The organism is Planctomycetota bacterium, from assembly GCA_038746835.1.
Taxonomy (GTDB): domain Bacteria; phylum Planctomycetota; class Phycisphaerae; order Tepidisphaerales; family Tepidisphaeraceae; genus JBCDKH01.
This window is the reverse complement of sequence record JBCDKH010000002.1, coordinates 1-57671: the sequence shown is the minus strand read 5'-3', so window position 1 is coordinate 57671 and position 57671 is coordinate 1. Positions and strand designations below refer to the sequence as shown.

50 protein-coding genes, 2 tRNA genes and 1 pseudogene (1 of these 53 running past the window's edge) are annotated in these 57671 nt (G+C 65.8%); 26 read left to right on the top strand and 27 right to left on the bottom strand.

Translation table 11 applies throughout. The features are described from left to right. A protein-coding gene (hisF, locus tag AAGI46_00665) for an imidazole glycerol phosphate synthase subunit HisF (protein ID MEM1010710.1) crosses the window boundary here: on the bottom strand, nt 1-40 show its 5' portion. Its footprint begins 728 nt before the window's first position; the window shows 40 of its 768 coding nt (coding positions 1-40); the start codon lies at nt 38-40; the stop codon falls past the left edge of the window. A gap of 97 nt (nt 41-137) precedes the next feature. Continuing rightward, nucleotides 138-211 (bottom strand) — tRNA-His (locus AAGI46_00660). A gap of 311 nt (nt 212-522) precedes the next feature. Between AAGI46_00660 and AAGI46_00655 the strand changes: the two genes are divergently transcribed. The 3 genes from AAGI46_00655 (at nt 523) to AAGI46_00645 (ending at nt 3327) form a co-directional block, all read left to right on the top strand. Next, nucleotides 523-1926: a serine/threonine-protein kinase gene (locus AAGI46_00655; GenBank protein ID MEM1010709.1), complete on the top strand. Its 1404-nt coding sequence runs from the start codon at nt 523-525 to the stop codon at nt 1924-1926. Between the two features lie 329 nt (nt 1927-2255). Beyond that, a complete protein-coding gene (locus AAGI46_00650) occupies nt 2256-2957 on the top strand; it encodes a ParA family protein (protein ID MEM1010708.1) in 702 nt (233 codons plus the stop codon). After that, nucleotides 2926-3327: a hypothetical protein gene (locus AAGI46_00645; protein MEM1010707.1), complete on the top strand. Its 402-nt coding sequence runs from the start codon at nt 2926-2928 to the stop codon at nt 3325-3327. The genes AAGI46_00650 and AAGI46_00645 overlap by 32 nt, the downstream gene beginning before the upstream one ends. A gap of 103 nt (nt 3328-3430) precedes the next feature. Here the strand turns inward: AAGI46_00645 and AAGI46_00640 are convergent, their stop codons facing one another. After that, nucleotides 3431-3778 (bottom strand): hypothetical protein, encoded by a 348-nt coding sequence (locus AAGI46_00640; protein ID MEM1010706.1) that lies wholly within the window; start codon nt 3776-3778, stop codon nt 3431-3433. A gap of 136 nt (nt 3779-3914) precedes the next feature. Between AAGI46_00640 and AAGI46_00635 the strand changes: the two genes are divergently transcribed. Continuing rightward, nucleotides 3915-5240 carry a 3-deoxy-D-manno-octulosonic acid transferase gene (locus AAGI46_00635; protein ID MEM1010705.1) on the top strand — a complete coding sequence of 442 codons (1326 nt, stop codon included), beginning with the start codon at nt 3915-3917 and terminating at the stop codon, nt 5238-5240. Here AAGI46_00635 and AAGI46_00630 read toward each other — a convergent pair. Together AAGI46_00630 and AAGI46_00625 are read right to left on the bottom strand one after the other, a co-directional pair. After that, nucleotides 5215-5287 (bottom strand) — tRNA-Lys (locus tag AAGI46_00630). The genes AAGI46_00635 and AAGI46_00630 overlap by 26 nt on opposite strands. A gap of 37 nt (nt 5288-5324) precedes the next feature. Then, nucleotides 5325-7337: a hypothetical protein gene (locus AAGI46_00625; GenBank protein ID MEM1010704.1), complete on the bottom strand. Its 2013-nt coding sequence runs from the start codon at nt 7335-7337 to the stop codon at nt 5325-5327. A 73-nt stretch (nt 7338-7410) separates the two neighbouring features. Here AAGI46_00625 and AAGI46_00620 point away from each other — a divergent pair, with 73 nt between their 5' ends. Together AAGI46_00620 and AAGI46_00615 are read left to right on the top strand one after the other, a co-directional pair. Further along, nucleotides 7411-7761 (top strand): histidine triad nucleotide-binding protein, encoded by a 351-nt coding sequence (locus AAGI46_00620; GenBank protein MEM1010703.1) that lies wholly within the window; start codon nt 7411-7413, stop codon nt 7759-7761. Nucleotides 7762-7957: 196 nt separating this feature from the next. Continuing rightward, nucleotides 7958-8437: a hypothetical protein gene (locus AAGI46_00615; GenBank protein MEM1010702.1), complete on the top strand. Its 480-nt coding sequence runs from the start codon at nt 7958-7960 to the stop codon at nt 8435-8437. Here AAGI46_00615 and AAGI46_00610 read toward each other — a convergent pair. After that, a complete protein-coding gene (locus tag AAGI46_00610) occupies nt 8391-9740 on the bottom strand; it encodes an extracellular solute-binding protein (protein ID MEM1010701.1) in 1350 nt (449 codons plus the stop codon). The two genes, AAGI46_00615 and AAGI46_00610, sit on opposite strands and share 47 nt — an antisense overlap. Before the next feature lie 151 nt (nt 9741-9891). Here AAGI46_00610 and AAGI46_00605 point away from each other — a divergent pair, with 151 nt between their 5' ends. Then, nucleotides 9892-10410, top strand: coding sequence for a transcriptional repressor (locus tag AAGI46_00605; GenBank protein MEM1010700.1), 519 nt, complete (start codon nt 9892-9894; stop codon nt 10408-10410). Between the two features lie 2 nt (nt 10411-10412). Here the strand turns inward: AAGI46_00605 and AAGI46_00600 are convergent, their stop codons facing one another. Next, on the bottom strand, nt 10413-10577 hold the full coding sequence (locus AAGI46_00600; protein ID MEM1010699.1) for a hypothetical protein: 165 nt from the start codon (nt 10575-10577) through the stop codon (nt 10413-10415). Nucleotides 10578-10851: 274 nt separating this feature from the next. Here AAGI46_00600 and AAGI46_00595 point away from each other — a divergent pair, with 274 nt between their 5' ends. Both AAGI46_00595 and AAGI46_00590 read left to right on the top strand, forming a co-directional pair. Next, nucleotides 10852-12183, top strand: a complete 1332-nt coding sequence (locus tag AAGI46_00595; protein MEM1010698.1) for an AraC family transcriptional regulator — start codon at nt 10852-10854, stop codon at nt 12181-12183. A 41-nt stretch (nt 12184-12224) separates the two neighbouring features. After that, complete coding sequence (locus AAGI46_00590) at nt 12225-13040, top strand: menaquinone biosynthesis protein (protein MEM1010697.1); 816 nt, start codon at nt 12225-12227, stop codon at nt 13038-13040. A gap of 106 nt (nt 13041-13146) precedes the next feature. Here AAGI46_00590 and AAGI46_00585 read toward each other — a convergent pair whose 3' ends face one another. Continuing rightward, complete coding sequence (locus AAGI46_00585; protein MEM1010696.1) at nt 13147-13599, bottom strand: GatB/YqeY domain-containing protein; 453 nt, start codon at nt 13597-13599, stop codon at nt 13147-13149. Between the two features lie 369 nt (nt 13600-13968). Here AAGI46_00585 and rho point away from each other — a divergent pair, with 369 nt between their 5' ends. The 3 genes and pseudogenes from rho (at nt 13969) to AAGI46_00570 (ending at nt 19699) form a co-directional block, all read left to right on the top strand. Continuing rightward, on the top strand, nt 13969-15129 hold the full coding sequence (rho, locus tag AAGI46_00580) for a transcription termination factor Rho (protein ID MEM1010695.1): 1161 nt from the start codon (nt 13969-13971) through the stop codon (nt 15127-15129). Nucleotides 15130-15286: 157 nt separating this feature from the next. Continuing rightward, nucleotides 15287-16696: pseudogene (locus AAGI46_00575) on the top strand (DUF2254 domain-containing protein). A gap of 45 nt (nt 16697-16741) precedes the next feature. Next, nucleotides 16742-19699 carry a calcium-binding protein gene (locus AAGI46_00570; protein MEM1010694.1) on the top strand — a complete coding sequence of 986 codons (2958 nt, stop codon included), beginning with the start codon at nt 16742-16744 and terminating at the stop codon, nt 19697-19699. A gap of 12 nt (nt 19700-19711) precedes the next feature. On the opposite strand, the gene mutS is transcribed toward AAGI46_00570, so the two are convergent. After that, a complete protein-coding gene (gene mutS, locus AAGI46_00565; GenBank protein ID MEM1010693.1) occupies nt 19712-22309 on the bottom strand; it encodes a DNA mismatch repair protein MutS in 2598 nt (865 codons plus the stop codon). A gap of 50 nt (nt 22310-22359) precedes the next feature. Between mutS and AAGI46_00560 the strand changes: the two genes are divergently transcribed. From AAGI46_00560 to AAGI46_00550, 3 genes are read left to right on the top strand one after another with little or no spacing between them, the layout of a single operon-like run. Beyond that, entirely contained in the window at nt 22360-22614 is a 255-nt protein-coding gene (locus AAGI46_00560) for a hypothetical protein (GenBank protein MEM1010692.1), read from the top strand. A 2-nt stretch (nt 22615-22616) separates the two neighbouring features. Then, complete coding sequence (locus AAGI46_00555; protein MEM1010691.1) at nt 22617-23033, top strand: type II toxin-antitoxin system VapC family toxin; 417 nt, start codon at nt 22617-22619, stop codon at nt 23031-23033. 11 nt (nt 23034-23044) lie between these two features. Continuing rightward, entirely contained in the window at nt 23045-24526 is a 1482-nt protein-coding gene (locus tag AAGI46_00550; GenBank protein MEM1010690.1) for a potassium/proton antiporter, read from the top strand. 30 nt (nt 24527-24556) lie between these two features. Here AAGI46_00550 and AAGI46_00545 read toward each other — a convergent pair whose 3' ends face one another. Beyond that, the gene (locus tag AAGI46_00545) at nt 24557-25606 is read right to left on the bottom strand and encodes a C39 family peptidase (protein ID MEM1010689.1); all 1050 of its coding nucleotides are present in this window, start codon (nt 25604-25606) and stop codon (nt 24557-24559) included. Between the two features lie 46 nt (nt 25607-25652). On the opposite strand from AAGI46_00545, the gene AAGI46_00540 reads away from it, so the two are divergent. The 5 genes from AAGI46_00540 to AAGI46_00520 are packed head-to-tail and all read left to right on the top strand — an operon-like array spanning nt 25653 to nt 28850. Continuing rightward, a complete protein-coding gene (locus AAGI46_00540) occupies nt 25653-26645 on the top strand; it encodes an endonuclease/exonuclease/phosphatase family protein (GenBank protein ID MEM1010688.1) in 993 nt (330 codons plus the stop codon). Nucleotides 26646-26674: 29 nt separating this feature from the next. Then, nucleotides 26675-27523 (top strand): ABC transporter permease, encoded by an 849-nt coding sequence (locus AAGI46_00535; GenBank protein MEM1010687.1) that lies wholly within the window; start codon nt 26675-26677, stop codon nt 27521-27523. Then, nucleotides 27524-28153, top strand: coding sequence for an SCO family protein (locus AAGI46_00530; protein ID MEM1010686.1), 630 nt, complete (start codon nt 27524-27526; stop codon nt 28151-28153). Nucleotides 28154-28155: 2 nt separating this feature from the next. Then, nucleotides 28156-28623 (top strand): DUF420 domain-containing protein, encoded by a 468-nt coding sequence (locus tag AAGI46_00525; protein MEM1010685.1) that lies wholly within the window; start codon nt 28156-28158, stop codon nt 28621-28623. 14 nt (nt 28624-28637) lie between these two features. After that, nucleotides 28638-28850, top strand: coding sequence for a hypothetical protein (locus tag AAGI46_00520; protein ID MEM1010684.1), 213 nt, complete (start codon nt 28638-28640; stop codon nt 28848-28850). A gap of 70 nt (nt 28851-28920) precedes the next feature. On the opposite strand, the gene AAGI46_00515 is transcribed toward AAGI46_00520, so the two are convergent. Further along, complete coding sequence (locus AAGI46_00515; protein ID MEM1010683.1) at nt 28921-30285, bottom strand: HRDC domain-containing protein; 1365 nt, start codon at nt 30283-30285, stop codon at nt 28921-28923. 218 nt (nt 30286-30503) lie between these two features. Further along, nucleotides 30504-31631 (bottom strand): deoxyhypusine synthase, encoded by a 1128-nt coding sequence (locus AAGI46_00510; protein MEM1010682.1) that lies wholly within the window; start codon nt 31629-31631, stop codon nt 30504-30506. 163 nt (nt 31632-31794) lie between these two features. Here AAGI46_00510 and AAGI46_00505 point away from each other — a divergent pair, with 163 nt between their 5' ends. Then, nucleotides 31795-32664: a uracil-DNA glycosylase gene (locus AAGI46_00505; protein MEM1010681.1), complete on the top strand. Its 870-nt coding sequence runs from the start codon at nt 31795-31797 to the stop codon at nt 32662-32664. Between the two features lie 434 nt (nt 32665-33098). Then, the gene (gene dnaA, locus AAGI46_00500) at nt 33099-34538 is read left to right on the top strand and encodes a chromosomal replication initiator protein DnaA (GenBank protein MEM1010680.1); all 1440 of its coding nucleotides are present in this window, start codon (nt 33099-33101) and stop codon (nt 34536-34538) included. 7 nt (nt 34539-34545) lie between these two features. Here dnaA and AAGI46_00495 read toward each other — a convergent pair whose 3' ends face one another. The 14 genes from AAGI46_00495 to AAGI46_00430 all read right to left on the bottom strand — a co-directional run bounded on the left by AAGI46_00495 (nt 34546) and on the right by AAGI46_00430 (nt 50567). Beyond that, on the bottom strand, nt 34546-35607 hold the full coding sequence (locus tag AAGI46_00495; GenBank protein MEM1010679.1) for a hypothetical protein: 1062 nt from the start codon (nt 35605-35607) through the stop codon (nt 34546-34548). Continuing rightward, entirely contained in the window at nt 35597-36589 is a 993-nt protein-coding gene (locus AAGI46_00490) for a glycosyltransferase family 8 protein (protein ID MEM1010678.1), read from the bottom strand. The genes AAGI46_00495 and AAGI46_00490 overlap by 11 nt, the downstream gene beginning before the upstream one ends. Then, complete coding sequence (locus tag AAGI46_00485; protein ID MEM1010677.1) at nt 36586-37539, bottom strand: glycosyltransferase family 8 protein; 954 nt, start codon at nt 37537-37539, stop codon at nt 36586-36588. Before AAGI46_00485 ends, AAGI46_00490 begins: the two co-directional genes overlap by 4 nt. Continuing rightward, entirely contained in the window at nt 37536-38903 is a 1368-nt protein-coding gene (locus AAGI46_00480) for a hypothetical protein (protein ID MEM1010676.1), read from the bottom strand. The genes AAGI46_00485 and AAGI46_00480 overlap by 4 nt, the downstream gene beginning before the upstream one ends. A 26-nt stretch (nt 38904-38929) precedes the next feature. After that, nucleotides 38930-39892 (bottom strand): glycosyltransferase family A protein, encoded by a 963-nt coding sequence (locus AAGI46_00475; GenBank protein ID MEM1010675.1) that lies wholly within the window; start codon nt 39890-39892, stop codon nt 38930-38932. After that, nucleotides 39889-41574: a sugar transferase gene (locus tag AAGI46_00470; protein MEM1010674.1), complete on the bottom strand. Its 1686-nt coding sequence runs from the start codon at nt 41572-41574 to the stop codon at nt 39889-39891. Before AAGI46_00470 ends, AAGI46_00475 begins: the two co-directional genes overlap by 4 nt. Before the next feature lie 23 nt (nt 41575-41597). Further along, nucleotides 41598-43694: an AAA family ATPase gene (locus tag AAGI46_00465; protein ID MEM1010673.1), complete on the bottom strand. Its 2097-nt coding sequence runs from the start codon at nt 43692-43694 to the stop codon at nt 41598-41600. A 253-nt stretch (nt 43695-43947) separates the two neighbouring features. Next, a complete protein-coding gene (locus AAGI46_00460) occupies nt 43948-44907 on the bottom strand; it encodes a hypothetical protein (protein ID MEM1010672.1) in 960 nt (319 codons plus the stop codon). 63 nt (nt 44908-44970) lie between these two features. Continuing rightward, nucleotides 44971-45642: a glycosyltransferase gene (locus AAGI46_00455; protein ID MEM1010671.1), complete on the bottom strand. Its 672-nt coding sequence runs from the start codon at nt 45640-45642 to the stop codon at nt 44971-44973. Further along, a complete protein-coding gene (locus tag AAGI46_00450) occupies nt 45639-46139 on the bottom strand; it encodes a UDP-N-acetylglucosamine--LPS N-acetylglucosamine transferase (GenBank protein MEM1010670.1) in 501 nt (166 codons plus the stop codon). The genes AAGI46_00455 and AAGI46_00450 overlap by 4 nt, the downstream gene beginning before the upstream one ends. A 170-nt stretch (nt 46140-46309) precedes the next feature. Further along, a complete protein-coding gene (locus AAGI46_00445) occupies nt 46310-47290 on the bottom strand; it encodes a glycosyltransferase family 2 protein (GenBank protein ID MEM1010669.1) in 981 nt (326 codons plus the stop codon). Between the two features lie 4 nt (nt 47291-47294). Then, nucleotides 47295-48182: a glycosyltransferase family 2 protein gene (locus tag AAGI46_00440; protein ID MEM1010668.1), complete on the bottom strand. Its 888-nt coding sequence runs from the start codon at nt 48180-48182 to the stop codon at nt 47295-47297. An 8-nt stretch (nt 48183-48190) separates the two neighbouring features. Continuing rightward, complete coding sequence (locus AAGI46_00435; protein MEM1010667.1) at nt 48191-49426, bottom strand: glycosyltransferase family 4 protein; 1236 nt, start codon at nt 49424-49426, stop codon at nt 48191-48193. Nucleotides 49427-49490: 64 nt separating this feature from the next. Further along, complete coding sequence (locus tag AAGI46_00430; protein ID MEM1010666.1) at nt 49491-50567, bottom strand: SGNH/GDSL hydrolase family protein; 1077 nt, start codon at nt 50565-50567, stop codon at nt 49491-49493. A gap of 254 nt (nt 50568-50821) precedes the next feature. Here AAGI46_00430 and AAGI46_00425 point away from each other — a divergent pair, with 254 nt between their 5' ends. The 4 genes from AAGI46_00425 (at nt 50822) to AAGI46_00410 (ending at nt 56888) form a co-directional block, all read left to right on the top strand. Next, complete coding sequence (locus AAGI46_00425) at nt 50822-52417, top strand: lipopolysaccharide biosynthesis protein (protein MEM1010665.1); 1596 nt, start codon at nt 50822-50824, stop codon at nt 52415-52417. 160 nt (nt 52418-52577) lie between these two features. After that, complete coding sequence (locus tag AAGI46_00420; protein MEM1010664.1) at nt 52578-53102, top strand: CatB-related O-acetyltransferase; 525 nt, start codon at nt 52578-52580, stop codon at nt 53100-53102. Then, a complete protein-coding gene (locus AAGI46_00415; GenBank protein ID MEM1010663.1) occupies nt 53099-54016 on the top strand; it encodes a phosphoribosyltransferase in 918 nt (305 codons plus the stop codon). The genes AAGI46_00420 and AAGI46_00415 overlap by 4 nt, the downstream gene beginning before the upstream one ends. A 496-nt stretch (nt 54017-54512) precedes the next feature. Then, nucleotides 54513-56888, top strand: a complete 2376-nt coding sequence (locus AAGI46_00410; protein ID MEM1010662.1) for a hypothetical protein — start codon at nt 54513-54515, stop codon at nt 56886-56888. A 48-nt stretch (nt 56889-56936) separates the two neighbouring features. Here the strand turns inward: AAGI46_00410 and AAGI46_00405 are convergent. Next, a partial coding sequence (locus AAGI46_00405) for an ATP-binding cassette domain-containing protein (GenBank protein ID MEM1010661.1) occupies nt 56937-57671 on the bottom strand: 735 nt, incomplete at its 5' end.

Here is a 57671-nt window from a genome sequence, read left to right as displayed (position 1 = left end):
CATCACAGTCGAGGCAAGGGATGATGCGTTTGAGCAGCACGACCAGAAAGCTTAAAGGAGGAAGCTTGAAGCCTGAAGGTTGGACTCGACGCCCCCTTCAAGCTTCAAGCTTCCCCCTTCAAGCTTTCCGTCTCAGGGGTGGATGACGGGACTCGAACCCGCGACCTCCGCGACCACAACGCGGCGCTCTAACCAACTGAGCTACAACCACCGTCGTTTGCGGCGGCCCGGTTGGCTCGCCGCCGGCGTGAGTGTTGATAGCCCGACCGTGCGAATCAAGTCGTCCGATGCGGCCGTTTGCTCGCTACGACCGTCGCAACTTGAACGAATTGACATTCTCGGACGTTACCTTTCGATTCCCGACCCACGCCGCTTTGCGAAATCACCCGGAAATCGTTTACTTTCGTGCGACAGTAACGCAGGTCTGCCGTCGGCCGGGCGCGACGAGTGTTGACATCGCCCGCACGTCCTGATTACACCGCACGCCGCTGTCGCTCTTCGTTTGGTTGAACCCGTCGCTCCATGTCCGCAGAGCCGAATGACACGGAGACTCCAGAGCCTGCCGCGGCATCGGCAGCACCTGCTCCTCCAGGAGCCGCCCCACCGCCGTCCAACGGCACCAACGGCGGCCGGTCGACGCCCGGGAGCGACACCGCCTCACTGCGCTCTTCCGAGACCTTCGGCGTCCACAAGACCGACTCCGAAATCGGCAAGGCCGTCGTCGAGCTGGGCCTGATCACGCCCGACGAGCTGGAAGAAGCCCGGACGGAGCTGAAAAACGCCAACGCCGAGAGCGACCCGAGCCAGCGATCTCTGACGGACATTCTCGTCGCCCGGCAACTCCTGACCCAGGGCCAGGCGCAGCGGATTCGCAAGCGGGCGGACCAGCGACGCGCCGGCCAGGTGCCTGGCTACCAGCTCATGGGCCAGCTCGGCAAAGGGGCCATGGCGACGGTTTATCGGGCCCGACAGTTGTCGCTCGACCGCATCGTCGCCCTGAAGGTGTTGCCGGAGCGGTCGAGTCGCGATCCGGACTTCGTCGACCGCTTCTACAAGGAAGGCCAAGCCGCCGCCCGGCTGTCGCACAACAACATCGTCCAGGCGATCGACGTCGGCGAGACGCCCGACGGCCGGCACTATTTCGTGATGGAGTACCTCGAGGGCAAGACCCTCTACGACATCATGCAGCCGCCACCCGTGGGCGAAGGTCGCAATTTCAGCGAGAACGAGGCCCTGGACATCGGCATCCAGATGGCCGACGCGCTCGCCCACGCCCACAAACGCGGGCTCATCCATCGCGACGTCAAGCCCAAGAACATCATCCTCACGCCCGACGGCAAGGCAAAGCTGACCGACCTGGGTCTGGCGCGTGACGTCAGCGACAAAGCCGCCGCCGAGGGCGAAGCCGGCAAGGCCTTCGGGACGCCCTACTACATCTCGCCCGAGCAGATCCGTGGCGAGGTCGACGTCGACCACCGGGCCGACCTCTACGGGCTGGGCGCGACGCTCTACCACCTGCTCGTCGGCCGGCCTCCGTACGAGGGCGATTCGCCCACGGCCGTAATGCACAAGCACTTGCGCGACGAGCTCGTCCCGCCGGACCATCTCAACGTCGCCTTGGGTGCCGGCATCAGCGAGGTAATCGAGTACTCGATGGCCAAGCGCCGCGAGGAGCGGTATCAGAATGCGGACCAGATGGTCGAAGACCTGCGTCTGGTCGCCGGCGGCGAACCGCCCCGCTACGCCCGCCAGGCCGTCGATTTCGGGAGTCTGGCGGACATGGAGCAGTCGGCTAGGCAGAGCACGATCGACGTCGTCCCCCCGTCCGGCGGCCTCTGGGACCGCCCCGAATTCATCGTCGCCGTCGCCGTCGGCTCAGCCAGCGTCCTGGTCAACATCATTCTGCTGCTGTTCGTGATCGGGTGAGAGAGCGGAGGCTGCTGGCTGAACCGCGAAGGGGCGAAGAAGCGAAGGGCCGCGAAGCAGACTGCAGAGTAAGTAGAGGAGATCTTCAACACGCGAGCTCTCCAATGTCGAACCGCACGTTCTCGATGGCGTTCGTGAATCTTCGCGGCTCTTCGCTTCTTCGCCCCTTCGCGGTTTAGCCAATCGCCTTCATCGCCTACAGCAATCGAGCCACACCGCTATCGCGATAGCTATCTCGCGATCGGCATAGCCCGCAAGCGCGATATCGCGCTAGCACGGCCGACGAAGTCGACTGATGCGTCGGCGGCCGGTGTGCCGATGCAAGGGGCATGATCCACGCCGTCGTCAATCAGAAGGGCGGGGCCGGCAAGACGACGCTGGCCGTGCACCTGGCCGTGCACCTCGTCGATCAAGGCCGACGCGTCGGCTTCATCGACAACGACCCGCAGCAATCCGCTGCCCGCTGGCTCAAGCGGGCCGAACCGTCGATCGACTGCCGCAGCGTGCTCGACGCACGCGGGCTCGTCACCACGCTCGAAGAACTCGCCGACGAGTACGACGACGTCGTGTGCGACGCGGCCCCTCGGCTCAACGAGCAGACGCACGTCCTGATGTATTTCGCCGACAAGATCCTGATTCCCACGCGTCCGACGACGCTCGACCTTCAGGCGACCATCGAGACGAAGCAGTCGATCGACAAAGTCGCCCAGGCCCGCGAGGCCGACGGCCGCGGGCCGATCGACGTCCACCTCGTGCTGAACTTCGTGCGGACGGTGGGCAACCTGCACAAGACCGTCCGCGAGGCACTGCGGGCGATGGACTACCCCTTGGCCAGGACGGCCTTGGGCATGCGAGACGCGGTCGCCAAGGCGGTGACGCTCTCGACGACGACGCAGCGGCTGGCCGAGGACGCCCCGACGGATCGGGGCGCCGGCGCCGCAGCGGCCGACTTCGACAAGCTTTTCCAAGAACTCTTCGACCATGAACCCGACTACGCCCATGCCGACCGACACCTCCTCGCCGCGGCCTGAATCCGCGCCACGCAAGCGGGGCGGCGTCGATGCCGACGCACTGCTCCGCTCGCTCGCCCCCGTCGTCGCCAAGCCCGAAGCCCCGGCCGACAGCGAGCACCAGCCGGCCAAGCCGACCAAGCGGAAGGCCAAGCCCGCCGCGACGGACTCCGACGACCGCCGCCGAGCCAAGCTCGACGTCGCCATCAATCCCGGCGAGGGCACCACCGCCATCTACGTCCGCGTCCCCCGCACGACGCACGTCGCCCTCAAGCTTCTCGCCCTGCAAAACCAGGCCGCGATGGAGGGTCCGACCGAACTCGCCAGCATCGTCCGCGAAGCCGTCGACGACTACCTGCAGAAGCAGCGTCAACTCAAAGCCGCAGCGTGAGCGCGTGCGTCATCGGCTCGGAACCACTCCGAGTTCGGACGAAGCCGTGCTCAGAGCGCAGCGTCGAGCCGGGTCTGAGCCGTCGGACTCCGTCCCGACCACCTCACCCGTCGCGCTCGGAAGCCTCCGCGCCCGACACCCCCGCGCGCGAGCGCCACCGCTCCACGGAATCCTCGCGCACCCGCTCGTCCTCCCAGTACCGATACCCCGCGTCGTCCTCAAACCCCCGCGCCCGCAGCTTGCTAGCAGCAACCCCCCGGACGGCCGCGTCCGGGTGGGACAGCAAATCGAACAGTGCCCGGTTCGACTCCCCGTCGCGCCCGTCATCCGACAGATCCGCAACAGCCGGAATCACGAAGATCGGGTCGCTGTCCGTCAACGGCTCCGATGACGCACCGGGACGACACCCCGTGGCGACCAGCAGCAAGACGACAGACATGGCGAAACGCACGTCGAAAGTCTAACGAGTGTCCTAGCCGCGGCTCTACGAGCCGCAGGTCGAGGCGCTGGAATGTTCGTTCGCGACATTGGACCAGTAGCTCGACGAGCCGCGGTTATCCGAATCACTGCGGTAGTGTGAGCAACTTGTGCCTTCGTTCTACGACGTCCTCTACGCGACCGGGCTCGTTGTCGCGTCGCCGGTGCTGCTGGCGAAGTCGAAGCTGCGGAACAAGGTGCGCCACGCCTTCGCCCATCGCGACGGCCGCGTCGCCCCTCGTCAGGGCGATCGGCCTTGCGTGCTCATCCACGGCGTCAGCGTCGGCGAGGTCAACGCCGCGCGTCCTCTGGTCGAACGGCTTACACCACACGCCCAGGTCGCCGTCGCGTCGACGACCGAGACCGGCTATGAGAGGGCGACGTCGCTCTTCGGCACCGACACAGCCGCCGGCGTCTTCGCGACGCGGTTTCCGATCGACACGTCGAGAGCGGTAGGGCGGTTCCTCGACGCGATTCGGCCGAACGTGCTGGCGTCGATGGAGCTGGAACTCTGGCCGAACCTCGTCCGCGTTTGCCGAAAACGCGGCGTGCCGGTCATCGTCGTCAACGGCCGGATCACGACCAGCAGCTTTCGGCAGTATCGACGGTTTGGGCCGCTGGTCAGGCCGATGTTCCGCGGGGCGACGGGCGTCCTGGCCCAGGACGAGACCTACGCCGACCGCTTCCGCCAGCTCGGCATGCCGGTGGAAAAGGTCCGAGTTGCCGGTTCGCTCAAGTTCGACGCCGCACCGACTAAGACCGACGTCGACGGCGCCAACACCTTCGCGCAAGAGCTCGGCCTCAACCCGAGACGCCTCGGCGGCACGGAACCGACCCTCGTCGCCGGCAGCACCGGGCCGGCCGAGGAGGCCATCATCCTCGACGCCTTCGATCGACTCCGCCAGGACGTGCCCGGCCTCCGTCTCGTGATCGTCCCTCGTCACCCGCCGCGGTTCGACGAGGTGGCCGATCTGATCCGACGACGTCATCCGCTGACGCGTCGCACGCGCGAGACCGTCGAGGGCGGCGTCGTGCTGGTCGACACGATGGGCGAACTCCGCAAGGCCTGGCGACTCGCCGACGTCGCCGTCATCGGCCGCACGCTCGTCGACCTCGGCCCACGTCAGCACGGCAGCGACCTCCTCGAACCCGCCGCCCTGGGCTCGCCTGTCGTCACCGGCCCGTTTTTCGCCAACTTCGACGCCCCGACCCGGGCCCTCCTCAACGCCGGCGGGGCAGTCCTCGCGGCTGAGGCAGACCAACTCGTCGAACACGCCCGTCACCTGCTGAGCGACCCCGACGCAGCCGCCACACAATCACAAGCCGCCCGCCACACCATCGACACCCACCGCGGCGTCGCCGACGGGACGGTGCGTTACCTGCTCAACTGCCTGCCTGACGCGACGGAGATGCCCCGACAAGGACTCGAACCTTGAACCCGCTGATTAAGAGTCAGCTGCTCTGCCAATTGAGCTATCGGGGCGTCGCGGGGACAGGGTAGACCGGTCTGCGTCCGCTGGCTACCGCCGGGGTTCGAAGCCGGTGCGGGCGGCGACGCTTTCGGGGTCGAAGTAGTCCTCGATCAACGCCGCGTTCCGGGCGGCGGCGTTTGCGGCGCGGTCGCGGGCGTTGGCGACCAGGCCCGACTGTTGGGCCGAATCCGTGTAGAGCGGCGAGACCGCGTCGAGCTCGGCCGCGACGGCCACGCCGATCGTCGGCAGGGCGATGGTGCCGCGTTGCTCCTCCTGGCTCATCAGGCGGACCAGTCCGACGGCCAGATCGCGCCTCGCCGCGGCGTCCAGCTCCGGAAGGCCAAGAGAGTCGGCGAGGTCCTCGTTCAAACCCTGGTTGAGCGTGAGCGGGCCGACGACGACGGCATCGCCGAGACCGGCGGCCAGCACCTCGGCCGCCTGCGATTCGGCCTGTTCCATCGCCGACATCCGCTTCAGGTCGGCAATCACCTCGTCCGCCACGTCGTTGACGTTCTCAGCCGGCGCGGCACGTTCGGCGGCGGTGAGTCGGAAGACGAACCGATCGCCGTTGCGGTTGGCGATGATCGGGGCCGGACGATTGACGTCGATCGCCTGATTCGACGACGCGGCCTCTTCCTGTCGGGCACCTTCGAGCAACGGCAGCGTGAAGGCGGCAACGTACTGGGCGAAGATCGCGTTGCCGATGCCGGCCTCGGCGATTGGTCCGACGAGGCCGGGCTGGGCGAGATCGCTGATGGCCAGCAGATCGTCGCTCAGGTCGAGGACCGTCGACGCCACGCCGACCTCGCGCTCGACTTGGTCGGCGACGTTCTGCAGATCCGGCTCCGGGCCGGCCGAAACCAGCCGCGACCGCACTTTGGCGGCGGCGTTTTCCAACAAGCTCCGCGTTCGCTCGGCGACGAGCTGTTCCACCACGTCGTCATGGACAGCCACAAAGTCGTTCCACTCGTCGGCGTCTTCGCTGCGACCGGCCTCGACGTAACCGGCGGCCTGCTTGTCGAGGAACTCCGCCACGCCGGGCGATTCCTCCTTCAACAGCGGCGACATCGCATCTGTCGGCCGGGTCGTCGGACGCGTGCTCGGCTGCGTCGTCGGCGGCGGGAAGAAGGCTCGGTTTTCCTTGAAGTAGCGGAAGAACTCCAACTCGCGTGCCGCGATCGTCTGGGCCGACAGCTCGCCGAGCACCTTCTGTCGGGCGTTGACGCGTGGCACCATGATGTAGGTCAGGGCGACGCGATCGGGCTGGCGATAGCCGAAGCCGAACGGGTTGTTAGCGCTGACCAGGCCGGGGACCTCGTCGCGGAAGGTCGCAAAGTGCGCCTCGATCGCCTCGGCCGACGGGTCGGGCTGTGTCGCGACGAACTCGTCGTAGGCGACGGGCGTGGCGCGGAACGTGACTTCCTGCTGCTCAGCGGCGACGTTGCGCTCGGCGAAAGGCCTGCTGAGCTTGACCACGTCCCCGTGCCGGCGGCTGGCGAGAGCGATGTCGTACGCCGCCTTGGCCGCTCTGAGGTAGGTCAGCCGCAGGTCGGCCCCGGCGATTCGGGAAAACTGGACCTGCTGCGGCGTGCCGGTGCCGTCCTGGCTGGCCATCGTCACGACGCCGTTTTCGCGGATGGCCTCTTCGACGTCGGCCAACGGCACGCCGCCGAGCTCGTGGGCTTCCTGGAGGAGCAGGAAGAGCGTGACTGGATCTTCGACGAGGCGATCGACCCGCCTGGCCGCCTGCTGGACGGTGGCCGCCTGGAGCTGCTGGACTTGCAGTGGGTCCATGAACGGGGCCATCTGGTTGATCCGCTGCAGGTCGGGCGAGGCGAAGGCGGCGACAGGCAACGGCACGCCGTCGAAGCGGATGTTGCTCGCGGCTTCCATCAGTCCGACGGACTGCCGGAGGTGGCCTTGTTCGACCTTCTTGCCGTCGAGCGAGCCGACGTCGCCGACCTGGCCGGCGAACTGCTGCATGCCGGCGGGCAGGAGGAAGGTGATCATGAGCACGACGCCGATGACCACGAGAACGATCTTGCCGAACTTGCTCTCCATGAGGACGGGAAGGGTAGGAGGCAGACGAGTACCGAGTACCGAGTACCGATTGGTGGTGCGGTAGGATGTATCGATGGCAGACGACGCACCGTCGATTTTCACGCGGATCATCCGCCGCGAGATTCCCGCCTCGATAAGGCATGAGGACGACGTCTGCATCGCGTTCGACGACGTCGACCCGAAGGCCCCGCTGCACGTGCTGGTCGTGCCGAAGGAGCCGTTCGCGTCCCTTCGAGACATGGCGGCCGACGGCAAGGCGGCGTCGCTGGGGCACCTGATGGTCGTCGCCGATCGTGTGGCCAAGGAGGCGGGCTACGACGACTACCGCACCGTCATCAACACCGGTGCTGGGGCGGGGCAGACGGTCTTTCACCTGCACGTCCACGTGCTGGCAGGTCGGGATTTGGGGTGGCCTCCGGGGTGAGTTGCCAAGTCGCGACGCTCGTTCACTCCGTCATCCCGAGTGAAGCCGAGGGACCTCGCTTGGGTCTGCGACGCGTATCAAACGAGGTCCTTCGACTCGCTGCGCTCGCTCAGGATGACGGATCTCAGGTTTCGAGTTCAACATCACACGCATCGGTCTGGCTGCGTCTGCGACATGCCGATAGAGTCGCTCGACCATGACGACGACCGCCGAGAGTGAAGCCGCCCAGCAGCCGCGTGAGACCGTTGCCGTCGTCGAAGGCTTCGAGCCGGACTTGGGGCGACTGCTGTCGAACAAGGGCGGCGTGGTCGTCTTTCAACCACGCGGCTCGACGTACGAGCTCCAGCTTCGCGAGCCGGACGGCGGATTGACGGCGACCGTTGGCAAGCCGCTCAAGGGATACGTGCTGGTGAAAGCGCGAAAGGTGTACACCGTGCCGACGGGCGGGGCGTTCATTCAGCCGATCATGGGCGAACCGCGGATCGTGCAGGGCCGGGTGACCAAGGTCGTCGAGACGGGCGTGGGCCGGCGTGTGACGGTGCGGGCCGGTGCGAACGTCATCGTCGACTTGCCAGCGGACGATCACGCGATTGACCTGAACGACGGCATCATCGAGGAAGGGCAGATGATCAACGTCGTCTGTGCCCCCGGCGCGGCGTTCGTCGCCGCCGGTTGACGTCGGCCTGGGCGGCGGCGAGACGGTTCTGCAGTCGCTCGAAAACCTCGGCCTCGGGCAGTTCAGCCCGCAGATCGGCCGTCGTGCTGGAGAGGATCACGCCCACGTGTCCCGCGGCCGCGAGGTAGTCGGCAGTGGGTCGCGGCATTTCGACGTGTGCAGCAAGCTCGGCGTACAAGCTTCGCGGCGGACCTGACGCGAAGTAATCGTCGGCCTCAACGTCGAGCGTGTCGTCGCCGATCGCGGGCACGATGTCCGTCCCCGCCAGACGTGCCTCCACGACGGGTTCGCCCGCCGCAAGGAACGCCAGCAATTCGACCGCGGCGTCGGGGTCCGGCGTGTTCGCGGGAATCGCCAGCATCGTCCCACCCCAACCGGCGGTCCTCGGGCCGGCGTCGGACCACCGCGGCAGCGGCATCAGGCCGACATTCCCGGCGAGTTCGGGGGCGGCGGCGCGGAGGTAGGCGACGCGCCAGTCGGGCATCCAGAGGATGCCGAGGTCGCCCGCGGCGAAGTCGCGGGCCCAGCGGGCGTGGCCGCGGGTCGCGGGGGCGGCGACGTCGGTCGCGAGGAGGTTGGCGAGGAACAGGAGGACGTCGTCGAGGGCGTCGTGTTCGAGCATCGGACCCGAAGCTGCCGCTTCGGCGTCGGGGCGCGCTTGCTGGAGCAGCAGGGTCGCGTGCTCGCTGGACGTCGGGTTCAACTCGAGGGCGGGACGATCGTGGAACGCGGTGTAGCGCTGGCACAGCTCTGCCAGCTCAGGCCACGTCGCCGCCTGCGTCGGGTCGAGGCCAGCCTCGGCCCAGAGGTCGATGCGGTAGGCGAGGGCAACCGGGTGGACGTCGACCGACAGGCCATACAGCCGGCCGCCGCGACGCCAGAGGTCCAGGCGGTTCGGTACGGTGGCCGCGATGATTTCCGCCAGCTCCGGTCGATCGTCCAGCGGCAGGAACGGCACACCGCCGTCGCGATCGAGCAACCTCGTCGCCGCGGCCGCATCGAGCTGCAGCACGTCGGGAAGGGCGGTCGAGTCGGAGTCGAGCGACGTCGTCAGCCGAAGGTCCATCGCCTGCCTTGGCAGGACGGTGACGTCGTACGACCGGCCCGTCTCGGTCAGAAACGCACCGCTGGCCGTCTCCGCGGCCTCGGCGTGCGTCGCGGCGAACGTCCAAAACCGCTGATCGGCAGCGTCACGCGTCGGCATCACCACCAACGCCACCGCCGCCACGAGCGTCGTTCCCGCCACCACCAACATTGCCGGGCCGAGCGTTTCGTGGAGATGAGCGAGCGCGCGACGAAACACGCCGTGAGGCTACGGACATCACGCGTCATCCCGAGAGAAGCCGAGGGACCTCGCGGTGATTCAGCGACGATGGTCAGACGAGGTCCTTCGACTCGCTTCGCTCGCTCAGGATGACGGAGTGGTCGAACTTCTGCGCGGATACGCTTGTGTCATGGCGGATCAGACGAAGACGGTGCTGAAGCTCGACCCGCTGCCGCGGTTGCCGGACAAGCAGGGGCCGGATCGATCAGTCGCGCCGGCGTGTGCGACGTTCCGCTCGTTCCTACGCCGTCGCGGGCTCAAGTTCACACGCGAGCGGGCGGCGATCCTCGACACCGTGCTGCGACGCGAGACGCTCTTCCACGCTGACGGCGTCGCGGAAGATCTGCGCCAGGCCGGGCTTTCCGGCAGTCGGGCAACGGTCTACCGCACGCTGGGCCACCTTCAGGAAGCCGGGCTGATTCGCCAGATCACCTTCGATGGCGGTCGACACGGCTTCTTCGAGCGCGTGGCCGATCCGTCGGGTCCGCGTGAGCCGGGCGATTATCTGATCGATGCCGAGTCGGGCGACGTGGTTCGCGTCGATGCGCCCGAGCTTCGAGAGGCCCGCGACGCGCTGTGCCGCCGACTCGGGTTCGAGCCGATTCGCCACCAGTTCCACGTCTTTGCCCGGCGTCGCGAAGACGCCTGACCTCAGCAGAGCGCCGCGAACGCACCGACCGCGAGCAGGGCGACGCGGAGCTTCGTCGTGCCCATCAGTTGCTCCAGCCGAGCCAGCACCGGCGTCCGGAAATGGCCGAGTCTTGCGGCCCGGCCGAAGAGGGCGGAGTTGGTCCACAGCGGCCGCACCCCGGCCATCTAGCGAACGCCGGGCCGTCGCGTCGAACGGCTCTGTGGCTGAGCCAGCGACGTTCAACAGGGCAGACCACGCCGGATGTTGCCCGGCGGCAGCGCGTCACGCTGCGGTTGGACGACGCTCTACTTGCAGAATCTTGACTTTCCAGTTTTGCATGACCTTGTCGCCCGTTTTGGAACCTCCTCACATCCAAGGACGTCTACTTTTTGAGGACCCACGCGAAGGAGCTTGGGCGGGTGGAGATGCCGGATCGGGTGGTGCGGACAGGAGGTTTTGATGGTTCCCAACAGTGACAGTCTGGTCGACGCAAGCCACGCAGGCACGATCGTCTACAACGTCACCTTCGAGCGCATCTCGAACGTCGTCCGATTCAGCGACGCCACACTCTCGACCACGCTGCCTCGCGGCGGACTGCAAATCACGCAGCCCCGGCAGACCGACCTCCAACGCATGCGGGCTTACAGCCGGCAAGAGCACGGCCGCGATCCGGTCGCGTGGCAGGCGCTCACGCTCGGCGTGCCGGTGCGGCTCAGCGACGTCCGCGGAACCGCAGAGCCCGGCGACGTCCATCGCGGCAACGACCTCGCGACCTCGGCGACAGGCCAACCGCTCGGACCGGTCGCCGACGCGTTTGCCGAGTCGTTCCTGAAGCCCAACGGCCTGGCGCACTACGCGGCCATTCCGCTCGACGGGCCGATTCTCGCAGGATATCGCGGGCTGTTGCACCTCTACCGCACCCGGGAGATCGGCGAATTCTCCATCGACGAGCTGCTTCAACTGCTGAAAGTCGCTGCCGACTTCGACGAGGCGCACGCACGTCAGCAGGAGATCGATCGGTTCAAGCACGACAATCATCCGCTGGCCCATCACCTCGTCCACCGGCAGTTCGCGATCGTCCGCGGCCGGCGCATCGTCTCGCCGCGGGACAAGGACGACGTGCTCGACGACGTGCTCCGGCACAATCTGCTCGACATCGTCGACGATCGACTGAACGTGTTCGAGACCGAAGCACCGCCACCTTCCGACGAGCCCGCCGACCCGCGTCTGAAGCCCAAGGCCGCCGGGAGCAACGCGGATCGCCTGCTCGTGCCCGATCGCCTGGGCGATTGCTGGGTGTTTCGACTGACGATGTTCCCCCGCTATCCCGCGATCACCGGCGTGCTCGATCGCGACGAGCCGGTGGCGTTTGCGAGCCATCAGCCCGACTGCGAGGCCTGGAGCAGCCTTCGGCCAAGCGACTTCGCCGCCGATGACGAGATCGGCCGGCTGATCCCGGCGATGCAGTTCATGCAGGAGAACTACGCCGGCGACGCGAGCCTGCAGCGGATCGCCAAGACGGTCCACCTCTCGCCGTTCCACTTCCATCGGCGGTTCACGGACCTTCTGGGCATCACGCCCAAGCACTATCTGTTCGACTGCCAGATCGCCGAGTCCAAGCGGCAACTCGCCGCCCGGACGAAGGACCTCAAGCAGATCGCGGCCGACTGCGGGTTTGCCCACCAGTCGCACTTCACCAGCCGCTTCAAGCAGGCGACAGGACTCACGCCCACGCAGTGGCGACGCCTCGCGACCGAGCCCGACATCGACAACGACGCCAAGAGCCACTGACGTCGCGGCAATTGAAAGGCAGCCGGCTCGTAGACTTCGCCGTGCACCGCGTTGCCAGCGTCGCCTACGTCAACGCCAAGCCGCTCATCCACGGATTGGCGGATGACGGGAGCGTGCAGCTGGATCTCGCGGTGCCAAGCCGGCTGCTTTCGAAGATGAAGCTCGGCGGCTTCGACGTCGCGTTGCTGCCGACGATTGACCTGCAGCGATGGCACAACTTTGCGATTCTGCCCGTCGGCGGGATCGGCTGCGACGGCGAGACGCTCACCGTCCGCCTCTTCTCACGCAGGCCGCTGGAGCAGATTCGACATCTGGCCGTCGACGGCGACTCGCACACGAGCGTGGCGTTGTCGCGGATCGTCCTCGAAAAGTTGTTCGGCATCGTGCCCGAACGCCGCAAGCTCGCCGAGGCGACGGGCGAGGACGACGAGGCCTTGCTGCTCATCGGCGACAAGGTCGTCTGCGAAGAGCCGGCGGGGTACGACCACCAGCTCGACCTCGGGCTGGCGTGGAAGCGGCTGACGGGACTGCCGTTCGTGTTCGCGGTGTGGACGCAGTTCGAGCACGTGGATCTGGGCGACCTGCCGAGTCGGCTTGTGACGTGTCGCGAGGAAGGACTGCAGCCCGCGGTGCTCGACGCGATCGTCCGAGATCATGCTGTCCCGCGTGGCTGGCCCGCGGGACTCGCGATGCGGTACTTCACCGAGTTCCTGCGCTACGAGATCGGACCTCGTCAGCTTGAAGCGATCCGGCTCTTTCACGCCCTCGCACACGAAGTCGGCGCGCTCTCCGAACCCCCACGCGACGTCCTCGTCGCACCCACCACGACGACCCAAACCCCCGAAGCCGTGGGGTGAGCGGAGCGATCCCCCGGAACGATGGCGCGACCGATCCTCGCTCCGGGGGATCGCTTCGCTCAGCCCACGGCTTCACTGGAAATCACGCATTTTCCAAAACAATCCGTTACTTCTGTGACAAGACCTCACGAATCCGTCCGTTGGCAGCTTTCGCATCGACCGCGCCGCCCGACGACTTCATGAACATGCCCGTCGCACGCCCGATGTCACTCGGACCGAATTCCGGGTGCTCGGCAAGAAACGCGTTGACCAACGCGACCGTCTCGCCAGAGTCCGCCTGCTTGGGCAGATAGGTGCCGACGATCTCAAGCTCCGCGTCGAGCTGCTGCACCTGGGCGTCGTCGCCGAGCTTCTGGTACTCGTCGCGGCTCTTGGACAGCCGCTTGCCGTAGGCGGCGACGAGCTTCTCGGGCGTCGAGGGCGGGTTCTGCAGGTCGGCCGTCCGGGCTTCGGAGAGGAGCATGCGGATCACCGCCAGCTTCTCCTTCTCCCCGGCCTTCATCGCAGCCTTCATGTCGGTCTGGAGGCGTGTCAGCAAGTCGTCGGCAGATTCACTCATGGTGCGTCAGTTGGGACCAGCCACACTACGAAGACCACCCACGCCGCGGCGCCAGCCGCGGATTCGGGGAGACGGAGCTGATGATCGCGCAGAATCCGCGGCTAGCGCCACGGCGTGACGGACACCCAATTCCGGTCCCCGACCCCGCTTCAGCTTGACGCAAACCCCGCTCAGACGGGCATCTGCCCGCTCGGGAGCCTAAAGTCGCGGCAGACGCCGGGGCCTCCTTGGGGAAAGTGGCTGGACCTGGCTCCCCGCCAATGCGACTTTGCACGGCAGCACAACGGGTGCTTCAACGGCGAAGTGCATGACTGAGCCCGCACGACGCGCCGATCCCGGTGCCGCGGGCCGTCCTACGACGACATTCTGATGAGCGATTCGGGTTCTTCGACCCTCCAGGGCGTCCTGCACGTCCCCAACGACCGCGCCGATGGTTCGCTACGCGAGCCCGACGCACTGCTGCGCACCCTTCGACTGCCCGGCACCGGCAAGTCGCCCGTCGTCCCCCGGCGGCTCATCGATGAGCATCGCCTCCGTCCCGGTAATCTGCTGACACTCTCGCTGCGGCAGAACGGCAAGGTCAAAGACGTCGAACTCGTCGAGGACATGAAGCCCGATCTGTGGCAGCAGATCACGCCCATCTACGAAACCGTCGCCCTCGACCCCGGCCCGCAGATCAGGCTCGAGCACGACCCCAAGGAAGTCACCAGCCGAATCATCGACCTCATCGCCCCCATCGGCTTGGGGCAACGCGGGCTCATCGTCGCGCCGCCACGCACCGGCAAGACGGTGCTCATGCAGAACCTGGCCAAGGGCATCCACGCCAACAACCCCCAGGCCGACCTCTACCTCCTCCTCGTCGACGAGCGGCCCGAGGAAGTGACCGATATGCGGCGCAACGTTCCCGGCACGGTCATCGCCTCCTCCAACGACAACGACACCCGACAGCACATCGACCTCTGCAGCCTCGCCTCCGATCGCTTCAAGCGGCTGGCGGAGACGGGGCGCGACGTCATCGTCCTTATGGACTCGCTGACGCGGCTCGGCAGGGCGTTCAACCGCGGCACCAACAGCGGCAAGCTCATGTCCGGCGGCATCGATGCACGGGCACTCGAAATCCCGAAGAAGATCTTCGGTGCCGCCCGCAAGATCGAAGGCGGCGGCAGCCTCACCATCATCGCCACGGCCCTCGTCCAGACCAACAGCCGGATGGATGACGTGATCTTCGAGGAGTTCAAGGGGACGGGCAACATGGAGATCACCCTCGACCGAAAGGCCGCCAACGACCGGGTCTTCCCGGCGATCTGGCTGGCCAACAGTGCGACGCGGAAGGAAGAGAACCTGATCGCACCGCACCACATGCCCGCGATCATCAACATCCGCAAACACCTCGCCGCCATGCCGCCGATCCCGGCGCTCAAGACGCTCATCCAGGCCGTCGGGCAGCACCCGACCAACGAGAGCTTCCTGAAAGCGATGACACCCGCCGCTGCACAGGAACGTGTCAAACGCCGCGCAGTGGGCAGGTAACACCCTCACCGCAACCTCCGTCATCCTGAGCGAGCGCAGCGAGTCGAAGGACCTCGCCTGACCATCGTCGCAGAATCACCGCGAGGTCCCTCGGCTGCGCTCGGGATGACGGAGGGTGGGGTTGCGAGACTGCCTCGACCGTGTACAAGTGAGGGCGATGCCGTTGTTCCGCAGGGTCTTGCCGTCGCTGCTGGCGGATCATCTGCCCGGCACCGACGGCGGGCGTGGCCCGATCCGGCTGTGGCTCGATCGCCTCCGGGACAGCTTCTGGTTCGTCCCGACCATCATGGCCGTCGTGGCGGGTCTGGCGGGCATCCTCGTGCCATACCTCGACCAGTGGCTGGCATCGCGGGACGCGTTGATTCTGTCGCTGACCGTGTCCGCTGGGCCATCCGGGGCTCGCGGCATCCTTCAGTCGATCGCCGGCAGCAGCATCACCGTCACGGCCACGGTCTTCAGCATCACCGTCGCCACGCTCGCCCTCACCAGCGGACAGTTCGGCCCACGCTTGCTGCGGACGTTCGTCAGCGATCGCGGCATCCAGGTCTCGATGGGCTCGTTCCTGGCGAGCTTCATCTTTCCGCTGCTGCTCTTGCGGTCGATTCGATCAGCTGGCGAAGAGAGCGGGGCGGACTTCGTGCCGCAGGTCGGCGTGACACTCTCAATCGGTCTGGCCGTGGTGGCGGTGGGCGTGCTGATCTACTTCGTCCACCACCTGAGCCTGATGATCCGGGCGCCGTACGTCATCGAGACGGTCGGGGCCGAACTCGACGGCACGATCGACGAGATGCTCCCGCCCAAACGCGGCGATGCGCGAAACGACAAGCTCGAGCCGTACCTGCCCGCACCGGAAAGGGCCGACCGCGTCGTCGTCGCCCGATCCGAGTCAGCCGGCTACATCGCGTACATCGAGACCGACAGCCTCCTCAAGCTCGCCAAGAAGTACGACGTCGTGCTCTGGACGCTCGTCGGTGCCGGCCACTACGTCTAGGAGAAGGTCCCGCTCGTCGTCGCGCAGTCGGCCGACCAGGAAAAGCTCGATGACTTGCTCCGCGAACGCGTCACCGAAGCCATCCACGTGAACAAGCGGCGGACGGTCCGCGGCGACGTCTTCTTCTGCATCGATCAGCTCACCGAAGTCGCCCAACGCGCGATGAGCCCGGGCATCAACGACCCCTTCACCGCCTGCCACTGCGCCGATCGCCTGACGGCCGCGCTCTATCGCGCGTGCGACCGCGCGATGCCCGTCGATCGCCTGGCCGACGAAAACGGCAAGCTCCGTGTCATGCTGCAGAAGTACGGCTGGCCAGAGCTGGTCGAGAGTGCCTACGCCCCGATCCGTCGCTACGGCTTCAAGGACGCACGCCTGGTCGCCAACGTCCTTCGCGGCCTGACGCAGCTCAAACGCAAGGCCCCGCCCGATCGCCACGACCCACTCACCGCCCAGGCCGATGCCATCCGCGACGCCGCGCTCGCCGCCGATCTCCACGGCCCGGACTTAGAGCAAGTCGAAGAAAACCACGCCGCCTTCATCGAAGGCCACGTCCTCCGCGACTGGCCGGCGTGACAAGCAGAACGCGTCAGCAATCCGGCGCGTCGACGTAAGGCGGACATGGCCAGTCGATCACAACCGGACAACGCGTTCGCCACAGCCTTTCCCAAAGCCCTGGTCGAGCGACTGGAGACGCGACGCCTGCTCGCAGTCGCCGTCGACGCCGGCGTGGCGACGATCACCGGCGGCGACACCGCCGACACCGTCGCTATCGCCCGTGACGGCACGACCCTCGTCTTCGAGGTCGACGGCAACTTCACCCGCGTCGACGCAGACGGCGTGACGTCCATCAACATTCGCACCGGCGACGGCGACGACACCGTCAACGTCGAATCCAGCATCGACCTGCCGATCGACGCACGCCTCGGCAGCGGTGACGACGTCTACCGCGGCGGATCGGGACCGGACATCGTCTTCGCCGGCGACGGCAACGACACGATTTTCGGATCAGCAGGCGACGACCAGCTTCGCGGCGAAGCAGGCGACGACGCGCTCGACGGCGGCTGGGGCCGGGATTCGCTCTGGGGTCACGACGGCGACGACGCCCTTGACGGCGGCCATAACGATGACCGACTGTTCGGCGGCGACGGACCCGACATCGTCCGCGGCGGCGAAGGCACCGACAACCTCCTCGGCGTCGGCGGACACGACACGCTCATCGGCGGCACCGGCGACGCCTATGCCGAGGGCAACGACGGCGATGACCTGATCCGAGGCGACGACGAGGGCGGCCTGTCGTCCGGCCGACTCGTCGCAATGGGCGGTGACGGCAACGACACGCTTCGTGGAGGCGAACGCGACGACGACCTGCACGGCGGTCCCGGCGACGACGAACTCGTCGGAGGCCCGGGCGACGACCGCCTCGACGGCAGCGAAGGCAACGACGACCTTCGAGGTGAGACCGGCTCCGACACGTTCGTCCGCTCGACAAGCTCCGGAGGCCGACAGGATGCGTCGGGAGGCGATCGCCTCCTCACAGTCGAGAACCCGACCGATGTGTTCCGACTGGGCGTCGAGACCTCCGGCCGACCCGGCGCGCAGGCCGTCATTCGCGGCGGCTTCCTCCGGTCGCTCGGAACGACACTCGCAGACGCAGTTGACGCGGCACAGTCCCGCTTCTCGAGCGAATCGACGGCACGCGTCGTCGTGACCTTCGTCATCGACGACTGGCCGACCGAGACCGAAGTCGCATTTCGCCAGACCGATGGCGGCGACCTCGTGACAGTCGTGCCTGCGATCGCCCGGCTGCGGCCCGAGGTCATCGGCCGCGATGCTCACTATCGCATCGAAGTGCGAGCGAAAGGCAACGGCACCATCGCCTCACAGACGTGGGTGTACGAAACCCTTCGGTTTGAACTCGCACCACCGCAGCCGGTCAGCCTACCAGCAGGTTCCGTGTCGCGGCCGTTCTTCGAGTACGTGATCGAACGGGCAGACGAGACGATCGATCGGCTTGAGAACGCCGGCGCTCCGTCGGAGGTGATCGAACCGGTTCGCGATGCCAGAGAGTCGGTCGAAGAGACGGTCCAGATCATCGACGACGCCGTGGTGCGCGGCGAGCCCACGCCGGCCCTTCGCCCGGTGTCTTCGTCCGACGCGCCGCCACGCGATCCGATCGACATCGAGCTGGAGCTGTTGGAGCAGATGGACGCGTACCTCGTCGACTTGCTGACAAGCATCGCCGACGACGAGACGACGCTGCCGGACGATGCCGAGCAAGGCCTGGCCAACCGCGTCCGCGAGGGCATTCGCGACATCCTTCAGAGCCTGCCGAGCGGTCCGACGGTTTTCGAACAAATTGACGGCTTCAACGACATGGCCACCTTCGTCGGCTATGGCACGGCATTGGGTCAGCTCCTCGTGCCGGGCGTGGGTGCTCCGGCTGCGGGTGTGACGGTTGCTGTCACCGAAGTGGTGACCACGGTAACGAGCGCGACGGGTTTTGTGCTGATCACGGCCGCCGAGGCGGTGGACCGCGCGCTTGGCTTGGACAGCTACGACGCGACGGGTGGGGCATCGCTTGCGATCGACCTTGCCATCGCCGGGGTGTTCAAGGCAGGCGAAAAGGTGTGGGGCCTCTGGCCCGACGAGCCGGCGTCGGTCGCCGACGAGTGGTTCGACGCGCTCGCCGGCTTCGTCGGCCTGACCGACGCCGACCTCGACGTCAACGGCAAGCCGCAGGCGAAGTGGTTCGACGATCTCAGTCGATGGGAAAGCAGCGTTGGCGGTGGTTTCGAGGGTCCGTTCCCACCGATTCCGGGTCCACGCCCGACGCCAACGCCGACACCGACGCCCGGACCCGGACCGCAGCGGCCGACGAGTCCCACGCCGCAAACTCCGCTACCCGAGCCGCCACCGACGCCGACACCCACACCGCCAACACCGGAGCCAGGGCCCGTGCCACCAACGGGACCGGATGGCAGTTTATTCCCGCCATTCTTCCCAACGCCCCAGCCGCCCATCGATGTCGAAGACGTGATCGCGACACCAGACGACGCGCTCGCCGTCGGCGGCCTCTGGGCTGGCAGCTACGACCTCGAGTACGACACCGTCATCGATCTCTCAGTGTACTCCGGCCCACAGAAGCTCATCGCTTTGTCGGGGAGCGGAACGATCGCCTTCAACCTTGATGACGCTTCCAGAAACGCCCAGGGTTTCACGACGGTTCCCGTATCGATGACCGGTCTGTCGGGGCACGACACTGGCTTCTTCAACTTGAGCGTGAATGGACAGGTAGCGTCCGACCGGTTCCGCTTGGAAACGAGCGTTCTGACGTCATCTGGTATGACCGCTGTTCTACAGGCTGTCTCAGAAGACGGCATGCAGGGCGCGATTCTCGTACCGGTTCGGATTCAGTCCACCGTCATCGACGAGGACGGAGTAATCACTGGAGAGTCGAACACGATCGAACTGCCGGTCCGCTTCTCCGGCACGATCAACAACGGCACGGCCAACCTCTTCTTCTCTGGACTCGGCGATCTCAATGCCACAGGCGACGTGACACTGACGCGGCAGTAACGACCTCGCCCGTCAACTCACGAGCTGGTCGCGTAGACGCGTGACCAGCTCGTGTGCCTCACGCGGCGAGATGCCGTCGAGGTCGACGGAGCGCAACTGTTCGACAACCGCTTCGGCTTCCGGCGGAACCCCGCCGAAGAGGAACATTTGGCCGACGTCGACGCCGTTGGCCGGGACGCTTCGTGGCTCGGGGTCGTCGCCGTGGCTGACCTTGAGGCGTTGGAGCAATTCGCCCGCGCGTTCGGTGACGGGGCGAGGCACGCCGGCGAGTTTGGCGACCTGGATGCCGTAGCTCTGGCTGGCTGGGCCGTCGACGATGCGGTGGGTGAAGACGATGCTGCCGTCCCACTCGCGGACGCTTGCCGAGAGATTCCCGGTGCCGGGAAGCTCGTCGGCCAAGCGCACCAGTTCGTGATAGTGCGTCGCGAACAGCGCCCGGCTGCCGACGACCTTCGCCAGGTGCTCGGCGATCGCCCACGCCAGGCTCAGGCCGTCGAGCGTGCTCGTTCCCCGGCCGACCTCGTCCAGGACGACCAGGCTCCGATCCGTTGCGTTGTTGAGCAGATTGGCCGACTCGATCATCTCGACCATGAACGTGCTTCGGCCGGCGTGTAGTTCATCGCTGGCACCGACGCGGACGAACAGCCGATCGCACACGCCGATCCGCGCCGACTTGGCCGGCACGTCGCTGCCGACCTGGGCCAGCAACACGATCAGCGCGACTTGCCGGATGAACGTGCTCTTGCCGGCCATGTTCGGCCCGGTGATCAGCCGCAGCGTGTCGGCCTCGGCAAGGCGAATCGGGTTAGCGACGAACTCGCTGCCGAGCGACTGCTCCAGCACCGGATGCCGGGCGTCGTCGAGCTCCAGCACGCGCGAGTCGTCCACCGTCGGCCGGGCGTAGTGCCGCTCCAACGACAGCTGCGCAAACCCCGCCAGCACATCGGTCCGGGCCATCGAGGCGGCGAGCGACTGGAACATGCCGACGTGCGGCAAGAGGTCGTTGCGGACGCGCTCGAACAGCGCCTGCTCCAGCTCCGCCGCCTCGCCTTCGGCCCCGACGGCTTTGGTCTCAAACTCCTTGAGCTTTTCGGTCACGAACCGCTCGGCGTTCTTGGTGCTCTGTCGACGCGCCCACGCGTCGGGGGCCTTGTCCTTGTGGGCGTTGGTGACTTCGACGTAGTAGCCGAAGACGCGGTTGTAGCCGATCTTGAGACTCGGGATGCCGGTCTGTTCGCACAGCTCGGCCTGGTACTCCGCCAGCCACTGCCGACCATCGCGGCCGACGGTGCGGAGCTCGTCGAGCTGCTTGTCGAACCCCTTGGCGATGACGTTGCCGTCCCGCAGGTTTGCCGGCGGTTCGGGCGCGATCGCTTTGGTTAAGAAAGCCGATTGCTCCTTCGCAAAGTCAGCGAACGATGGCAGCTCACCCGCAGCGGCCGGGACGGTCGACAGCGACTCCAGGAGCGCTGGCACGCCAGACAAGCAGTCCCGCAACGCCGCCAGATCCCGCGGCCCGGCCCGGCTCACGGCCAGCCTGCCGACGATCCGCTCGATGTCGCACACGCTCGACAGTCGCTCGCGCAGCACCGTCAGCTTCGACGTCTTGGCACGAAGCTCGGCTACGGCATCTTGACGCGATTCGATCTGTCCGACATCTGTCAGTGGTGACCGCAGCCACTCCCGCAACAGCCGACCGCCCATGGGCGTCTGCGTCCGATCGACCGCCGCCAGCAGCGAGCCCTCGGTCGATCCGCCGCGCAGCGTCCGGTCGACCTCCAGGTTGCGCCAGCTCGACGGATCGATCCGCAAGTACTGCGACGCCTCGTGCGGCACCGGCGGACGGACGTGCTCGGCCCGGCCACGCTGCGTCTCTTCGAGGTACGTCAGCACCGCACCCGTCGCCGCGACGGCCGGATCGTCGTCGGCAAAGCCGTATCCGACAGCCGTCGAAACGCCCCAGTACCGGCGAAACTCGTCGAGTCCGTGCTTCTCGGAAAACTGCCAGCCCGGCCGATCGACCACGCCCGTGACGCCTCGGCCACGAAGCTCTCGGGCGGCGGGATGTTCGTCGCCGTTGGACGACTCGGGCACGAGCATTTCCGCCGGGGCGAGCCGGCCTGCTTCGTCGAACATCTCGCGTTCGCTGCCGCTGGCGGCAAGGAGACGTCCGGTCGACAGATCGACCCAGGCGATCCCGCACGACTTCCTGCCAAACGCCACCGCCGCCAGGTACGACGCGGCCTTGCTGTCGAGCATCGGTTCGTCGGTCAGCGTCCCCGGCGTCACCAGCCGCGTGACGTCGCGCTTGACGAGGCCCTTGGCTTGCTTGGCATCTTCGACCTGCTCACAAATCGCCACGCGGTGCCCGGCGACGATCATCCGCTTGAGGTAGTTGTCGAGCTGGTGATATGGCACGCCCGCCATCGGCACCTTGTCCTGCCGGGCGGTGAGCGTGATGCCGAGCGTCCGGCTGCAGAGCTTGGCGTCGTCGTGGAAGACCTCATAGAAGTCGCCCATTCGGAAGAAGAGCACGTAGCCAGGATGCTTGTCTTTAAAGTCCTGATACTGCCGCATGGCAGGGCTGAGCTTCTTCTCCTTCACGGCCACGACGCAGCGTAGCGGCGACGGTTGGCGGCGGGATCGGTTATGATGCAGGCATGTCGACGGTTGCCGAAATCGAGGAGGCCATCCACGCGCTGCCGCGGGACGAGCAGCGGGGACTTCTCAATCGCCTGGACGAGCGACTGAGGCATCCCCGCCACGGCACCGCCGAGGAGTTCGCGGACTGGTTGATGTCGAAGTCACCCGATGATCCGGAGCTGACACCGGCCGAGCGGCTCGTCCGGCAAATGGCAGGACAAGGCAACTTCAAGGGCAGTTGGGAAGAGATCTCGGAAATGACGAGAAGCTGACCATGTCGGAAGTTCGCACACTCCTCGACACCAACATCCTGATCGCTCTGCAGCATCGGGACTCTCCCTGGTTCGACACGACGTTGGAGGCGGTCGTTAGGGCACGAGAGGACGGAGCAGTCGCCATTAACGCAATCGTTTTCGGTGAGTTCGCGTACGGATTCGATGACCGCCGGAGTCTCGAGCAGGCACTGCCAGAGGGCCTGCTCATGCTACCGATACCTCCCGAGTCAGGCTGGTTCGCCGGACAGGCCTTCGCACAGCACCGCGCAAGTGGCGGCACACGCACCTCCCCCGTCGCCGACTTCTACATTGGCGGCCATGCTCAGGCCGATGGGTTGCGACTGCTGACGCGCGACGTCGCACGCTTCAGCACATACTTCCCCGACGTCGAGCTCGTCGTGCCTGACGATCGCTAGGCTGGCCCGCCGTGCCGCTTGCACTGACCGAGCCGACGACGACTGCGCTGTTGCTCAGCGTGCTCGGCGTGCTGGTCGCGTTCAGTGTGCTCTTCAGCCGGGCCGTCGATCGGCTGGGCATTCCGGTCGTGTTGCTCTTCCTGCTGCTGGGCGTGCTCGGCGGGAGCGACATCGTCGGCGGGATCGCGTTCGACGACTACGGCCTGGCGATGCGCGTCGGCACCGTCGCGCTCATCCTCATCCTCTTCGACGGCGGGCTCAACACCAAGGCCGCCGCGGTCCGGCGCGTCGTCGTGCCCGCGGGGCTGCTGGCGACCATCGGCGTGGCGCTCACCGCCGGCGTGGTGGCGGCGTTCGGGCGGCTCTTCGGCCTGAGCTGGGCCGAGGCGGTGCTGCTCGGGGCCGTCGTCAGCTCGACCGACGCAGCCGCGGTCTTCGCCGTGCTGCGTGGTGGGGGCTTGAGGCTCGAGCCGAAGCTCGGGTCGACAATCGAGGTCGAGTCGTGCGTCAACGACCCGATGGCCGTCATCCTGACGACCGCCCTCATCGCCGCGATCCAGGCGGGCGACCAGCTCGGGTGGTCGCTGCTGCTTCTGGTGCCGATGCAGCTCGTCATCGGTGCAGGCGTCGGCTTGGCGATCGGCTACGGCTGCCGGGCCACGCTGCAGCGTGCACCGATCAGTGCCGTCGGCCTCTATCCGGTGCTGACGCTCGCGACGGCACTGCTTTCCTTCGGGCTGGCGACTTTGCTCCAAGGCAGCGGTTTTCTGGCGGTTTTCGCGACTGGGCTCGTGCTCGGCAACGGGCCGCTGGCTTACCGCAACGGCCTGCAGCGGACGCACGATGCGCTCGCGTGGCTCGCCCAGGTCGGCGTGTTTCTCATGCTCGGGCTGCTGGTCGACGCCTCCAAACTGCCCGGCGTCGCGTGGGCGGGGCTTGGAGTCGGCATCGTGCTGGCCTTCCTGGCCCGGCCACTGGCGGTCGCGGCGTGCCTGGTGCCGCTGGGCTATTCGCTCAAGCACACGCTCTTCGTCGGATGGACGGGCCTGCGCGGAGCCGTGCCGATCATCCTGGCGACCTTCCCCGTGCTGGCCGGCGTGGACGGGGCGGATCAGCTCTTCAATCTCGTCTTCTTCGTCGTTGTCGTCAGCAGTCTCGTGCCCGGCGCGACAATTCGCCTTGTGACGAGAAAACTCAATCTCGACCTCCCCGGCGAACCCACTCCGTCGGCCATTCTGGAGATCAACGCTCGAAAACAACTCGACGGCGATATCGAGTCGTTCCACATTGCACCCTCAGTCGCCGTCGCGGGGGCACAGCTCTCCGAACTCGAGTTCCCTGGTGACGCCTCGGTCGTCCTCATCGTCCGCGACGAAAGCCTCGTCCCTGCCCGCGGCGGTACGGTTTTGCAGGAAGATGACCACGTCTACGTCTTCTTCCGCCCGGCCGACCGGGCGTTCATCGAGCTGTTGTTTGGTAACCCGGAGGCGTGATGAGAGATTGGTGTGTGATCTTTACGCGACTCACGACGCGCCAATCACATATCCGACCCCGCCGGCGTTGTCGAACCAGGCTTTCTCCATTTCGGATTTCTTATAAATTGCCTTTTCGCCTTCCGTAGCGTGGGCCCCGTCGTTGACGATGACGTTGCCGTCGGGCGTCAGGCCGCGGAGGACGATCAGGTGACCGGCGGTGGCGTTCATCACGAAACTCGGGGCCTCGCCTTTCTTGAATCGGATGCTCGCAACGACGACTCGGCCGGCCTTCAGGTGGTCGGCGAGGCTTTGCCAGTCGTCGAAGAACTCGAGGTGCGCCTCGGCCCCGAGTTCGTTGGCGCGGGCGACGGCGCGGTTCCAGTTGCCGAAGATGCCGTGCTCGCGGTCGTAGGTCTCGGCCGCGTGGGTGACGAGGTCGACATCGATGCCGAAGTGAGCGAGGGCCATCGCAACGCTCGTCGGGCTGCAGATGCTCCCGCCGATCAGATCGCCGGCCGAGCCCTGGTGGAGGAAGGGCACGTCCAGATCGCCCGACCAATCGGCGGTGCCGTGGTCGACGGGTGGTTCGCCGCCGCGGAGCGCGACGCTGATCCGCTGGAGCGTCGGCGAACTCGACAGGTCGTAGGCGACGAGCGTCGCACGAATCTGCCACGCGTCGGCGGGGCGGTCGAGCTCGAGGATGTCGACCGAGACGTCGCCGCCTTCAAAAGACTCGGCCGTCGCGGGCGGCGGGACCTCGCCCCAGTATCCCATGTCCAACCAGGGCGACCACTCATCCGTCTCGGCGAGCCGCACGCGAAGGTCCAGACGAACTCCGGTTCCCGGCGGTGTTTGGACGGACCAACTCGGGAGAATCTCGATCGCCGCCGGGTCCGCGGCCGTCACTGGCGATGTCCAAGCACCACGCCTGGGAAAACCGCCCGTGCCGTCGCCGGCCAGGGTGACGACGTCGCCCGCCTCGACCCCGGCCGCGGTACCGTCGGCGAAGTCGTCGATGTGCACCACAAGATCCTGCCACGCCGCAACGGGAGCGGCCAGCAGCAAGGTCATGACAACGGCGGCGAGTCGCGAAGGCATCGGGGCATCATCGGACGAACCGCCGGCGTGGGCAATAGAGTCGGCCGTGCGAACCCTCCTCGTCACGCTCCTCAGTCTGTTCGTCACCTCTGCGGTCACGGCCGGTCCTCCTGCCGAGGGCACGATCCGCATCGCCACGTGGAACATCGAGAACTGGAACGATCACTTCCAGGCGTTTAGGGACAAGGACTTACCGGAGCCGGCGACGGAGGAAGGCCGCGAGCAGCGTCGGCAGGAGCGGTTTCAGAACATGGAGGACAACTGGGAAGTGGCCGTCGTGCTGCTCGATCCGGACTTTGCTCCGGACATTCTTCTGACGCAGGAAGGGTGCAGCCAGGAGGAGCTGGACCACTTCGCCCAGGAGTGGGAAGAGGTCGGCCAGACGTATCCGACACGCGTCGTCTTCCCTGGCAACAGCGGCCGGGGGCAGATGCTGCAGCTTCTGATGCGTGACGGCTTCCGCATCATTAAGACCAACAACGATTTGCATCTCGTCCCGGACACGCGGGACCTCAACCCGCGGAGCGATCGCCTCTTCGGTCGCGGACCGGCCTTCGTGCTGGTCGAGACGCCCGACGGCGATCGGTTCTGGGTGGGCACGACGCACCAGAAGTCCAAGGGGGGCAACAGCATAGAGGTCACGCAGTGGCGGATGGCGGAGGCGACGATGACGCATGCGTTGATGGTCGAGCTTGCGAAGGAGGCACCGGTCTTCCTGCTGGGCGACATGAACGACGAGATCGGCTTCCAGGAGTACGAGCTGCCGGCGGGCGGCGACGTCATGGCGGCCTTAGCCGGCCTGCACAATCGGGACGCGGCCGACGACTTCGTCATCGTCACGCGGGACCTCGCTATGCAGGGCGTCATCACCTACAGCGGCTACTGGCGTGACCGGTTCCGCTCCTTCATCGATCACATCGTCGCCGATCAGGCGGGCGCGAAACTGGTGAAAAACACGGATGTCTTCGACAACACGTGGGTCCGCGTCGCCAGCGACCACGTGCCGGTCTACATCGACGTCGTCCCCGCCGTCCCCTGAGCCGCCGCACCTGCTACCTTCCGACGACCTTGGACTCGGCCGCCAACGCCATCCCGCTCGCCAGCCGGCCTGCAGAAGCGGCTGAAATTGAGGGAAAAGCTGCAACATCCGGCGTCGCTGGTCCGGCCGTCGCGCTCGCACAGCGCGAGTGGGTGCGGTTCCTGCGTCAGCGGAACCGCGTCGTCGGGGCGATCCTGACGCCCGTGCTCTTCTGGCTGCTCCTCGGCGGCGGGATGGGGAGCAGCTTCACCGGGCCCACCGGCGAGCCCTACTTGGAGTACTTTTTCCCGGGAATGTTGCTGATGATCGTCCTGTTCACGGCGATCTTCGCGACCATCACGCTCATTGAGGACCGGCGCGAGGGCTTCATGCAAGGCGTGCTTGCCGCGCCCGTCCCACGCTGGGGCGTGGTGCTGGGCAAGACGTTGGGCGGAGCGTCGCTCGCCTCGGCCCAGGCGATTCTGCTGCTGCTCGTCGCGCCGCTGGCAGGGATCGAGCTGACGTTCACGGGTTTCATCATCGCTGCCGGATTCTGCGTCGGGCTGAGCTTCGCGCTGGTCGCCCTGGGCATGATGCTGGCTTGGCCGATGACGAGCACACAGGGGTATCACGTCGCGATGAACCTGCTGCTGATGCCGCTCTGGTTCCTCTCGGGTGCAGTGTTTCCCTTGAATTCGGTCGGTTTCGCTCCGATCCGCTGGATCGCCCAGGCGAATCCGCTGTCCTACGGCCTGTCGGGTCTGCGGTCCGGCCTGGGTGGCGAGGCGGTCGCGCCGCTGTGGGTCTGCGGGCTGGTGACGCTGGTGACGGCCGTGGGGCTCTTTGCCGCAGCGTGCGTGGTCGCCAACCGCCCCGTGCGTGCAGACGTAGAGTCATAAGTGAAGCCTTCACGCATCCTCATGGTCGGCATGTGGGCCCTGGCCGTCGCGTGCATCGGCGGGTACGTCGCTGCGACGACGCTCACGGGAGACAGCGAGCCCGAAGCACCCGCCGTTGCACCGTCCGACGAGCTTCCGCGGCTCTTCGAGTTCGCCGAGTTCGACCTCGTGAGCCATCGAGATGAGCCGTTTTCCAGTGAAAACGTGGATGGTAAGCCGTGGGTCGGCTTCATCTTCCTGGTCAATTGCCCGACGGGTGCGTGCCCGGTGATGGTCGACAAGATGAACGACCTGCAGTCGGCCATCCCCGACGAAGAGGTCCAGTTCGTGAGCTTCAGCGTCGATCCGGATCGCGACACGGCCGAGTCGATGAGCCAGTTCGTAGAGGCTGTTACAGGCGATCAGCCGGGCGATCGATGGCACCTGCTGACGGGAGGGACGCGAGAGGGCATGTCGGAGTTCGCGCGTCAGAATCGCCTGGCCGTCGGGGAAGATTGGGGGCATTCGACGCAGTTTCTGCTGATCGACGCGGACGGCGTGGTGCGTGGCGTGTACGGCAATTCGAATCCGTTGGCCATGACCGAGCTCGCCGCCGACGCCCGCCGGCTCGTGGCCGCGGGAGGGCGGTAGCTGTGGACGGCAAGGAGTTTTTCGCGCTGTTGAACTCGTGCCTCAACGCCGTCAGCACGGTTCTGCTGATCGCGGCCTACGTGCAGATCCGCCGCAAGAACTGGCGTCGGCACGGCTACCTGATCGGCGCGGCTTTGGTCGTTTCTTCCGCGTTTTTGGCATGTTATCTCTACAGCAACGCAACCTACGGCAGCCGGAGTCTCGACGTCATCGGCGAGCTGCCGGCGTGGGTGAAGTACAGCTACTGGATCTTCCTGGCGGTGCACGTGATCGCCGCGATCGTCATGCTGCCGCTGATCGCCGCGGCGCTGTGGCAGATTTACAAAAAGCGATGGGAACGCCACAAGGTCTACAGCCGGCCGGCTTATTGGATTTGGCTCTACGTGAGCGTGACGGGCGTGATGATCTACGTCCTGCTCTACCACGCTCTGCCCGCGATGGTCGTCTTGCCCGCCTTGCCGGCTGCGTGATCACGGTGCTGGTGATGGCCGGTTCGGCGTCGGCGTGCCCGACGTGCCGGGACTCGGTCGCGACGCCGACGGACGCCCAAGCCGTTGCTGCTCAGGAGCAGGCGGCGGGGTTCAACCTCGCGATCTGGACGATGCTGAGCGTTGCGGTTGTTGCAGCCGGGACGGTGTCGCTGACGGTTTTCCGTTCCGATCCGTCATCCCGAGCGCAGCCGAGGGACCACGTCTGATTCTGCCGTCGAAGTCAGGCGAGGTCCTTCGACTCGCTGCGCTCGCTCAGGATGACGGAGGGGCGTTGCGTCAGCTGCTCGAAAGCACTGCTGCAGCCCAGGCCTGCCCGACGGCTTCGCCGCGCCAGCCGGTGAGGAGGAGTTCGTCGTCACGGACGCGGTCCTCTGCGTGGCGACGGAGCAGGCCTTCGACGTCGCGTCGGCTGGCGACGAGGTTCGGGTCCAGGCCACGGTCGTAGGCGAGGCTCTGCAGCTTGGCCCACGCAGCATCGGCCGCAAACTTGTCCGCCAGCGATGGCTCGTACGGCTGATGGTCCGGCGTGGCGTCGTCCTTCTGGTCGCGGCCAGCGTCGATCGCTGCCATGATCGCATCGCCGAACTGCTCGGCCACGGGTTTGGGCATGTGGCGGATCTCGCCAATTCGCTGCTTGTTCCCTGGTTTCGGCGGGTTTTTGGCGAGGTAGACCAGCACGTCGTCACGCACCAAGGCCCGCGGCGGGAGGTCGGCCTCGCGGGCGGCCGAGTCGCGCCAGCGTGCCAGTGCACGCAGGATCGGGCGGCCGTTGTCGTCGATGCCGCCGTAGCCGCGGAGACGCTCCCACGGGTCGGCATCCGCCTCATCAGCGGCCTTCTGGCATCGCAGGTCGCACTCGGCACGCATCCACCTCTTGCGCTCCTCGCTCGCGTCGAGCTGCCCCTCGATCCAGTCCAGCACGATCGGCAGATACCGCACGTCGTCAGCGGCATATGCGAGCTGTTTGCTGGAGAGTGGACGGGCGTCCCACTGCGTGAAGGTGTACCCCTTGCCCAGCTTGAGCCCGCCGCCGGGCGATCCGAGGTCGTCCATGAAGCAGGACGAGACGTGCTCGACAAGCTTTGCCAGGCTTGCCGGGTAGGGCAGCCCGCAGAACGCGGCGGCGATCTGCGTGTCGATCACGTTGGCCGGCACCTTGCCCGTCAGACGTGCGACGGGCTCGAGGTCCTGCTCACCGGCGTGGACGATCTTCTGGATCGACGGGTCGACCAGCAACGCCAACAGCGGCCCGGTGTCCATTTCCGCCAGCGGGTCGACGAGGTACACCTTCTCGCACGTGCCGACCTGGAGCAGGCAGAGCTTCGGGTGGTAACTGGTCTCGCCGATGAACTCGGTGTCGTACGCGAATCGGCGTGGCGAGCCGATGTCGTCGCCGCGCAGGTGGGCAAGGACTTCCGCCAGGCCGTCGGCATCGTCGACGAGCTCGGCGTCCTTCGACGGGACGCGGTCGTCGGCGAAAAGCCGCTTTTTCACACCTCGGCGGCGTTTTTCGTCCTGCGGCTTGGCCTCGTGCGCCTCGGCATGTCGGCCTTTGCGGTGGCGCGAACGCACAGACTTGAGCCGCTTGGCGACTCGTTCGATGCCGTCGACGCTGGGCGAAACTGAATCGACTTCTGTCACAACACCTCGCGCCGGCCCTGGCGACCTCCGCGTGGACGGCACGTCAAGGTACGCGACACCGCCCGCTGCGCCAAACCGCTACGAGACCGCGACGGAGTCTTCTCCGTCATCCCGAGCGCAGTCGAGGGACCTCGCCTGGACTTGCACCGACGAACGCGAGGTCCTTCGACTCGCTTCGCTCGCTCAGGATGACGGAGGTGGGGGTCGACGTAGCGTCTTCAAGCGACTGCTTGCTCTGTCGGTGTTTCGGACTCGATCACGTCGACCAGTCGCTTCTCGGGCCGGCGTTCCCACTTGCGGTTGTGCCACGCGTAGCCCGCGATCAGCGGCATCGCGACGGTCGCCTCGCTGAAGACCATCTGCTCCTCAGCAACGTCGACTTTCCCCCAGGAGCACGCCTCTTTCAGCGTCGACGAGCTGAGCGCACCGTCCCGAACGTCGGCGACGGTGATCTGGACCGCGTACTTGTGCATCGTCGGCTCTTTGCCGAAGATGTCGGCCGCGACGGCGATGTCCTGGGCGTAGTTCTTGGGCACGCCGCCGCCGATCATGAACAGGCCGGTGCTGGGGTTCTTGTCTTTGACGAGGCACAGCTCGTAGAAGTCGCGGACGGCATCGATGCTGAACATCGTGCTCTCGCCGGCCTTCATGCGACGCATCTGGTGCTGGATCATCCCGAAGCCGGCCGAGCAATCCGCGGCGGCGGGGAGGAAGATCGGCACGCCTTTCTTGTACGCCGTGTGCAGAATCGACTTGCCATCGCCTTTGACGCCGACCTCGTCGAGGTGCTTGCCGAGGACGCCCATGTACTCGCGTGACGAGTGCGGCCGGGGCTCGAGGCGATCGCAGATCTCGCCGCACAGATCGTCGCAGACGCGGAGCTCTTCCTCGTCGATGAACGTGTCGTAAATGCGGTCGATCATCAGCTCGCGGAGCTGGTCGTCCCAAACGCCGCTCTTGTACCGGTCGTCTGCGATGTAGTGCTTGAAGCCCAGCGCCTCGAAAAAGTCCTGGTCGACGATGTTCGCGCCCGTGGAGACGACTGCGTCGATCATGTTCGCCTCGAGCATGTCGACGATGACGTGCTTCATGCCGGCCGAGATGAGGCTGCCGGCGAGGGTGAGGATGGCGGCGCACTCGTGGTCGCCGGTCATCGCGTCGAAAATGCGTGCGGCCCGTGCGAGATCGCGACCCGAAAAGGCCGTGCTCGCCATCTGCTCGACGACCGGACGGACGTCGACGGCCGTCATGTCGAAGTGCTTGATCGGGCTCTGCAAGATCTCCGACCGAGGCGGAAGTGGCGACGGCGGGGCGAACTCGGCTTGGGTCTCTTTGGCAAGGCTCATGCGTCGAGCTTAGCGGCTTGAACCGTCATCCCGAACGCAGCCGAGGGACCTCGCCCGTTGGCGCTCCGGAGCCCAAGCGAGGTCCTTCAACTCGCTGCGCTCGCTCAGGATGACGGATCGGTCGGCGCGGGTGCCTCGCGGAGGCGACGGTCTACGGTCCCGCATGAGCGATTCGGCCGTCCTTCGAGCCCGCCTGCGCAATGCTCTGATGGCGGAGCGGGCGTTCGGGGTCGAGGCGTTGCCGATCGACCCGGCGATCCTGCGAAAGCCTCGCTCGCAGCCGAAGCCGCGACCTCCGACGCCAGCAGCTACGCCGACGCCCGCCGCCGCGCCTGCGAAACCCGCTCCGCGGGCCAAGCCCGTCGCTCCCGCCACCGACCTTTTCGGCAACCCTGTGAAAGCCTCGACGTCAGCTGCCGAGACCACTTACACGCCGTTCACGGACCCGCCGCTGCCGAGGCAGAAGCGGATCGAGCTTCTGGTCAAACTCGACGACGACGAGGTCCGCGGCTGCACGAAGTGTGCGCTCAGCGAGAATCGCACGCACACCGTGTTCGGCGAGGGCGATCCCGAGGCAAATCTCATGTTCGTCGGCGAAGGCCCGGGTGAGAACGAAGATCTCTCGGGCAGGCCCTTCGTCGGCAGGGCGGGTCAGAAGCTCGACGAGATGATCAAGGCGATGGGCTTCGGCCGGGCCGACGTCTACATCGCCAACGTCGTCAAGTGCCGTCCGCCGGGCAACCGGACGCCCGTTGCCGGCGAGATCGCCGCTTGCACGCCGTACCTGCATCGCCAGCTCGAACTCATCCGCCCGAAGGTCATCGTCACGCTCGGCCTGCCCGCGACGAAGCACATCCTGGGCGTGCAGCAATCGATGGGGAAGCTCCGTGGACGATGGCACACATTTCGAGGGATCGACGTGATGCCGACGTATCACCCGGCCTATTTGCTCCGCAGCTACACGCCTGCGAATCGTCGCGCGGTGTGGGAAGACTTGCAGCAAGTCGTGGAGCGTCTGGGCAAATCGGGATGAGCCTCGTCGTCGTCCAGGCGATGGATGCGCAACGGTAACATTTTGCCGCGACTGAAAGTTCGCCGGTCCGTTGTCGGCATGCGGGCTTGATCGGGTTGTGCCGGAAGGAGCAGCAGCATCCGGGTTGATGCAGCGCTCGACTGCACTATCTTCAGCCCCTGCGGCACTCGCCGCGAGACGCGACGCCGGTGGCCATCGGCGTTGTTGAGAGGGACCCGGTTCGGGACCCGACAGGAGAGCGCCGCATGGCGCATAGCTGGGCGTTTTCCGGTGTTTTTCGCACCGGTCGGCGTTGACGTCTCGTCTCTTCGAGCCGCACTGCCAGACGCTCGAAACATGGCACCGCCGACCGGCCATCGGCGACGGGCGACGACAAGGACTGTCGACGCACGAGCCGACACGACATCCAACCAAGGCGCTTTGCGAGCCACTCGATGACCGCATTACCTGCCAGCCCCAACCCCGGAAACTTCGACCCCGCCAACGTCGGCGGACCCTTACCCCCGAGGCTGGACCCGGCCGTCTGGAACCGAATCCTCAACCACGTCCGGCTCACCAATCCGACGCTCAACCGAACCTGGTTCGAACAGCTCGTCGCACGACAGCTCGACAACGGCGTCATCCACGTCACCTGCCAAAGCGTCGGCCAGCTCGACTTTCTCACCGGCCCGTGCCAGCAGGCGTTCAACGCGGCCGTCCAGGCCGTCACGAACCGGCTCAACGTCGTCCTGTTCCACTGCCCCAAGGTCCGGGCAGGCGGCTTCATCGACGGCTTTGGCGGATATCTCGGCCAGGCCAGTGACGGGCAGGGCGTCTCCCTGACGCCCGACTACGTCTTCGAGCAGTTCATCACCGGCCCAGACAATCGCCTCGCCCACGCAGCGTCAGTGGCCGTCGCGGATCAGCCCGGACGGGCGTACAACCCGCTCTTCCTCCACGGCGGTGTCGGGCTCGGCAAGACGCACCTGCTTCAGGCGATCTGTCAGCGGCTTCTCGACAAGCGACCGGATCTCAAGATCCTCTACCTGTCGTGCGACGCGTTCATCAACCAGTTCATGAACGCCGTCGAGTCAGGTGACATGAACAACTTCCGCTTCCGCTATCGGTCGGCGGATGTGCTGGTCATCGACGACATCCACTTCCTCAAGGGGCGTGAGCGGACGCAGGAAGAGTTCTTCCACACGTTCAACACGCTGTACCAGCAGCAGAAGCAGATCGTCCTCTCCGCCGACGCGCCGCCCGGGGAAGTTCCGGAGCTCGAAGAGCGCCTCGTCAGCCGATTCAACTGGGGCCTGGTCGCGCCGCTGGAGAAGCCTTGCTTCGAGACACGCGTCGCGATCCTCCGCAGCAAGGCCCGTCTGCGTGGCCTGACGATCGAAGACGAGGTGCTCGACTACGTCGCGTCGCACGTCGAAGCCAACACGCGGGAACTCGAAGGCGTCCTGACCAAACTCCAGGGCCTGAGCCAACTGCCCGGCAAGGACGACGCCGTCGATGCCAACGGCCGAGTCGACGCCAAGCCGATCACGCTCGATCTGGCCAAGTCGGCTCTGGGCGAGGCGACGTCGCCCGTGCGGTCCAAGCGACTCACGATCGACGCGATCATGGAGGCCGTGTGCGAGTACTTCGGCGTGAAGGTCGGCGACCTGCAGGGCAAGCGTCGCCCGCGCAGCATCGTCCTGCCCAGGCAGCTGAGCATGTATCTGGCGCGCAAGAACACGAACTTCAGCCTCGAAGAAATCGGCGGCCACTTCGGCGGGCGCGACCACACGACCGTCCTGCACGCGGTCCGCACGATCACGAATCTGCTCGACACCGACGAAGAGTTCGCCGGCCAGCTCAAAGCCGTCCAGGCGAAGCTCGAAACGGCGTGAGCCGTTCTCACGCGGGTGGCTCGCTGCGAGGCGGGCCGACTTCCCGCCGGGTTGCGCCCGACAGCACGGCAGCCGTGCGTTTGAGCAGCCACTTCGCCTCGCCCGCCACCGTGGACGGAAGGCCGACGAGGTTCGGATTGCCCAACAACAAACGGTCGACGAGTCGTCCCGTCGGCGTGAGCGGATCGGTCCAGCCGTCCAGCTCACCCTCAGCAACACCAAGCGCCTCCGGGTAGTCGCGGGCGACGTACTTCAGCGGTGCGACGTCCATGCTGAGGGCCGATCGGTGCTCACGCCACGGCTTTTCGCCCTGGGCATGCACGAACGGCGGCAGACCGCGGAAGAGGTTGGCCAGCCGCTCGTTCGCCGGGTAGCCGCGCGACTCGTAGCACTGGGCGATGTCGCGTCCGCGTCGGACCCAGCGGAGGTGGATGTGTGCAAACTCCTTCGAGCCGAGCAAGCCGGTGAGGATGTCCTGCCCGCCGACCATGTGCAGCGGCCGGGTGCGCCAGTCCTGTTTCTGCACCGACTGATACTCGGGCAGCGACGTCAGTCGCATCCACTCGGCGAGCAGCGGCTTGTGGGTCTTGGTCAGCCGGAGGATGCACGAGTTGACGGTGCAATTCAGGCGACGGGCCTCCTGGTAGCCCCACTGCCGGGTGCGGACCTTCGTTCCGGGCTGCCGGGCGAGGCGATACTCCTCGGCCACGACGAAATCGTCCGGCGACCCTTCAAACACGACCGGCGGCATCGGCTTGTGCAGCACGATGTCGCTGTCGATCCAGAGAAACGTCTCGTCCGGCTGCTCGTCGACGAGTCGGCCCAGGACGTCGGGCTTGACGTTCCACGTTGACAGCTCGCTCGCCAGATCGTTCCGCAGCGTCGCGTCGGTGTGCTCGGCCAGCCAGGCCGACTCGACGTCGGTGACGTTCGGCAGGATGACCACCGGCCGAAGGTCTGGATGATGCCGGCGGAGACTCAGCAGCAGCAGCTTGACGCCCACCATGTCGGACGGACGCGTCTCGTAGATGACGGGAACGACGTGCATGGCGGGCGTGCTAGCCGGCACGACGGAGCTTCTTGCCGACGGCCGCGGGTCCGTGGCTCAGAACACGCTTGGCCACACGCGACGCCCAGCCGGCGCGGAAGGCGTACAGCTCGCCCGTGCTGAAGTAGTCGCTCTCCGCGAGAAAGCTCGCCCATCGCCCACGCAACTTGCCAGTGACAGCATCCGTCCAGGGCTTGCTGTGGCCGGTGTAGTGGTAGACGCCCGGCTCAGAGAGCAGGCGGCTCGTGTCGCGAATCAACTGCTGCGTGTACGGATGATCCGGCAGCTTCTCGGGCCGACGCAGCGTGTTCTCCTGCACGTTGTACGACGGGGCGAGCTGCTTCCACTTGCCCTGGAGTGCGATGTTCAGGCCATCCTGGTTGACGAAGAAGGTGTCGTCGCGGACGTCGTGAAGGGCTTTGAAGACCTGATCGGGCAGGTCGTCTTGGCGCCACGATTCCATGTCGAAGACGAGGAAGCCGCCGTTGAAGTAGGGCGCGTCGCCGTCGCGTTCGAGGCGGTCGAGGACCTCCTGCTTGGGCAGTGTGTGACGCAGCGTCGGGTAGCGGTAGTCCTGGACGGCCAGGAGCGCGTTGCCGTCAAGCGGCATCGTCGCCAACGTGCCGAGGTCCCTGCAGCAGAGCATGTCGACGTCGACGAAGACGGCCCGTTTGACGTCGGCTGGCAGGAGGTGCGGAATCAGGATCCGCGAGTACGTCGCCTTGCTGATCTTCCCCTTGCCCTTGAGATGGTCGCCTTCGGGCAGCTGCGGTTTGAGCCAGACGCAACCGTCCGCGACGCGCGGAGCGGCGATGCGTTCGATCCGCTCGCGGTTCTCCGGGCTGATGCCGTCGTCGAGAATGAAGACGCGTGCCGGCATGCCGGGCTGCAGGTGCTTGAGCACGCTGTAGAGCATGACGCCCAGGCCGATGGAGAACCGGTCGTCGCACCCGAGGACCAGGTCGAACGAGTCGGCAACGGAATGGTCGGTCGAGTCGGTCATGCGGCGGCGGTGGGCGACTGACGCCAGGGCTTGATCAGGTTGATCGGCTTGAGCAGGCGATGCTTCGTGCGGAGCTTGCGCTGCTGCCGGGCCTCGGCATCGTCGAGGAAGTCGGCGGCGAGCAGCGCTTCGTGGAAGGCGGGGCGGAACGGATTGCGCAGGTCCTGCCCGTTCCACGGCTTGGCCTTGCCGGTGAAATGCGCGATCGCCGGGTTTTCGGCAGCAGCGACGAGATCGTCGAGCAGGCGACGCCCGCTGGTAAGATGCGCCGGGGGTCGGCGAAGGCTGTAGAGCTGCAGGTTCCAGCGGGCGTCCAGGACGTGCAGGTCACCTTTCAGGAGCAGGTTGAGCGCGTCCTGGTCGACCATGTTCAGGTAGTCCTTGTGCTCGTCGAAAACGGCCAAGGCTCGCTCGGTGACGTTCCGCTCTCGCCACTTCTGCGGGCGCACGAGCAGGACGCCGGTGTTGACGTATGGCTCGTCGCCGACGAAACCTGCCGCGCTCCGTTTCGGGTTGCCGTTGTCGGCGAGGCCCATCGTCGGGAACAGGTAGTCGAGCGCTGCCGCACAGACCGCGTCGCCGGTGTCGAGCTCGAAGATCGGCGACAGGTCATCCAGCACGACCAGGTCGCTGTCGAGGTACAGGATCCGATCGATCTCCGGATCGATGAGTTCCGCGATGAGCAGGCGGAACAGGTGCGACTGCTTCTTGCCAGGGAGCTCCCGGTCGACGACGTGCCAGTGCAACGTCGCGCCGTACGTGCGGCACCGTCCATCGAAGTAGTCGCGCACCTCGTCGCCGACTTCGGGGCTGGCCAGCAAGTGCAGATGGACGCGGTCCTCGTGACGCGACAGCAGCGACTGCACTGCCGCGGCGGCACCAATGAGGTAGCCCACGTCACAGCCGAAGGCGACGTGCAGGGCGTCGGCTTGTGTGGTCGAGGCGGTCATGTCGCGGGCGTCGGAACGAGCCGGGGCGGATCGGACGCCGCAGAAGATGCGCTCTGAACGCTCGTCTTCCAAGTCGCAACCACGGGTGGCAGCGCGCCGAGCATCGCGAGGACGAAGTACCAACCCATCCACACCTGCCCGAAGTACGCAACGCCGAAGTGATTCACGGCGTGCATCCACAGTGCAACACCCAACGCCCAGGCGAGATATTCGTGCCGGCGATCCGTCGCGCCGCGCCAGAGTCGGCCGACGCGTCCAAAGGCGAAGCCGATGAGCGTGAGGAACAGCAACAGCTGCAGAAGCCCGCCGCTGAGACCCTGCACGATGTACATGTTGGTGACGTCTTGCGTGAAGTGGCCCCAGTGGGCACTACCGACGCGGGTTCCGATGAGCCACCACTCGTGCCAGTGCGTGATCGCCCCGTCGACCAGGGCGTATCGGTGCCATGAGCTGCCACCGGCGACGACGCTGACCCGCGAGATGAGGTGCCACACCGGCGCGTTCATCACGATGTGAAGCGCGACGAGACCGCCGTAGATCGACCAGCGAATCCACGCCGCATGGTGACGGAACCACCACATTCCAAAGGCCGGAACGCCCGCCAGCACCGCCAGCACCGGCGTCGACGACGCGCACGCGACGACCACGACCAGACACGCCAAGCTGCCAATGACCGTCGTCGTCCGCGACGATCCGCCGACCCACCACTGCACCGCAATCAACGGCAGGGCACTGGCAGCAAAACAACCGGCCAGAATCGGGTGCGAGAACGCGCCCTGACACCGCAAGCGATCGTTGCGAATCATCGTCATCTCCGGCACGCCGCCGAAGATGGAAAAGGCGTTGAATCGCGTCAGCCACTCCGCGATGAAGAACGGCGCCATCACGATCAGTGCCAGCGTGAGACCCTTGATGGCCGACAACGCATCGTCCCAGCTGCGGACCAGCAGTCGGAAGACGAAGTACATGCCGACCGCGTCGAACGTCTGACCAGCCCGGTAGACCGCTGAGCTCATCAAATCGCCTCCGCCGCCCGTCACAAGGCGAACCAGCGGAAAACTGAACGCGACCGCCGCCCAGAGGAGGACGATGATGTCGAGCCGGTTCCACTTGGGCCTGTGCCACGGCTCGAACGCCAACGCCCGAATCAGCCCGCACATGACCATGAGCCGCAGGAACGTGAAGTCGGCACCAAAGATGACGACACGCTGCGCGCTCGCGACGAAGCAGACGATCGCGATGACTGGCCAGAGCACGTAGCGCCGGTCAACCAGCAGCATCGACACGCCCGCCACCACGACCGCCGCCAACCCGAGCGGGTGGAGCGTCGTCATGTTCCGGATGGCTTCGGCGCCTTCTTCCATGATGGGTTTGTCGGTCGAGGCACGGCTCAACGCTGGCGAACGACCCTCCGGAGCAACGGCAGCGGCAGGGCGGCCAGAACGAACGGGCGGTAGTACAGCGGGTCGCGCGGCTGGAGTCGAATGCACCGCAGCGCCGTCCGAATCGCCGCAATCGATCGACCGGCGAAGCGGAGTTGCCGGACGCTGGCGGTGAAGTGATTGGCGAGGTTGTTATCCCGCCGGCGATTGCTCAGCTTCTTCTCGTCGAGCTCGACGACCGGGATTTCCTCCGTCGCGACCAGGCCACGACGGATGGCAGCGCGTCGGGCGACATCGTGCTGCAGGCCGACGCGTTTGACGACGTTGGACCGCGTCGCCGATCCGCTGCGGACGCGGTAGCCGTAGAGCACGTCGGGCACGACGCGAATCGGCCACTGCTCGCCGAGTCGCAGGATGAAGTCGTAGCCCTGGCCGACCTGGAGCTCCGGATCGAACCGCAGCCGCTTGGCCAGGTCCATGCGGACCATCAACGTCGGGTCGTGACTTGGCATGCGATAGTGCTCGACGTCGCGGGCGCAACGCGCTTCGTCCTTGGCTTCAGAGAGCGGAGCGACGGCCGGCCCGTCGTTCAGGATTAGCTCGAACCCGCTCATCACGCCCCCGACATCCGGATGACGGCGAACCTCTTCGACGAGACGTGCGAGCCGTTCCGGGTGAGCGATGTCGTCGGAGTCGAGGATGCAGAGGAAGTCGCCGTCCGCCTCGTCGAGCACGCGGTTGAGCGCTGCCGACTTGCCGGCGTTCTCCTGGCGAATGACGCGAAGCCGCGGGTCGGAGAGCTGCTGCATCGCCTCGTCGACGGAGCCGTCCGTCCCCCCGTCGTCGACGACCACGACGCTGAATCGGTGGTAGGTCTGCTCCAACGCGCTGCGTATCGCGGGCACGAGGTAGGGCCCGGCGTTGTAGGCCGCGATGGCGACGACGACGTGTGGCGACGCGACCGTGCTCAAGCCGCGGCCCTCCTGCGCGTTAGTCGGCGAACAACCTTCGCGGGAAGACTCGCAGCGGTCATGAGGACCTTCTTGTTCGTCAGGAAGAACGTCTCGATCAGAATCCTCAGGTCCGTGAGCGGGCCGATCTTCTTCGCATATTCGAGGTCGAAGCGAATCCACTCCTGGAAGTCGAGCCCTTCCTCGCGGGTGCGACGGATCTGCCAGAGACCCGTGATGCCAGGTCGCACCGAGAGGCGAGCGTCACGCCAGACCGGACAGCACCGGTTCTCCTCTGCGGGGCTTGGCCTTGGTCCGACGAACGACATCTCGCCGAGCAGCACGTTGAACAGCTGCGGCCACTCGTCGGCGTCGATGGCCCGGAGGAACCGGCCGACACGCGTCAGCCGCGGGTCGAAAGCCATGTGGAACTGCGGGCCGTCCGACTCGTTCTCTTCCTGAATCCGCTGCTTGATGGCGTCGGCGTCCTTGCACATCGTCCGGAACTTGTGGCACCAGAACGGCTTGCCATCCAGGCCCTGGCGGCGATGGCTGAAGAAGAAGGGCGAGCCGTCGTCCAGCCAGATCGCCAGCATGATCAGCGGGTAGAACGGCAGCGTGATCGCGAGCCCGATCACCGCGCCGACTGCGTCGATGCACCGCTTCACATAGTGGTAGATCGAGCGACGCTTGCGATTGAACGACGCGTTGAGCGGGCCCGCGACGCGTCGTCGCGGACGATCCCGCATCGGAAGCGGTGGCTTTCCGTGCCACTCGGGCAGATCCCACAGCACGATCGGCCCGATGAGCACGTTCTCCGACGCGACCGAGTGCCCGCGGCCCAGCCAAATCTGGTGATACACGCTCGACCGCGGATCGATCCGTGCGTCGCTGGGTGCGAACAGGTTCTCACGCACCTCGACGAGATTCGCGACGAGTTCTGACGGTTCGACGCCGCGAAGCATCAGCTCCCGGACGAACTGATCGGCCTCGCTGTGGTTCGTCGCGTCGAATCGCCTGCCCTTCGCGGTGATTCGGGCAATGCCCTGCGTTCTGGCGCGGCGACTCAGAACACGCCAGACCGAGCTGCCTTCGGCCGACTGCGCCCACGTCTGGGCAAGCCTCTGGCTCGACGTGATCGCGACGCGTCCGGAAGCAAAGCGTGTGTGCCGATAGAGGCGACGTACGTGCGCGACGCCTTCGGCATCGAACCGGAGCATGTCTGCCGGGCCGTCCTCTTCCGAGACCTCGTCGAGCACGACCGCGGCCAGCGTGGCACTACCGCGGAGTCGCCGAACGAAGTCGGGATCGAACAAGACCAGTGCGTCGTCGGGCAGAAGGAGGTAGTCACGTGCCTTGGGCACCTCGCTGCCGCGTCGAATGACGGCGACGCGGCTCGTCTGCCAGAGCAAGTCGTGCAGTTCGACGACGGTCCAGCCCCAAAGCCGTCTCGGAAGTCGGCCGTTACCGGAATTGGAACTGCCGTTGAGCCCGTCGCTTGCAAGGACGCGCTCGAACCCGTCGATGTCCCTGGCATCGAAGCCGATGCCGGCGCTCGAGTCGCCAATCGGATCGCCGTCGAGGATGCTCTGTTCGAGCGACTTGGCCCGGCCCCGCTTGTTCACGGGCTGGCCGGTCTGCGGCTCACGATCGAGCCGTCGTCGCGCTGGTGCGGGAGGTTGTCGCGGCGTGGAGTCCTCCATGGACGCATGGCGGCTAGGACGGGTCAGTCGCGGAGAACGGAGTCGAAGGCAACGAGTCGCTGGTTACGCGGCAGGCGGGGTCGAACGCCGCTCGTGTGGACCGCATCGCGGCGAGACGCACGATTGAAAATCACGCCCGCGACACGGCTGCCGATCTGACGAAGCTCGGCGGCGGCACGTTGGACGATGTCCGACCGATCGCCGCGTGCCGTGCAGAGGACGGTCAGGTCGCACTGCTGCGCGAACAGCGGGGCTTCGGTCGCGCCCATGAGCGGGCCTGTGTCGACGATCACAACCTTGAACAGCGAGCGGGCCTCTTCGATCAGCCGCGCAACGGCCTCGGCCGACGCGTCGGCGGGGCGGTGCTCGTCGCCGCCGGAGAGCACCCAGACGCCCGGCACACGCGACTCGTAGATGCACGACCGGAGCTCCGCGTCGCCACGCAGCACGTCATAGATCGACATGTCAGGCGTCACCTCGGCGGTCGCGACCTCGGCGGTTGCCTGCTGGTTTTCGACGACGTTCAACCGGTTGGTCATGCCCCGGCCGGCGAGGTCGCCGTCGATGATGAGGACCTCTTGCCTGCTGGAAGCAAAGCTACAGGCCAGGCCGAACGAGACGCTGGTTTTGCCGCTGCCGATCTCACCGCCCGTGACGCAGACGGTCTGCGCGCCGTGCCGCTGCATCTCGATCTGCAGCCGACCGCGGGCACGGTGGATCGCCTCTGCGGCACCGGCGTCGGCTCCGCCCGAGCCCAAGTGCGGCTGTGTCCCGAGCATCGGCAGCGGCTCGACGAGTTCGGCCACGTGACCCGGACCGTCGACACGCCGACGCAGTGCCGAGAAGCCCAGGACCATCATGAAGCCAAGCCCGGCGCCGACAACGCCTCCGGCAGCGCCGGACTTGAGCCGTGTGTCCGATTCAACTCTGGCCGAACGTGCCGGCGAGAGGATTTCGAGCCGTTCTGACGAGGAGGGCTCGCGTTCGAGCTTGGCGTAGGCCCGGGCCAACTCGTCGGCTTCGGCAGACAGCGTGTCCAAGCGGGCACGGTCTGGCTCGGCCGCATCACGACGCGTGCGGAGGTCGGCAACGCGAGCCGTCGCCGCGGACGCGAGTTGCTCGACATGTTCGAGCTGCGACTCCAGAGCCGGCAAATAGGCCTCGGGCCCGACCATGGCCGCGAGCCGGCGAGCCTCGGCGACGGGACCCGTGCCTGTCGAGGTCTCCGGATTGTCCCGGACCGCGGTGGTCTCCTGCGATTCCGCCAATCCGTCTTCCTGCGCGGCTGCGCGGCGAAGCACGTCGAGCTGACCGCTCAGGCGCACGACCGTCGGATGCTGGTCGCCGAACGACGACTGCGCGTCGAGCAGCTCGAGCCGCTTGGCGGCGATCCGACGGGCCAGGTCGGAGGCAACGTCGGTCGTATCCAACAGCTCGGCCTCGGTCGGCTGCGGCATCGCCGAGGCGGCGACGATGGCGAGCTCGAGGTTGCGGCGCTGGCTTTCCAAGCTCGCTGACGCGGCAAGCGCGTTGCTCCAGACGTCGTCGCTCAGGGCACCGTCGTAGCTGTACGTCTGGCTGATCGAATCGCGCAAGCTGGCGATCTCCTCGCGAAGCTTGGACTCGCGATCGGCCAGCATGCCCAGGCGTGTCTCGCGTTCTTCGGCGGCGGAATCGCGGTAGCTGTCCGAAAACGTCGCTATCACCGCGTTGACCCGCGCGACTGCCTCGGCCCGATCGGAGGCGGAAGACTCGACCTCGATCATCTCGCTCCGCTTGCCGCGGCCGACGACGAGGCTCTCGCGCAGTTGCGCCTTGTCCGTTGCGAAACCGTCTTCTTCAAGCCGGCCGGCCGCATCGCGCATGATGTCATCTGCACGAATCTCCTCGCGCAGCACCGTCATGGTGGCTTCGTACGACGGCATCTGGCCGTTGCCTTCGATGTCGCTGACAAGCCGCGGCAGGTACGCCTTGACGCGAAGGATGCCCGCGGACGAGTACGTCCGCGTTCCCATCGAGTAGCCGAGTGCTGCAAAGCCACCGCCGAGCACCAAAGCCGCCAGAATCACGAGCAGATACCGACCCGACAGCAAGCGGTGGACGATCTGCAACGGCGACATCGGCGCACGAGGCCCCGATTCGGACGGCCTCTGCATTCGCGACGGACCGAGGGCCGTGGATTCCGCATCGTCCGTCGACGAGTGGCCTGATGGCGATGGAACAGGGAGCGTTTGCACTTGAATGGAATCCGTTTGGGTTATGAACGCTGGAGCTGCGACTGTCAATCGGAGGTCTCAGATCGCGTCAGCGTCATGGGCTGGATGAACTGGCCTGTTGGTGCGACGCCAAGTCAAAACGATGATTCAGCGCTGATCAGACGTGCGTGCGGTGGAGGATGGTTTCACCCGGACGAACCACCGCGTGTCGTCCGATTACGCTGCGGACAACCGTGCAGCGGGCAGGCAGCTTCGCGCCCTTCAGGACGATGGAGTCCAGCAGTCGAACCGACGCAGGCACCGACGTCTGGCCTTCGATGAAACCGAATCGCGGTGCACCTTCGGCCCGGTCTTCCGTGTCCGTCGCATGCGCCGCAGCGAGATTGAGATACGCGTCGAGCGATCGAATCGGCTGCAGGAGCGGCCGCTGGACATTGATGACGGCTAGACCGCCATCAGCCGAGACGCGCGAGACGTGCTGTTCGGCAAAGTCGACATAACCCCGACTCGGCACACTTTCGAGGGTGCGACGCCGGATGAGCCACGTGCCCGTCAGCACGCCGTCCGCATGCAGCAGCACGACGTCTTTGTTGCGCTTGGGCTCGTCGAGCGTCGCGATGATCGCGGCCGAGTGTGCGAGCGGGGCGTGCCGGCCGAGGGAAACCAAAAGCCAATCAGACGGATCACCTTCGTCAACGTGGGCATCGCGGAGCAGGCCCGCGGTGCCGCGATACGAGGAGCGGTCTGGCACGAGCCGAAGTCGGCCCGAGACTTCCGGGCTGGTCTTGCTCAGCGGCGGGGCGACGTGTGGAGCGAGAACGTCAATCGCCCGGGATTCAGGAAGGCCGATGGTGTCGGCGAACTCGACCCACAGGTCGCTGATCCGCTTCGTCGGCGAGATGGGCAAGGTCAGGATTGGCCGCTCGAGCAAGCCACACAGCGGATGCGGTTTGCTGCCGCCGCGAAGGAGTGACAGGCCGCGAATCCAAGAGACGCTGCCGAACGTGCCGATTGATGTTGCCCAGGAGCGGGACTGCTCGTCGCGCGCAGGCAAAAGGTCGACGTCCGCGAGACGGCCGAGCGAGACGGTCGAGGCTTGTTCTTGAGGTGCGCTCATGAGTGTGGCTTTGCGACTGGCGGCGACCGACCAACGTCTCGATGCCACTCAGTCGCCACTCTGTCAAGTCACCGCGGCCACCTTGGCTGGCGAACGCGACACCTTCTCGGGCGCTCGACGCACGAGCTTCCGTGCCGCACGAATCGGCTTCAGCGTCGCCGGCACGATTCGGTCAACAAGCTTCGATGTCGTCCCGCCAGACGAACCCACAACGCTGCCGGCGTCCGCCGGTGCGTCGACGAACGACTCGAGCGCGTCGAGCAGCTCTGGCTGGGCCTCGCCTGCAACGCCGATCGCTTCGTGCGACGCTTCGAGCAGCTCGGCCATCTTGGACTTCAGGCTCGCTTCGTCGTGACAGACGTGCACTCCCGGCAGATCCGCAAGGCGTCCGACGGTGTCGCGCTGGTGCTCGTTGCGATGTTCGCCAAGCGACGCCTTCCGCGGCATGACGATGATCTGCTTGCCCGCCTGGAGCGTCGAGATGATCGAGCCCATGCCCGCGTGGGCGACAACGAAGTCCGCCTCATCGACGAGCCGGCGGCACTCGTCGGAGCTGACGAACGGAGCATGGTCGATGCGACTCGGACTGCTAGCGGCCGGGCCGATCTGTGCGAAAACGCCGTCGAGATCACGTTCCTGGGCGAACTCATCCACGGCCGTGATCAGACGATCGAACGCGACCTGGGTTCCGACCGTGACGAAGATGCGGCAGGGATTGCTGGCGTCGAGGCTCATATCACCCGCCCCTCGAATGACGGCCCATCCGCACCAGCAAGGTGCGGCCACTGCGTGAGCCAGAGGGATGCGTGCCTGCCGATATTCGCTCCGGAGTTGGACAGCTTCTCAGCGTTCGCGATGCTGTCGACCCAAATCGTGCGGGCACCGAACAGCTGGCCGAGACGAAGTGCGAAAAAGCCGGGGGCCGCGCCAGTCGTCACAATCACTTCAGGCCGCAACCGCGCAACAAGCATGGCGATGCATGCAAGCGACCAGACGAGCTTGAGCTTGTTCCAACGACTCGAATCGGGCACGAGCTCGAACCGCGCGTTGCCGCAATCGGCAGCGCACCAATCACGCGTCGATGCGAAGACGACGTCGTGCCGCGCGAAGGCCGGCATCAGGCGAAGCAGTTGGACCCAGTGTCCGCCGGCCGAGGCGATCGCTAGCACGCGACGTCGCTGCCATTGATCGAGCTGTGACTCGGGCCCCTGCACGTTGTCCAACCGGTCCATTTCTGAGTGATCTCTGCCCTTAGCCATACCAAATCCCCTTCAAAGGTGATCGCTCCACCGCACACAACCGAGCTAGCCCCGCCGCTCCGGACACTCCTCATCCACGGAGCAGCAGCTGCAAAATAGTGTCAGGCTCCCCCTGACGCAACGCATTTTGTCACTTCACCGGCTCAATGTCGCGTTTTCAGCTGAAATTCTGACCGGCGAACGACAATTTCCCTCCAGGTCGCATAGGCCGGAGCAGATGCCTTTCGGATGGGCACGAGAACCGCGTGTGCCACCATGCGCGTCATGGCCCAAGCGATCAGCGCGCGTGTTCCGAAGAACGCCGACGCAGGCGACCAGTGCTTCTTGATTAACTGCGCTTTGGCGCGGAACAGCCGGATCATTTTGTCAGACCTGACCGCTTCCGACGCGCCGCCGTGGTGGATGATTTCGCTGTCCGGACAGACAATCGACGGCACTCCTGCTGAAGAAGCGCGCAGGCACAAGTCGGTGTCTTCTCCATACATCACGAAGCGCTCATCGAAGCCGCCAAGTTTTTCCCATAAGCGTCGCTCGATGAGGAGCAGACATCCTGTGATCGCATCGACCTCGCGTACCGAATCACGCTTCCACGAACCGAGCCCCTCGGGGTTGAACAGTGCGCTGGTTCGGAACATCGACGAGAGGCCCGTCCCCTGGCAGAACAGACTCCAAGGCGTCGGCCGGCCGTGGCATGAGTTGCGGTTGAGCGAGCCATCGGCGAACAGCGTGCGTCCACCAACGACGAACGACTGACCATCCGCTCGCTTGGACTCGCCGAAAGCGACGATCGTCTGGACGGCGGTTCCCAGGACTTCGGTGTCCGGATTGAGTAGGAGAATCCACTCGCCGCGGGCCTCGCGAGCGAGCACGTTGTTGGCCTTGGCAAAACCCAGGTTGTCGTCTCGGCTCACGATCCGGGCTTGAGGAAACCGCTCCTCGATCGCCTCGAGCGAACCGTCCGACGAACCGTTGTCGGCCACCAACACCTCGGCCGTCAGTGCGTCGTCCCGTTCGAGACTCTCGTAGAGCGTCTCGAGACAACGCAGCGTCATCGCACGCGTGTTGTACGAGACGATCAGGATGCTCACGTCGACACCCGACGAGCTCGACGCTGCGTCTGACATGGGATCAAACAGGGGCGACATGAGAGGACGAAGACGGTTTTGCCGGAGGCTGCCGAGACGAGTCGTCTCGCTCCCAAGCCACGGCCTTGCCGGCCAGGTTGCGACGCCGGGCCTCGCGCTTCGCACGCATCATCACGTACGCATAGACGGCCAGCTTCGGAATGCGCCAAGGGCGCAACGCCTGTTTGAGGAGGCTCGTCCACTGACGTTGCTCGCCGGCCACTTCGTTGGTCTGAAGCTCCGGCATCAGGCGCGATAGTTCCAGATTCCCGAAGTGTGCCCGCGTCTTGATGCGGATCAGGCTCTCAAGATCCTTCGGCGGCGTGATGCGGTAACTCGTCGACGCCGACAACCAACGCTCGTCGAGCTTGAAGCTTCGCCGGATGAACGCGTCATCGGCAGTGAGGTCCGGGAACGACTCGAACCGTTGTCGGCCGGCCTCGCTGAGCATGTACGCCCCAGAACCGACGAGGTTGGTGCGAACGTAGGAAGCGCTCGTCCAGACGTCATAAAACGCATAGACCGACCATGATCGACCCCTCAGGTCGACGTCCATCGATGGACTGGCAACCAAACGGCCTGAAGTCTCGAGCTCTTCGGCCAGACGAAGCACATCGGCACCGAAGATCACGCAGTCGGCGTCCAGGTAGAGCCGTGGGAAGTGGGAGCACGCGGCATCGCCGAGGTTGAGGGCGTTGCTCTTGGACGGCACGTCCGTCTCGATGGCCTCGGCTCCCGCTCGACGAGCCACCTCGGCGGTGTCATCGGTGCACCCATTGGCAACGACGACGATTTGAAGATCGTCGCTGGACGAGTCTTGCCGCAGCGCGTCCAGACACCGCGGCAGCACCGATGCCTCGTTGTGTGCGGGGATGACGATCGAGACAGGCAAAGGATCTCTCAGGTGGCGAGGCTCGGCAACGGTTCGCCGGCCGGGGTGGTCTCAGGCTCAGCAATGCCAGGCATCCGACGGCGAAGACCGTCTTCATAGCCCGCTGCCAGCGACCTCCCGGCGGCTAGCCAGCTCAGGTCACTGGCCCGCTCCATACTGCGACACCGGAGACGGCGGAGCAAATCACCGTCCGTCGACAGCGCCGCGATCTGATCCGCCAACGTGTCGACATCGCCCGGCTCGTGCAGAAGCCCGTCGACATCGTGCTCGACGGGAGCTCCGGCCGCGGTCGAGGCGACGACAACACATCCGCTGGCTCGTGCTTCGTACGTGACCAACGCACTGCCTTCCTCGATCGATGGCAGCACGAAGACGTCGGCCCGCCGCATCTCTGAAGCGACGTCATTCGTGAACCCGATGCACTCCACGCCGTCATGGGAAAGGGCGGGACCAAGCTTCGCCGCGTACTCGTCATCAATCGCGCCAGCGACGCGGAACGTGCCGGTGCCGTGCCGGGCGTCGGCGGTGCGATGCCACGCGTCGAGGGCGAAGTGAAGACCCTTTCTCGCATCGGCCTTGCCAGCAAACAGCATCGTCAGCGGCCTCTCGGGGCGTTCTTTCATCTGGTCGGGATCGACCAAGAACGTCTCCAGATCGCAGCCGTAGCGCGTGCGAATCAGCCGGTCATCGGCGTAGCCGCGGTCGCGAAACGAGTCCGCGACGGCCTCGGAAGGACACAGCAGGAAGTCGCTCGCGTCGTACTCGGCGACTTCACGGCGTTGACGATCATCCGTTGCCGGCGGCGGTCCGTCCGCGAGGCCGAGTCGGACGTTCTCACGGTGAACGACCTCGAAGCCGTGGACGACATGCGTGTTGGGGCGTTCGTAGAACGTCGGTACGCCAGCATCTCTGGCCGCATCGATGAGCTTCATCGACCCGCGAGGCCAGCAGTGGACCACGTCGAAGAGAGCGTCGCCGTGAAGCTTGCGAAACACCGACGCGGCTCGGGCACCGTGTGCTCGCAGCATCCGCTCGACGCCGAATCGTCCCAGCGGCACGCGCATGCCGGCGATGGTGAGCGTCTCGACCGTCTGAGCGCCGGGGACGCGACGCTCACAGCTTGGCGTCGCGATGACGACGTCGTGGCCGAGCTCGACGAGTGCGTTGGCCTGCTGCCAGCCGGTGTTGCCGATGCCGTTCAGACCGAGCCGGAACGGGAAGTTGAAGAAGACGCGGCGGGTCACGGGTTCCGATGGATTCGACGGGACCTTGGTCGCACGCTCCACCGCCAGCGCCGGCCGCCGGAGCTCAGCAGGACCGTTGACGGCGACGCAGCCCGAGCAAGCCGGCACCGACCAGGCCGATCGTTGCTGCCGCCGGCTCGGGGATCACGTTCGAGGCGAGCACCTGAGCCTGCCACTTGTCCGCGACGACGTTGTAGAGCGCAGCGTTCGGGTGCAGGCCGTCCCAGTTGGTCGGGGTCGCGTCGTTGTACGCATCCGTGTTTGCCGTCGTCACGGGATCCTGCAGCAATCGGTAATCCTCGCCCGGCACGCTGACCGACGGCACCCGCGGGTCGGCCAGCACTTCGCCGGCAAGATCGAAGATCGTGATCGCGCTCGACGCCAGTGTGTCACCACGGGCGGCATTGAGCCGCGTGATGATGTCGCCGGTCATGAGCCATTGATTCCACTCGTGGATTCGTTCCGACAGCGAATCGACGTCGCCGTCGTTGTCCCAGTCGCCGGAGTTGAAATCGTTGTTGCCGCGGTTGCCGCCGCTGATGCCCGTGCCGTTGGCGCTGAGCGGCAGAATGGTGCCGATCATGATCTGCGTCGACGGGCTGTCGGCCGAGATCTTGTCGAGGTAGCTGTCCAACGCCGTCTCGAAGTCACCCTGAGCCTGGGTGAGTCCGGCGCTGTTGGTCTTGGCGATGAGATCGTTCACGCCAATCAGCATTAGGATCAGGTCGGGCGTCTGAGGGCTCAGGTCCGGGTTTCGGAACGAATCCTCGACCGAGTCGTTCAGCGAGGCCGCGCCCTGGTTCGTGTTGACGAATCGCCGACTGCTCAGGCCGTTGTGGAACGCCTTGTCGGCTGGCGCGCTGCCGACCATGCCTTCTTCAAGTCCGCCGACGAAGCGGAACGTGTCGTCGCTGCTCGGGTTGCCGTTGAGCTTCTCGTACAGCGGGAATCGCCAGGCAACCTCGTCGATGCTGCCAGGCGCGAAGCCCTCGGTGATCGAGTCACCGGTCGTGTTGATCACGATCTCAGCGGCCGACGACGATGTCGCCGGGCCGAGGAGTCCGACGAACGAACCCAGCCCCGCACAGAGGCCGAGTCCGACGAAGCGGTTCAGAACGGAAGTCTTACGATTTGCGGGCAACATCAGTTTTTCTCCAAACCTGCATGCATTGGTCCCGTCGAGGCACACTGGCAGCCAGCCAAATGCCTGCGGTGCGGCGGTAAGAACCTACTTCCAAGGCATTTGCGAAGCAAGAGAATTTGCTTGAGCCTCGCCGAGGTTGAACAACGTCCAACGGCCGACGTTTCTTGAGATCGGCTTTGCTCGGAAGAGCTTGCATCGCTCATCATCACGTAACAGAATCCCGCCGGCCGCACGCGGGCGGGCCGACATCCGTGACTGCACCCGCTACCACCCTCACGAGCGACATAACCGCGCCTGCCAAGGCGCGACGGAGCAATCCGTTCTCGAACGAAGCCCTCCAAGGCGACCTGAAGAATCGGACCGTCCGCGGCGGGCTGATCACGTTTCTTTCGCAGATCGCTCGATTCGTTCTCAAGACCGGCTCGACTGCCGTCCTGGCTCGACTGCTCACGCCCGCAGACTTCGGGCTGATCGCGATGGTGACGGTCGTCACCGGCTTCGTCGAGCTCTTCAAAGACGCCGGCCTGTCCATGGCGACGGTCCAGCGCAAGGAGATCAATCACCGGCAGGTCTCCACGCTCTTTTGGATCAACGTCGGCCTGTCCATCGTTGTCGCAGGCGTGGTGGCCGGGCTGGCTCCGGTCGTGGCGTGGTGGTACGGCGAGCCGCGGCTCACGCTCATCACGCTCGCACTCGCGGCCACGCTGATCTTCGGCGGACTCTGCGTGCAGCACCGCGCTCTGCTGCGACGGAGCATGGAGTACGGCCGACTCGCCCGCGTCGAGATCCTGAGCCTGACGATCAGCTTGGCCGTCGGCATCGTGGCTGGATGGTTCGGGCTGGGACCGTGGGCACTGGTGCTGATGCTCGCTGCAGGTGGGGCGGCGACCTTTGTGCTGAGCTTCATCGAGAGCGGCTGGATCCCCGGGCGGCCGGGCGGGCTGGGCGAGGTTCGCGAGATGCTCGGCTTTGGCGGAAATCTGGTCGGCTTCAGCTTCGTCAACTACGCCGGCCGCAACGCGGACAACCTCATCATCGGAACCAGTCTCGGGGCAGGGTCGCTAGGCCTCTATTCCAAGGCATACGGCCTGCTGATGCTGCCGCTCAAGCAGATCAACGCACCGCTGGCCGCCGCGATGATTCCGGCGCTGTCGCGGCTCCAGGACGATCCCGAGACGTTCCGGCGCTACTACCTGCGGGCGATCACCGCGATCGCCTATGTCACGGTTCCGATGACGGCGATGCTGGCCTGCTTCAGCCACGAGATCGTCCGGCTCGTGCTCGGCCCAGACTGGCTCGAAGCGGCCGACATCTTCCTGGTGCTCGCAATTGCCGCCGTGTTCCAGCCAGTGCTCAGCACGGTCGGCTGGGTCTGCACCGCAGTCGGCCAGACGGGACGGATGCTTCGATGGTCCTTCGTCAACGTGCCGTGCATCATCGCTGCCTTTCTGACTGGCGTGCAATACGGCACGATCGGTGTGGCCACCGCGTACGCCATCGCGGTCAACGTGCTGATCGTTCCCACCTTTATCTACTGCCTGCGTGGCTCACCGGTCGCTGTCGGCAGCGTGCTCCGATGCCTTTTGGGTCCGAGCCTGATTGGTGCCGTCGCGCTGCTCATCGGTGCGAGCTTCCGCGGCGGCTTGTCGGACATCGGCGACAACACGATTGCGTCGGTCGTTGCCGCCGGTGCCGCGACGTTCGCCGCCGGTGCGGTCGCCTGGCTCGTTCGCCCGATCCGCCGCGATCTGCTGGCCAGCCTCGCGACCGTGAAGGAAGCGAAGAAGTCGAAGCGGAAACCAGTTCCCTCAACAACGGAAGCGAGCGATGAACCCTCGAACCCGTAGCCTGCTTCCGTCCGCGCTTCGCTCATGGCTGCTCCGCCGCTCGCTGATGAAGCGACACGGCCTTGCCCACGTGCCGTACGACGTTCGCGGGATCATTCAGAACGCCCGCTTCGGCAGGGCCTGCCGGGTCGGAAGAGACGTGTTGCTCCGACATGTGACGATGGGCGACTACAGCTACGTCGAGGCCGGCTGTCGCATTACGGGAACTCGAATTGGCAAATACTGTTCAATCGCGCCAAACGTTACAATCGGATTAGCCTCTCATCCGCTCGGAAAGGCCGCCAGCACGCATCCGAGGTTTTTCAGAGATGCTCCTGAGTTCGGATACGACCTCACCAATCGCGAGCTGCACACCGAATACAACGAGACGACCATCGGGCACGACGTTTGGGTCGGCGCAAACGCTGTCATCAAAGACGGCGTCACCGTCGGCAACGGGGCCGTCATCGGCGCGGGGGCAGTCGTCGTTCGAGATGTCGGGCCGTACGCCATCGTGGGCGGTGTACCGGCGAAAGTGATACGCCAGCGTTTCGACGACAGCACCGTCGAACGGCTTCAACACCTGGCTTGGTGGGACCAGGACGATGAGTGGCTCCGGCGACACCTCGACAAGATGCTTGACGTCACGCAGCTGATCGAACTGTCCGATGCAGCATCAGCGGCGTCTTTGGACCATCAGGCATGAACTACCGCAGCATCGCCGACATGACACGTGACCTGTCGGGGTTCGTTGGCAAGCTGCCGACGGACATTGACGTCGTGGTCGGCGTGCCCCGCAGCGGCATGCTCGCGGCCAGCATTCTGGCTCTGCTGCTGAATCGACGCCTGACCGATCTTGAGGGACTCTTCGAAGATCGGCTCATCAGCAGCGGCAGACGTGCGGTCAGTCGTTCAGATCAGACGATTAAAAAGGTCCTCATCGTCGAAGACAGCGTCAGCGTCGGCGAGTCGATCAAACGCGTCCGACAACGCATCGACGATGCGAATCTGCCGTACGTCGTCGAGTACCTGGCGGTCTACGTGACGCCCGGTCACCACGACTTGGTCGATTACTCGGTCGCCGAAGTCGGCCCACCGAGGGTGTTCGAGTGGAACGTGATGCACCACGAGTACCTCGGCAGGGCGTGCGTCGACATCGACGGCGTGCTGTGCGTCGATCCGACGCGCGAGCAAAACGACGACGGCGAGCGATACCTCAATTTTTTGCGGACGGCGGCACCGCTGCGACTGCCTTCGCTCGAAATCGGGTGGCTCGTTACAAGCCGCCTGGAGAAGTACCGCGAACCGACCGAGCAGTGGCTCCGCGATCACGGCGTGGCCTATCGAGAACTGCGCATGATGCCCGCCGCTACGCCGGCGGAGCGATTCCGAATCGGACACGCGACCTTCAAAGCCAAGACGTACATGGAGACGGATTCACTCCTGTTTTTGGAGAGTGAGCCGGCCCAGGCGAGCGAGATTGCCCGCTTGAGCGGAAAAGCAGTTCTGTGCATCGAAACGATGCGATTGGCCGACCGGGATGCACCGCAGCCAGCATCTTATCGCGCCCGTTCACTGCACCACAAGGTGAAGCGTCGCCTGAAGAAATGGCTGCGATGACCCCGTGTGACACCTTGTGACAGCAAAGGTGAGCAGAAAGCGTTAAATCGTTGACGGCCAACGGTTTTACTTTTTCTGCCTTATTCGTATTTTTCGATAAAAGGGCGCTGTATCCAGGCCGATGCAGAAGTAATGTGCGGCCCAACCACCGCTCCTCCCGTGCGACCCGCACGGTTCGCAGAAGCCCCTCGTCCAGCAACCACTCGACGAACAACCCCACTGCGGTCACGCCAAGACCGTGCCAACCGAACCCACTGCGGCGATGTCAACTTCGCGCAACTCGCAGTGGCGGCCCAGCCGTGACGAGATCAGCTCGTCCCGGCACGACTGCTTGCGGAACGAACAGACTCGAAGGCGGGGCATCGCCCCAAACACACGCGGCGTCGGGAGGACCACTGTGGCTCCGATAACACTCGTTCTTTCCTGCTTTCTCCAAGTCGCCTCGCTTTCCATCTCTGTGAATCAGACGGACCGCTGTCCCGAAATCGGAGACCCCATGCACACCAGCAAGAACATCTCTCAAACCAAAGACCGACCCGCGGCGTCGCCGCGCCCGACGGCCTCCCGGCAGCAGGACACGTCGCACGTGAGCTTTTCACTCGACACGCTCGAGAGCCGCAGAATGCTCTCGGCCTCGGTGGCGAACATCGAGGGCTTGGTCGTCGTCGACCCGACCACTGGTCGCGAGATCGGCCAGCTCGTCGATGGCGGACACATCAACGTGTCCAATCTCCCGCAGGGCAGCTTCGCCATCCGCGCTGATGCCAATGGGGCGACCTCGCAGATTCACTTCGACCTGAATGGCGAGTTCCGAAGGACCGAATACTCCGAGCCGTACGCACTGCTCGGCGATCAGGGCTTCAGCTCGTACAACGCGTGGAGCCACGGATTCGGCCAGCACACGCTGCGTGTCGTGCCGATCAGCGGCGAATTCGGACGTGGCCAGGGCGTCGAGGTCACCTTTGTCGTCAGCGATCGACCTCCGGTTGGCGTCTCGCCTGACCCAGCTACGCCGGATGTCTTCATCGATCGCGTGCTTCTGATTGACGTCGAGTCGGGCGAGACGATCTCCGAGATCACCGACGGCTCGGTGGTCGACCTGGGCGGCCGAGACATCAGTGCCGTTGCGATCGTCGTCGAGTCCCAGTCGGCCGACTCCGTGGACTTCGACCTGAACGAGGGCGAGTTGGTCCGCACCGAAAGCTATCGGCCTTACGCACTCTTCGGCGACCGAGGCCTGCAGAGCCTGACTGGCTGGTCGTTGGGCGAGGCAGTCGGCGCGCACACGCTCGACCTCACACCGAAGTCGAATCGTGGAGCCGGACAGACAATCCGCATCGCGTTCGAGATCACCGACGCCAGAACACCCAACGGCCCGGCGATCATCGTCGATGACAAGTTCGACCGCGAAGACACACCCTTTGGTGGCGTCGGTGACGGCTGGATCGACGTCAACGGCGGTGCGTACCGCGTCGTTGATGGGCAGCTCTACGCAGTCACTGAGGGCGATAACCAGCACATCAGTCGCCTGCTGTTGCGTCGCGACCTCGTCCGCGACGTCAGCGGCCAGTTCCGCGTCGCGGCCGGGAACGATTCAAGCATGACGACCGCCGCGGCGATCCGCTACCAGATGGATACCGGCGAGATGTACCTCATCTCGTTCCGCAGCAGAGACGGCCGAGTCGAGCTGTACCGCACCGACGCCGATGGCGAGAACCACCTCATCGCCAACCGCAGCGGCGCAATCGCCGGCTACAGCACCGGCAAGAGCTACGACGTCAGCTTCGACGTTTACTCCGTCGGCAGCGAAACGCACTTCAACGTCGTGGTGACGGAAGTCGGTGCCCCACAGAACACCGTCACCGTGATGGCCGTCGACGATACCGAGGCACTACAGAACGAAGGCCGACTCGGCATGACCGTTTACGGCTGGGCACACCAGGAAGCCGACGGTGCGGTCGACATGGTCCGGTTCGGCGGGCTTCGGACGCAAGTGAGCGATCCGACAAGTCCGGACCCGACCAACCCGGATCCGGAACCGCCGGTGGCCCCGCCGCCGTCGAATCCGGCTCCGCCGCCAGCTCCGCCACCACCACCACCACCAGCCACGCCTCCTCCGCCACCCGGACAGAACGACGGCTTCCCCTCGGCGTCGACCACAGGCAGCCGAATCCCTGAGAGCGAGCTCACCGTCGTCAATGGCGACTTCGAGGTTCGCGACGAAGGCGCCAACATCAGCGGCCTGCTCATCCTGGGCGACCTCGTGATCCGAGCCGACAACGTCACCGTCAGCGACGTCATCATCCGCGGCGGCGGCGTCGACTTCCGCGGCAAGCCCGAGGGCTTCCGCATGACCGACTCCGAGGTCGACGGCACGGGCAGCGGCCGGGGCATTTCGATCAACGCCAAGACTGGCGATCGCGCTGTCTTCGAACGCCTCAACGTCCACCACACGTTCGACCTGTTCCGCGCTTACGAGCCGGGCATTGAGGTTCGCGACAGCTGGCTGCACCACTGGGGCACCGGCAACAGCGGCAACCACGCCGACGCCTTCCAGATGCCCACCACCACGCTCGATCCGGGCGAGAAGGTCATCTTCCACGGCAACCACTTCAACGACGGCCGGAACCTCACGCCCGGCTGGGCCGGCGGGGCGATGGGCATCAACTCCGTCCGCGCAGGCTTCGAGATCACCAACAACAAGATGGTCGGTGCCGGCTTCTTCCTCTACTTCCACGGTGACGGCTACGTCTTCTCCGGGAACACCCTCGAAGGCCAGCAGCACGGCGAGTACCGCGTCTTCAACAACTCGGTCCCCGGCTTCTGGAAGGACAACATCGGTAACGACGGCGGACCACTCCTCTTCGAGTGATCTCGCTTCGCGATTGAAATCCGACCGCTTCCACGATGGCCAAGTCACTCAGGTGACTTGGCCGTTTCGCTCGGTCATCGTCTCGGTCTGAAGTTGGACCATCAGCTGATAGCGCCCGCTGGCCGCGAGCAACTCTTCGTGCGTGCCGACCTCGGCCAGCTCGCCGTTGACGAGCACGACAATCAGGTCGGCATTGCGGATGGTCGAGAGCCGGTGGGCGATCACGAAGCTCGTCCGGTCCCGCATCAGGTCGGCCAGGCTCTGCTGGATCAGCCGTTCGCTCTCGGCGTCGAGATTGCTCGTCGCCTCGTCGAGGATCAGGATCTTCGGATCCGCCAAGATGGCCCGGGCGATGGTGATGCGCTGCCGCTGTCCGCCCGAAAGCTTGACGCCACGCTCGCCGATGAGGGCTTCGTAGCCGCCTTCGAGCTTCTCGATGAACTGATCGGCATTGGCCAACTGAGCCGCCCGACGGACGTCCGCGGGCGTCGCATCACGCCGGCCGAAGGCGATGTTCTGGGCGATCGTGCCGTCGAAGAGGAACGTGTCCTGCTCGACGATGCCGAGCAGCGAGCGGTAGTCGTCGACGTCGTAGTCGCGGATGTCGGTGCCGTCGAGCAGGATGCGCCCGCTCGTCGGATCGAAGAAACGTGCGATCAGGTTGCACAGCGTCGTCTTGCCCGCACCACTCGGGCCGACGAGCGCGACGGTGGTGCCGGGCGGCACGTCGAGCGAGACGCCGGACAACACCGGCTCGCCGAGGTGCACTTCGTCGTCGCCGAG

Excerpts from the sequence above, each read along its gene's own strand:
- AAGI46_00570 (MEM1010694.1), top strand. The coding sequence starts at position 16,742 with ATGGCCAGTCGATCACAACCGGACAACGCGTTCGCCACAGCCTTTCCC.
- AAGI46_00650 (MEM1010708.1), top strand. The coding sequence starts at position 2,256 with ATGATCCACGCCGTCGTCAATCAGAAGGGCGGGGCCGGCAAGACGACG.
- AAGI46_00490 (MEM1010678.1), bottom strand. The coding sequence starts at position 36,589 with ATGACCGACTCGACCGACCATTCCGTTGCCGACTCGTTCGACCTGGTC.
- AAGI46_00560 (MEM1010692.1), top strand. The coding sequence starts at position 22,360 with ATGTCGACGGTTGCCGAAATCGAGGAGGCCATCCACGCGCTGCCGCGG.
- AAGI46_00520 (MEM1010684.1), top strand. The coding sequence starts at position 28,638 with ATGGCCGGTTCGGCGTCGGCGTGCCCGACGTGCCGGGACTCGGTCGCG.
- AAGI46_00595 (MEM1010698.1), top strand. The coding sequence starts at position 10,852 with ATGGTTCCCAACAGTGACAGTCTGGTCGACGCAAGCCACGCAGGCACG.
- AAGI46_00510 (MEM1010682.1), bottom strand. The coding sequence starts at position 31,631 with ATGAGCCTTGCCAAAGAGACCCAAGCCGAGTTCGCCCCGCCGTCGCCA.
- AAGI46_00600 (MEM1010699.1), bottom strand. The coding sequence starts at position 10,577 with ATGGCCGGGGTGCGGCCGCTGTGGACCAACTCCGCCCTCTTCGGCCGG.
- AAGI46_00615 (MEM1010702.1), top strand. The coding sequence starts at position 7,958 with ATGACGACGACCGCCGAGAGTGAAGCCGCCCAGCAGCCGCGTGAGACC.
- AAGI46_00455 (MEM1010671.1), bottom strand. The coding sequence starts at position 45,642 with ATGAGCCTCGACGCCAGCAATCCCTGCCGCATCTTCGTCACGGTCGGA.
- AAGI46_00410 (MEM1010662.1), top strand. The coding sequence starts at position 54,513 with ATGCACACCAGCAAGAACATCTCTCAAACCAAAGACCGACCCGCGGCG.
- AAGI46_00585 (MEM1010696.1), bottom strand. The coding sequence starts at position 13,599 with ATGAGTGAATCTGCCGACGACTTGCTGACACGCCTCCAGACCGACATG.
- AAGI46_00415 (MEM1010663.1), top strand. The coding sequence starts at position 53,099 with ATGAACTACCGCAGCATCGCCGACATGACACGTGACCTGTCGGGGTTC.
- AAGI46_00655 (MEM1010709.1), top strand. The coding sequence starts at position 523 with ATGTCCGCAGAGCCGAATGACACGGAGACTCCAGAGCCTGCCGCGGCA.
- AAGI46_00465 (MEM1010673.1), bottom strand. The coding sequence starts at position 43,694 with ATGTCGCCGTTGCAGATCGTCCACCGCTTGCTGTCGGGTCGGTATCTG.
- AAGI46_00620 (MEM1010703.1), top strand. The coding sequence starts at position 7,411 with ATGGCAGACGACGCACCGTCGATTTTCACGCGGATCATCCGCCGCGAG.
- AAGI46_00445 (MEM1010669.1), bottom strand. The coding sequence starts at position 47,290 with ATGTCAGACGCAGCGTCGAGCTCGTCGGGTGTCGACGTGAGCATCCTG.
- AAGI46_00460 (MEM1010672.1), bottom strand. The coding sequence starts at position 44,907 with ATGAGCGCACCTCAAGAACAAGCCTCGACCGTCTCGCTCGGCCGTCTC.
- AAGI46_00480 (MEM1010676.1), bottom strand. The coding sequence starts at position 38,903 with ATGGAAGAAGGCGCCGAAGCCATCCGGAACATGACGACGCTCCACCCG.
- rho (MEM1010695.1), top strand. The coding sequence starts at position 13,969 with ATGAGCGATTCGGGTTCTTCGACCCTCCAGGGCGTCCTGCACGTCCCC.
- AAGI46_00470 (MEM1010674.1), bottom strand. The coding sequence starts at position 41,574 with ATGGAGGACTCCACGCCGCGACAACCTCCCGCACCAGCGCGACGACGG.
- AAGI46_00645 (MEM1010707.1), top strand. The coding sequence starts at position 2,926 with ATGCCGACCGACACCTCCTCGCCGCGGCCTGAATCCGCGCCACGCAAG.
- AAGI46_00625 (MEM1010704.1), bottom strand. The coding sequence starts at position 7,337 with ATGGAGAGCAAGTTCGGCAAGATCGTTCTCGTGGTCATCGGCGTCGTG.
- dnaA (MEM1010680.1), top strand. The coding sequence starts at position 33,099 with ATGACCGCATTACCTGCCAGCCCCAACCCCGGAAACTTCGACCCCGCC.
- AAGI46_00485 (MEM1010677.1), bottom strand. The coding sequence starts at position 37,539 with ATGACCGCCTCGACCACACAAGCCGACGCCCTGCACGTCGCCTTCGGC.
- AAGI46_00555 (MEM1010691.1), top strand. The coding sequence starts at position 22,617 with ATGTCGGAAGTTCGCACACTCCTCGACACCAACATCCTGATCGCTCTG.
- AAGI46_00545 (MEM1010689.1), bottom strand. The coding sequence starts at position 25,606 with ATGCCTTCGCGACTCGCCGCCGTTGTCATGACCTTGCTGCTGGCCGCT.
- AAGI46_00605 (MEM1010700.1), top strand. The coding sequence starts at position 9,892 with ATGGCGGATCAGACGAAGACGGTGCTGAAGCTCGACCCGCTGCCGCGG.
- AAGI46_00450 (MEM1010670.1), bottom strand. The coding sequence starts at position 46,139 with ATGGACCGGTTGGACAACGTGCAGGGGCCCGAGTCACAGCTCGATCAA.
- AAGI46_00420 (MEM1010664.1), top strand. The coding sequence starts at position 52,578 with ATGGGCGACTACAGCTACGTCGAGGCCGGCTGTCGCATTACGGGAACT.
- AAGI46_00505 (MEM1010681.1), top strand. The coding sequence starts at position 31,795 with ATGAGCGATTCGGCCGTCCTTCGAGCCCGCCTGCGCAATGCTCTGATG.